This window comes from Micromonospora sp. NPDC050200, assembly GCF_040656135.1.
In the GTDB taxonomy this organism is placed as follows: domain Bacteria; phylum Actinomycetota; class Actinomycetes; order Mycobacteriales; family Micromonosporaceae; genus Micromonospora.
Genome location: NZ_JBFALG010000003.1, coordinates 108903 through 165668, shown reverse-complemented (window position 1 = coordinate 165668; position 56766 = coordinate 108903). Strand labels below are relative to the sequence as shown.

General features: G+C 73.6%; 54 protein-coding genes and 2 pseudogenes (2 of these 56 running past the window's edge). 38 read left to right on the top strand and 18 right to left on the bottom strand.

The window, feature by feature from the left end:
• The 10 genes and pseudogenes from AB0I41_RS03810 to AB0I41_RS03765 all read left to right on the top strand — a co-directional run.
• Positions 1 to 932: the 3' portion of a cation acetate symporter gene (locus AB0I41_RS03810; protein ID WP_357101485.1), read on the top strand. Its footprint begins 742 nt before the window's first position; the window shows 932 of its 1674 coding nt (coding positions 743–1674); its start codon lies beyond the left edge, outside the window; it ends in the stop codon at positions 930 to 932.
• 99 nt (positions 933 to 1031) lie between these two features.
• Positions 1032 to 2006: an NAD-dependent epimerase/dehydratase family protein gene (locus tag AB0I41_RS03805; RefSeq protein ID WP_357101483.1), complete on the top strand. Its 975-nt coding sequence runs from the start codon at positions 1032 to 1034 to the stop codon at positions 2004 to 2006.
• 77 nt (positions 2007 to 2083) lie between these two features.
• Positions 2084 to 3316 carry an LCP family protein gene (locus tag AB0I41_RS03800; protein ID WP_357101481.1) on the top strand — a complete coding sequence of 411 codons (1233 nt, stop codon included), beginning with the start codon at positions 2084 to 2086 and terminating at the stop codon, positions 3314 to 3316.
• A gap of 207 nt (positions 3317 to 3523) precedes the next feature.
• Positions 3524 to 4735, top strand: coding sequence for an LCP family protein (locus AB0I41_RS03795; protein WP_357101479.1), 1212 nt, complete (start codon positions 3524 to 3526; stop codon positions 4733 to 4735).
• Positions 4736 to 4940: 205 nt separating this feature from the next.
• Positions 4941 to 5882 (top strand): LCP family protein, encoded by a 942-nt coding sequence (locus AB0I41_RS03790; protein ID WP_357101477.1) that lies wholly within the window; start codon positions 4941 to 4943, stop codon positions 5880 to 5882.
• A gap of 58 nt (positions 5883 to 5940) precedes the next feature.
• A complete protein-coding gene (locus tag AB0I41_RS03785) occupies positions 5941 to 6276 on the top strand; it encodes a rhodanese-like domain-containing protein (protein WP_357101475.1) in 336 nt (111 codons plus the stop codon).
• Positions 6277 to 6287: 11 nt separating this feature from the next.
• Positions 6288 to 7079 (top strand): glycerophosphodiester phosphodiesterase family protein, encoded by a 792-nt coding sequence (locus AB0I41_RS03780; protein WP_357101473.1) that lies wholly within the window; start codon positions 6288 to 6290, stop codon positions 7077 to 7079.
• 52 nt (positions 7080 to 7131) lie between these two features.
• Positions 7132 to 8589 (top strand): PAS domain-containing sensor histidine kinase, encoded by a 1458-nt coding sequence (locus AB0I41_RS03775; RefSeq protein ID WP_357101471.1) that lies wholly within the window; start codon positions 7132 to 7134, stop codon positions 8587 to 8589.
• Between the two features lie 70 nt (positions 8590 to 8659).
• Positions 8660 to 9075, top strand: a pseudogene (locus AB0I41_RS03770) (ATP-binding protein).
• 61 nt (positions 9076 to 9136) lie between these two features.
• A complete protein-coding gene (locus tag AB0I41_RS03765) occupies positions 9137 to 10021 on the top strand; it encodes a DUF5926 family protein (RefSeq protein ID WP_357101469.1) in 885 nt (294 codons plus the stop codon).
• On the opposite strand, the gene AB0I41_RS03760 is transcribed toward AB0I41_RS03765, so the two are convergent.
• Positions 10008 to 11240, bottom strand: coding sequence for an arginine deiminase (locus AB0I41_RS03760; protein ID WP_357101467.1), 1233 nt, complete (start codon positions 11238 to 11240; stop codon positions 10008 to 10010). The two genes, AB0I41_RS03765 and AB0I41_RS03760, sit on opposite strands and share 14 nt — an antisense overlap.
• 163 nt (positions 11241 to 11403) lie before the next feature.
• Here AB0I41_RS03760 and AB0I41_RS03755 point away from each other — a divergent pair, with 163 nt between their 5' ends.
• From AB0I41_RS03755 to pheA, 5 genes and pseudogenes are all read left to right on the top strand, one after another.
• Positions 11404 to 12141 carry a hypothetical protein gene (locus tag AB0I41_RS03755; protein ID WP_357101465.1) on the top strand — a complete coding sequence of 246 codons (738 nt, stop codon included), beginning with the start codon at positions 11404 to 11406 and terminating at the stop codon, positions 12139 to 12141.
• 182 nt (positions 12142 to 12323) lie between these two features.
• The gene (locus tag AB0I41_RS03750) at positions 12324 to 12782 is read left to right on the top strand and encodes a PAS domain-containing protein (protein WP_357101463.1); all 459 of its coding nucleotides are present in this window, start codon (positions 12324 to 12326) and stop codon (positions 12780 to 12782) included.
• A 75-nt stretch (positions 12783 to 12857) separates the two neighbouring features.
• Positions 12858 to 13248: pseudogene (locus tag AB0I41_RS03745) on the top strand (ACT domain-containing protein).
• A 143-nt stretch (positions 13249 to 13391) separates the two neighbouring features.
• Positions 13392 to 13898, top strand: coding sequence for a hypothetical protein (locus tag AB0I41_RS03740; RefSeq protein WP_357101639.1), 507 nt, complete (start codon positions 13392 to 13394; stop codon positions 13896 to 13898).
• Between the two features lie 10 nt (positions 13899 to 13908).
• Positions 13909 to 14865, top strand: coding sequence for a prephenate dehydratase (pheA, locus tag AB0I41_RS03735; protein WP_357101461.1), 957 nt, complete (start codon positions 13909 to 13911; stop codon positions 14863 to 14865).
• A 39-nt stretch (positions 14866 to 14904) separates the two neighbouring features.
• On the opposite strand, the gene AB0I41_RS03730 is transcribed toward pheA, so the two are convergent.
• From AB0I41_RS03730 to AB0I41_RS03720, 3 genes are all read right to left on the bottom strand, one after another.
• Positions 14905 to 15630: an AIM24 family protein gene (locus AB0I41_RS03730; RefSeq protein ID WP_357101459.1), complete on the bottom strand. Its 726-nt coding sequence runs from the start codon at positions 15628 to 15630 to the stop codon at positions 14905 to 14907.
• A gap of 91 nt (positions 15631 to 15721) precedes the next feature.
• A complete protein-coding gene (locus AB0I41_RS03725) occupies positions 15722 to 16081 on the bottom strand; it encodes a metallopeptidase family protein (RefSeq protein WP_357101457.1) in 360 nt (119 codons plus the stop codon).
• Between the two features lie 105 nt (positions 16082 to 16186).
• The gene (locus AB0I41_RS03720; protein ID WP_357101454.1) at positions 16187 to 16618 is read right to left on the bottom strand and encodes an OsmC family protein; all 432 of its coding nucleotides are present in this window, start codon (positions 16616 to 16618) and stop codon (positions 16187 to 16189) included.
• A gap of 131 nt (positions 16619 to 16749) precedes the next feature.
• On the opposite strand from AB0I41_RS03720, the gene AB0I41_RS03715 reads away from it, so the two are divergent.
• From AB0I41_RS03715 to AB0I41_RS03705, 3 genes are all read left to right on the top strand, one after another.
• Positions 16750 to 17463: a hypothetical protein gene (locus AB0I41_RS03715; RefSeq protein ID WP_357101452.1), complete on the top strand. Its 714-nt coding sequence runs from the start codon at positions 16750 to 16752 to the stop codon at positions 17461 to 17463.
• A gap of 200 nt (positions 17464 to 17663) precedes the next feature.
• Positions 17664 to 18485 carry an HAD hydrolase family protein gene (locus AB0I41_RS03710; RefSeq protein WP_357101450.1) on the top strand — a complete coding sequence of 274 codons (822 nt, stop codon included), beginning with the start codon at positions 17664 to 17666 and terminating at the stop codon, positions 18483 to 18485.
• Positions 18485 to 19297: an HAD family hydrolase gene (locus tag AB0I41_RS03705; RefSeq protein ID WP_357101448.1), complete on the top strand. Its 813-nt coding sequence runs from the start codon at positions 18485 to 18487 to the stop codon at positions 19295 to 19297. The genes AB0I41_RS03710 and AB0I41_RS03705 overlap by 1 nt, the downstream gene beginning before the upstream one ends.
• 13 nt (positions 19298 to 19310) lie before the next feature.
• Here AB0I41_RS03705 and AB0I41_RS03700 read toward each other — a convergent pair whose 3' ends face one another.
• Positions 19311 to 19913 carry a bacterial proteasome activator family protein gene (locus AB0I41_RS03700; protein ID WP_357101446.1) on the bottom strand — a complete coding sequence of 201 codons (603 nt, stop codon included), beginning with the start codon at positions 19911 to 19913 and terminating at the stop codon, positions 19311 to 19313.
• 81 nt (positions 19914 to 19994) lie between these two features.
• On the opposite strand from AB0I41_RS03700, the gene AB0I41_RS03695 reads away from it, so the two are divergent.
• Complete coding sequence (locus tag AB0I41_RS03695) at positions 19995 to 20792, top strand: alpha/beta hydrolase (protein WP_357101444.1); 798 nt, start codon at positions 19995 to 19997, stop codon at positions 20790 to 20792.
• Positions 20793 to 20869: 77 nt separating this feature from the next.
• On the top strand, positions 20870 to 22093 hold the full coding sequence (locus AB0I41_RS03690; RefSeq protein WP_357101442.1) for an ABC transporter substrate-binding protein: 1224 nt from the start codon (positions 20870 to 20872) through the stop codon (positions 22091 to 22093).
• Positions 22094 to 22164: 71 nt separating this feature from the next.
• On the opposite strand, the gene ddaH is transcribed toward AB0I41_RS03690, so the two are convergent.
• Positions 22165 to 22998, bottom strand: a complete 834-nt coding sequence (gene ddaH, locus AB0I41_RS03685) for a dimethylargininase (RefSeq protein WP_357101440.1) — start codon at positions 22996 to 22998, stop codon at positions 22165 to 22167.
• 59 nt (positions 22999 to 23057) lie between these two features.
• Here ddaH and AB0I41_RS03680 point away from each other — a divergent pair, with 59 nt between their 5' ends.
• A complete protein-coding gene (locus tag AB0I41_RS03680; RefSeq protein ID WP_357101438.1) occupies positions 23058 to 23516 on the top strand; it encodes an Lrp/AsnC family transcriptional regulator in 459 nt (152 codons plus the stop codon).
• 65 nt (positions 23517 to 23581) lie between these two features.
• Positions 23582 to 24538: a zinc-binding dehydrogenase gene (locus tag AB0I41_RS03675; protein WP_357101436.1), complete on the top strand. Its 957-nt coding sequence runs from the start codon at positions 23582 to 23584 to the stop codon at positions 24536 to 24538.
• A gap of 57 nt (positions 24539 to 24595) precedes the next feature.
• Here AB0I41_RS03675 and AB0I41_RS03670 read toward each other — a convergent pair whose 3' ends face one another.
• From AB0I41_RS03670 to AB0I41_RS03660, 3 genes are all read right to left on the bottom strand, one after another.
• Entirely contained in the window at positions 24596 to 25708 is a 1113-nt protein-coding gene (locus AB0I41_RS03670; protein ID WP_357101434.1) for a hypothetical protein, read from the bottom strand.
• A 90-nt stretch (positions 25709 to 25798) separates the two neighbouring features.
• Positions 25799 to 26053, bottom strand: a complete 255-nt coding sequence (locus AB0I41_RS03665; protein ID WP_357101432.1) for a DUF6457 domain-containing protein — start codon at positions 26051 to 26053, stop codon at positions 25799 to 25801.
• Complete coding sequence (locus AB0I41_RS03660; protein ID WP_357101430.1) at positions 26050 to 26697, bottom strand: NTP transferase domain-containing protein; 648 nt, start codon at positions 26695 to 26697, stop codon at positions 26050 to 26052. Before AB0I41_RS03660 ends, AB0I41_RS03665 begins: the two co-directional genes overlap by 4 nt.
• Positions 26698 to 26778: 81 nt before the next feature.
• On the opposite strand from AB0I41_RS03660, the gene fdhD reads away from it, so the two are divergent.
• Entirely contained in the window at positions 26779 to 27636 is an 858-nt protein-coding gene (gene fdhD / locus AB0I41_RS03655) for a formate dehydrogenase accessory sulfurtransferase FdhD (protein WP_357101428.1), read from the top strand.
• 5 nt (positions 27637 to 27641) lie between these two features.
• On the opposite strand, the gene AB0I41_RS03650 is transcribed toward fdhD, so the two are convergent.
• Positions 27642 to 28700: a DUF4192 domain-containing protein gene (locus AB0I41_RS03650; RefSeq protein ID WP_357101426.1), complete on the bottom strand. Its 1059-nt coding sequence runs from the start codon at positions 28698 to 28700 to the stop codon at positions 27642 to 27644.
• Between the two features lie 151 nt (positions 28701 to 28851).
• Between AB0I41_RS03650 and AB0I41_RS03645 the strand changes: the two genes are divergently transcribed.
• The 5 genes from AB0I41_RS03645 (at position 28852) to AB0I41_RS03625 (ending at position 35589) form a co-directional block, all read left to right on the top strand.
• The gene (locus tag AB0I41_RS03645) at positions 28852 to 29766 is read left to right on the top strand and encodes a fructosamine kinase family protein (RefSeq protein WP_357101424.1); all 915 of its coding nucleotides are present in this window, start codon (positions 28852 to 28854) and stop codon (positions 29764 to 29766) included.
• Entirely contained in the window at positions 29763 to 30773 is a 1011-nt protein-coding gene (gene moaA, locus AB0I41_RS03640) for a GTP 3',8-cyclase MoaA (RefSeq protein WP_357101422.1), read from the top strand. The genes AB0I41_RS03645 and moaA overlap by 4 nt, the downstream gene beginning before the upstream one ends.
• Positions 30774 to 30776: 3 nt before the next feature.
• Positions 30777 to 31022 (top strand): MoaD/ThiS family protein, encoded by a 246-nt coding sequence (locus AB0I41_RS03635; RefSeq protein WP_357101420.1) that lies wholly within the window; start codon positions 30777 to 30779, stop codon positions 31020 to 31022.
• A 12-nt stretch (positions 31023 to 31034) separates the two neighbouring features.
• The gene (locus AB0I41_RS03630) at positions 31035 to 32300 is read left to right on the top strand and encodes a metallophosphoesterase (protein ID WP_357101418.1); all 1266 of its coding nucleotides are present in this window, start codon (positions 31035 to 31037) and stop codon (positions 32298 to 32300) included.
• Positions 32301 to 32394: 94 nt separating this feature from the next.
• Complete coding sequence (locus tag AB0I41_RS03625; RefSeq protein WP_357101416.1) at positions 32395 to 35589, top strand: UvrD-helicase domain-containing protein; 3195 nt, start codon at positions 32395 to 32397, stop codon at positions 35587 to 35589.
• Between the two features lie 182 nt (positions 35590 to 35771).
• Here the strand turns inward: AB0I41_RS03625 and AB0I41_RS03620 are convergent, their stop codons facing one another.
• Positions 35772 to 36413 carry an A24 family peptidase gene (locus AB0I41_RS03620; protein WP_357101414.1) on the bottom strand — a complete coding sequence of 214 codons (642 nt, stop codon included), beginning with the start codon at positions 36411 to 36413 and terminating at the stop codon, positions 35772 to 35774.
• A gap of 11 nt (positions 36414 to 36424) precedes the next feature.
• Positions 36425 to 37408 (bottom strand): EamA family transporter, encoded by a 984-nt coding sequence (locus AB0I41_RS03615; RefSeq protein WP_357101412.1) that lies wholly within the window; start codon positions 37406 to 37408, stop codon positions 36425 to 36427.
• Between the two features lie 84 nt (positions 37409 to 37492).
• Here AB0I41_RS03615 and AB0I41_RS03610 point away from each other — a divergent pair, with 84 nt between their 5' ends.
• Both AB0I41_RS03610 and AB0I41_RS03605 read left to right on the top strand, forming a co-directional pair.
• On the top strand, positions 37493 to 38182 hold the full coding sequence (locus AB0I41_RS03610) for a flagellar basal body protein FliL (protein ID WP_357101410.1): 690 nt from the start codon (positions 37493 to 37495) through the stop codon (positions 38180 to 38182).
• Positions 38183 to 38336: 154 nt separating this feature from the next.
• Entirely contained in the window at positions 38337 to 39578 is a 1242-nt protein-coding gene (locus AB0I41_RS03605) for an ATP-binding protein (RefSeq protein ID WP_357101408.1), read from the top strand.
• Between the two features lie 28 nt (positions 39579 to 39606).
• On the opposite strand, the gene AB0I41_RS03600 is transcribed toward AB0I41_RS03605, so the two are convergent.
• Positions 39607 to 40152 (bottom strand): N-acetyltransferase, encoded by a 546-nt coding sequence (locus tag AB0I41_RS03600; RefSeq protein ID WP_357101406.1) that lies wholly within the window; start codon positions 40150 to 40152, stop codon positions 39607 to 39609.
• A gap of 134 nt (positions 40153 to 40286) precedes the next feature.
• Here AB0I41_RS03600 and AB0I41_RS03595 point away from each other — a divergent pair, with 134 nt between their 5' ends.
• Together AB0I41_RS03595 and AB0I41_RS03590 are read left to right on the top strand one after the other, a co-directional pair.
• Complete coding sequence (locus AB0I41_RS03595; RefSeq protein WP_357101404.1) at positions 40287 to 40832, top strand: DoxX family protein; 546 nt, start codon at positions 40287 to 40289, stop codon at positions 40830 to 40832.
• A gap of 204 nt (positions 40833 to 41036) precedes the next feature.
• Positions 41037 to 42482 carry a glycosyltransferase 87 family protein gene (locus AB0I41_RS03590; protein ID WP_357101402.1) on the top strand — a complete coding sequence of 482 codons (1446 nt, stop codon included), beginning with the start codon at positions 41037 to 41039 and terminating at the stop codon, positions 42480 to 42482.
• A 124-nt stretch (positions 42483 to 42606) separates the two neighbouring features.
• Here AB0I41_RS03590 and AB0I41_RS03585 read toward each other — a convergent pair whose 3' ends face one another.
• The 4 genes from AB0I41_RS03585 to moaC form a co-directional block, all read right to left on the bottom strand.
• Positions 42607 to 43038, bottom strand: a complete 432-nt coding sequence (locus AB0I41_RS03585) for a molybdenum cofactor biosynthesis protein MoaE (protein WP_357101400.1) — start codon at positions 43036 to 43038, stop codon at positions 42607 to 42609.
• Positions 43035 to 44294: a molybdopterin molybdotransferase MoeA gene (locus AB0I41_RS03580; protein WP_357101398.1), complete on the bottom strand. Its 1260-nt coding sequence runs from the start codon at positions 44292 to 44294 to the stop codon at positions 43035 to 43037. The genes AB0I41_RS03585 and AB0I41_RS03580 overlap by 4 nt, the downstream gene beginning before the upstream one ends.
• 88 nt (positions 44295 to 44382) lie before the next feature.
• On the bottom strand, positions 44383 to 44853 hold the full coding sequence (locus AB0I41_RS03575; RefSeq protein WP_357101637.1) for a MogA/MoaB family molybdenum cofactor biosynthesis protein: 471 nt from the start codon (positions 44851 to 44853) through the stop codon (positions 44383 to 44385).
• Complete coding sequence (gene moaC, locus AB0I41_RS03570) at positions 44850 to 45341, bottom strand: cyclic pyranopterin monophosphate synthase MoaC (protein ID WP_357101396.1); 492 nt, start codon at positions 45339 to 45341, stop codon at positions 44850 to 44852. The genes AB0I41_RS03575 and moaC overlap by 4 nt, the downstream gene beginning before the upstream one ends.
• A gap of 687 nt (positions 45342 to 46028) precedes the next feature.
• Here moaC and AB0I41_RS03565 point away from each other — a divergent pair.
• From AB0I41_RS03565 to AB0I41_RS03545, 5 genes are all read left to right on the top strand, one after another.
• Positions 46029 to 48548, top strand: coding sequence for a bifunctional diguanylate cyclase/phosphodiesterase (locus AB0I41_RS03565; RefSeq protein ID WP_357101393.1), 2520 nt, complete (start codon positions 46029 to 46031; stop codon positions 48546 to 48548).
• A complete protein-coding gene (locus tag AB0I41_RS03560) occupies positions 48545 to 49840 on the top strand; it encodes a glycosyltransferase 87 family protein (RefSeq protein WP_357101391.1) in 1296 nt (431 codons plus the stop codon). The genes AB0I41_RS03565 and AB0I41_RS03560 overlap by 4 nt, the downstream gene beginning before the upstream one ends.
• A gap of 10 nt (positions 49841 to 49850) precedes the next feature.
• Positions 49851 to 50486, top strand: a complete 636-nt coding sequence (locus AB0I41_RS03555) for a phosphoribosyltransferase family protein (RefSeq protein ID WP_357101389.1) — start codon at positions 49851 to 49853, stop codon at positions 50484 to 50486.
• A gap of 29 nt (positions 50487 to 50515) precedes the next feature.
• Entirely contained in the window at positions 50516 to 50926 is a 411-nt protein-coding gene (locus AB0I41_RS03550) for a zf-TFIIB domain-containing protein (RefSeq protein ID WP_357101387.1), read from the top strand.
• 74 nt (positions 50927 to 51000) lie between these two features.
• Entirely contained in the window at positions 51001 to 51675 is a 675-nt protein-coding gene (locus tag AB0I41_RS03545; protein ID WP_357101385.1) for a maleylpyruvate isomerase N-terminal domain-containing protein, read from the top strand.
• A gap of 78 nt (positions 51676 to 51753) precedes the next feature.
• Here AB0I41_RS03545 and AB0I41_RS03540 read toward each other — a convergent pair whose 3' ends face one another.
• The gene (locus AB0I41_RS03540) at positions 51754 to 55833 is read right to left on the bottom strand and encodes a replicative DNA helicase (RefSeq protein WP_357101635.1); all 4080 of its coding nucleotides are present in this window, start codon (positions 55831 to 55833) and stop codon (positions 51754 to 51756) included.
• Between the two features lie 417 nt (positions 55834 to 56250).
• Between AB0I41_RS03540 and AB0I41_RS03535 the strand changes: the two genes are divergently transcribed.
• Positions 56251 to 56766: the beginning of a hypothetical protein gene (locus AB0I41_RS03535; RefSeq protein ID WP_357101383.1), read on the top strand. It continues 825 nt past the right edge of the window; 516 of the gene's 1341 nt are visible here — the first part of the coding sequence; its start codon is at positions 56251 to 56253; its stop codon lies off the right edge, out of view.

The following is a 56766-nucleotide window of genomic DNA, read 5'->3' as shown; positions in this document are numbered from 1 at the left end:
TCAAGCCAGGCCAACGGTACGGCGTGGAGGTGGCCGGCAATGCGACGCAGACCTTCTACAACAAGATGGACCTGCTGTCGCTCGGCATCGCACTGGTGCTCGGCACGGCCGGCCTGCCGCACATTCTGATCCGTTTCTACACCGTTCCGACTGCGAAGACGGCCCGCAAGAGCGTGCTCTGGGCGATCGGCATCATCGGTACGTTCTACCTGCTCACCCTGGCGCTCGGCTTCGGCGCGGCGGCAATGGTGGGCGGCACGGCGATCACGGCGCAGGACAAGGCCGGGAACACCGCGGCGCCGCAACTGGCCGAGGCGCTGGGCATCAAGTTCCTCGGCGGGGACCTGGGCGGGGCGACCCTGCTGGCGATCATCGCGGCGGTCGCCTTCGCCACCATCCTGGCGGTGGTCGCGGGGTTGACCTTGGCGTCCTCGTCCAGCCTGGCGCACGACTTCTACGCCAACGTGGTCAAGAACGGGCAGGCGTCCGAACGCCAGGAGGTGAACGTCGCCCGGATCTCCGCCCTGGTGATCGGTGCGATCTCGATCGTCCTGTCCATCTTCGCGCAGAGCCTGAACGTGGCCTTCCTGGTGGCGCTGGCCTTCGCGGTCGCCGCCTCGGGCAACCTGCCGGCGATCCTCTACAGCCTGTTCTGGCGACGGTTCAACACCTCCGGCGCGGTCTGGGCCATCTACGGCGGTCTGCTCTCGGCGGTGCTGCTGGTGTTCTTCTCCCCGGTCGTCTCGGGGGCCCCGACGGCGATGTTCCCCGAGCACGACTGGCACTGGTTCCCACTGTCCAACCCGGGCATCCTCTCCATCCCCTTCGGTTTCCTCTGCGGCTGGATCGGCACGCTGATCTCCAAGGAGCACGACGAGGAGAAGTACGCGGAGCTGGAGGTGCGCGCCCTCACCGGGGCGGGAGCGCACTGACGTCCACCACGGAAGGGGGTCCCGGCGCGTGCGCGCCGGGACCCCCTGCACCGCATGCCGCGCCGCGTCCGAGGGGCGCCGGTGAGTAGGCTGGCCGGCATGAAGGTAGCCCCGCGTTTCGGACGCGGTCACCGCGTCCTGGTCACCGGCGGCGCCGGTTTCGTGCCGTCCCACCTGGTCGACGCCCTCGTCGGGCGCGGCTGCCAGGTCGTCGCGCTGGACAACTTCGTCACCGGCTCGAAGGACAACGTCGCGCACCTGCTGGACGCCCCGTCCTTCACCCTGGTCGAGGCGGACATCTCCGACGGGCTGCCGGCCCACCCGGCGCTGGCGGAGCGGTTCGACGCCATCCTGCACATGGCCTCCCCGGCCAGCCCGACCGACTTCGAGAAGCTGCCGGTGGAGATCCTCCGGGTCGGCTCGGTGGGCACCCTGCACCTGCTGGACCGCGCGCTCGCCGACGGCGCCCGGTTCCTGATGGCCTCCACCTCCGAGGCGTACGGGGACCCGAAGGAGCACCCGCAGCGCGAGACGTACTGGGGCAACGTCAACCCGATCGGGGTACGCGCCGTCTACGACGAGGCGAAGCGCTTCTCCGAGGCGGCCACCATGGCGTACCACCGGAGCAGGGGGCTGGACGCGGCCATCGTCCGGATCTTCAACACGTACGGCCCGCGGATGCGCCCCGACGACGGCCGGGCCATCCCCACCTTCATCTCCCAGGCGCTGCGCGGCGAGCCGATCACCGTGCACGGCACCGGCAACCAGACCCGCTCGATCTGCTACGTCGACGACCTGGTCCGCGGCATCCTGCTGCTGCTCGACTCGACCGAGACCGGGCCGATCAACTGCGGCACCGAGCACGAGATGAGCATGCGGCAACTCGCCGAGACGATCGTGTCACTCTGCGGAAGCAGTTCGCAGGTGACCTACATCACCCGCAGCGCGGACGACCCGGAGATGCGGCGGCCGGATCTCACCCTCGCCCGGGAGCTGCTCGGATACGAGCCGACCGTGGCGCCCGAAGACGGACTGCGACGCACGATCGACCACTTCCGGGCGCGGTTAGGGTAGCTCCCCGCGCGGCACGCGGGGCGACGCGACGTTCGCCTGTCGGGCAACGGTCGACCGACCTACGTAGGCTGAATCGCATGTCCGCCACATCGTCAGCCGACATCCCGCTCCCGTACCTGCACCGGAGCGCCGGACGCGCCGCGGTCCCCGGTCCCGACCGGGCCGCCGGGCGCGCCCGGCCGTCCGAGCCGCAGTGGTACCCGTCGTACGACGAGGAACCGCCCCGCTCCCGCGGACCCGGCGGCCCGGGCGGACCCGGCACGCCGCCGGGGCCGGGTGGTCCGGGCGGCTCCGGCCGGCGCGGTCCCCGCCCCCGCTGGAGGCGGATCGGCCTCGTCGCCGGCGTGGCGGTGCTGGTGCTGGCGCTGCTCGGCGGCGCGGGCGCGTGGCTCTACACCAGCAACCTCAACGACGACCTGGCCCGCACCGACCCGTTCTCGGAGATCACCGGCGGGCGGCCGGCCAAGGCGGTGGACGGCGCGCTGAACATCCTGCTGGTCGGCTCGGACTCGCGGGACCCGGACGCGCCGGTCGACAAGCAGAGCCAGTGGCGGGCCGACACGATCATCGTCATGCACATCCCCGCCGACCACAAGTCGGCCTACCTGGTCTCCATCCCGCGTGACCTGTACGTGCCGATCCCGGAGAGCGCCGGCGCGGACTGCGACTCCGGCCAGCGCGCGAAGATCAACGCGGCCTTCGCGTTCGGCGGCCTGCCGCTGGCGGTCCGCACGGTGGAGTGCTTCACCGACGTCCGGATCGACCATGTGATGGCGATCGACTTCGGCGGCTTCAAGGAGGTCACCGACGCGCTCGGCGGGGTGGACCTCAAGGTGGAGCGGAGCATCACCTCGATCCACAAGCCGTACCGGAAGTTCACCAAGGGCACCATGCACATGGACGGCGCCACGGCCCTGGACTGGATCCGGCAGCGCAAGCAGTTCCCCCAGGGGGACTTCGCCCGGATGCGCCACCAGCAGGAGTTCCTGCGCGCGCTGATGGACAAGGCGGCGAGCACGGGCACGCTGACCAATCCGAAGAAGCTGAACGCGTTCCTCCAGTCGGTCACCGACGCGGTGACCGTGGACAACGGCTTCTCGCTGGTCGACATGGGGTTGCAGTTCCGCAGCCTGCGCGGCGAGAACCTGACCTTCATCACCAGCCCGAACTCGGGCAGCGACACGATCAACGGCGAATCGGTGGTGGTCTCCGACCGGGAGAAGGCGCTGGCCATGTACAAGGCGATGTCGGCGGACACCATGGCGGCCTGGGTGGCGGCCAACCAGAACCCGGACACCAAGGGCAACTGACGCTCCGCGGGCGGCCCGGGGTGCACCGGGCCGCCCCGGATGGCACGCCGTGAGGTGGCGGCGGCCGATTGCATTGACTCATCCGTTCAGCTGAATTGCCGTCGCAACTCTCGAGATGTCCGAGAATTGAGCGGGCGACGGTCTCGCCTTGCCGGGCAGCGGTACGTAAAGTGGTTCCGCCCCCCGACCACGCGAGCTGGAGCACGCATGCCGGTTGAGACCAGCCCCCGCCCCACGTCGTTGGATTCCGACCCCTACGCACGGGCGTCGACGACGATCCCTTCCCAGGGCGGTCGGGGCGGGCAGCGCACCGGCGGCGGCAGGAAGCGCACCAAGCGCAAGGACCCGCTCTGGGCCCGCCTGACAGTGATCTTCGGCGCGGTGCTCATGATGACCAGCGGCGTCGCCATCGTCGGCAGCAAGGCGCTGATCAGTCAGGCCACCGGCAACATCGCGCAGAAGAACCTGCTCGGCGGGGCGGGCAAGACCGACGCCGAGGGCGGCGCCGACCTGGACGGTCCGATCGACATGCTGCTGCTGGGCGTGGACGCCCGCGAGCGGTGGGCCGCCGACGACGTCCGGGCGGACAGCATCATCGTGCTGCACATCCCAGCCAGCCACGACCAGGCGTACCTGATCTCGATCCCGCGGGACACCGAGGCGCAGATCCCGGCGTTCAAGAAGAGCGGTTACCAGGGCGGCACCGACAAGATCAATGGGGCGTTCCAGGCCGGTGCCCGCAATGGTGGCGGCTGGGAGGGCGGCGCCCAACTGATGGCCCAGACCATCAAGAACATGACCGGGGTCAGCTTCGACGGCGCCGCGATCATCAACTTCGGCGGCTTCAAGAACGTCATCGACACCCTCGGGACCGTGCGCATCTGCGTCAGCCACGAGGTGAAGTCGCACCACATGATGCTGGTCGACGGCAAGCAGATGTGGAATGCGGACGCCAAGAAGACCGGCCGGCCGACGACCCCGGTGGTCTACAAGAAGGGCTGCCGCGAGATGTCCGGGCTCCAGGCGCTGGACTACTCCCGGCAGCGCTACGGCCTGCCGAACAGCGACTACGACCGCCAGCAGAACCAGCAGCAGCTGATCAAGGCGATGGCCCGCAAGGCCACCGAGAATGGCATGCTGACCAACCCGGTCAAGCTCAACCAGCTGATCAAGGCGGCCGGCAAGGCATTCATCCTGGACACCGGCGGCGTGCCGGTGGCCGACTTCGTCTTCACCCTGCGCGGGGTCACCGCCAACGAGCTGACGATGCTGCGCACCAACGGCGGCACGTTCAACGGCAACGCCAACAAGCGCGAGGCGCTGAGCGCCCAGACCCTGGAGATGTTCCAGGCGGTCAAGAACGACAAGCTGGGCGAATTCGTGTACGCCAACCCGAACGTGCTCTCCACCCGCAAGTGAACGGGTGACCGGCCGGTAGCCACGGCGAAACCGCCCGGAGCTGGGTGGCCGGCCCGTAGCCTGAGGTGAGCAGGTCTCACGTCACGGCCACGGGGAGGACGTCACGTTCAGGTCAGCACGGTCCGACCGGGGGCGGGGCACACCGCCACCCGGCCGCCGGACCTCCCGCTGGCCGCGCGTCCTGCTCGGCGTCGGTCTCGCCCTGATGCTGGCGGCCGTCGTCGCGGTGGTCGGCATGAACGCCATCACCTCGCGGTACGAGCGCACCATCACCCGGGAGCAACTGCTCGCCCCGGACGCCCGGCAACCCCGGACCGACCTCTCCGACGGGCTGAACTACCTGCTCGTCGGCACCGACCGGAAGGGCGCCACCGACGGGCCGGACCAGCGCTCGGACACCATCCTCATCGTGCACGTCCCACCGGGCATGCGGCAGGGATATCTGATCTCCATCCCGCGTGACCTGCTGGTGGCCATCCCGCCCGGCGGCAACGGCTACGGCGGCGGCCAGGACAAGATCAATTCCGCGTACGACCACGGCGGCGGCGGACCGGGCGGCGCCCGGCTGCTCTCCGCCACCCTGACCCGGCTCACCGGCATCCGCTTCGACGGGGCCGCGCTGGTCGACTTCTCCGGCTTCAAGCAGGTCATCGACCTGCTCGGCGGGATCCGGATGTGCGTCGACACCGAGGTCCGGTCGATCCACACCGGGACCCTGTTCACCCCCGGCTGCCAGCAGATGGACGGCGCCCGCGCACTGGACTACGTCCGGCAGCGCTACGACCTGCCGGACGGCGACTACGACCGGCAGCGGCACCAGCAGCAGATGCTGCGGGCGGTGCTGGACAAGGCCGGCGAGACGAACCTGCGCGGCGACCCGGTCAAGGCGGACCGGGTGCTGCGGGCGGTGGGCGGCTCGCTGACCCTGGACACCAACGGCGTACCCGTGGAGGACCTGATGATGGCCCTCCGGTCGCTGCCGGCGGACGCGCTGAGCGGGCTGCAGGTGCCGTCCTACCCGCAGACCATCGACGAGGTCTCGTACGTGGTGCTCGACAACGGCGGCGGCGGCCTCTTCGACGCCGTACGCGGCGAGCGGGTGCCGGGCTGGGCCGAGGCCAACCCGCGCTGGGTCACCCGGTTGTGACCGGACGTACCGGCCCGCCCGATGCCGACACCGCCGGTGAGGATCTACGCTTCTACCCGTGTTCGGACCCCAGGTTCCCAGCGTTCCCGTGACCGAGATCGACGACGACACCTACCTGCTGGACGTCCGCGAGGACGACGAGTGGGCCGCGGGCCGCGCCCCCGGCGCCCACCACCTGCCGATGATGGAGCTGCCGGCCCGGCTGGCCGAGGTGCCCACCGACCGGGACGTGGCGGTCATCTGCCGCTCCGGCGGGCGTTCCGCACAGGTCGTCGGCTACCTGCTCAACAACGGGTGGGAGCAGGTGCGCAACGCCGTCGGCGGGATGCGGCAGTGGGAGGCCGTCGGCCGCCCGGTGGTCGGCGGGGACGGGCAGCCCGGCCGGGTCATCTGAGAGCCGACGGCATGGGCGACCCGCTGGTCTTCGCGCACCGCGGCGCGTCGGCCGACCTACCCGAGCACACCCTCGCGGCGTACCTGCGGGCCCTCGACGAGGGCGCCGACGGGCTGGAGTGCGACGTCCGGCTCACCCGGGACGGGCACCTGGTCTGCGTGCACGACCGCCGACTGGACCGGACCAGCAACGGGCGCGGGCTGGTCAGCGCCCGTACCCTCGCCGAGCTGGAGACGCTCGACTTCGGCTCCTGGCACCCCGGCTGCGGGCCCGCCGACGGCGACGAGGTGCTCGACGAGTCGCACACCCGGCTGCTCACGCTGGAACGGCTGCTGGAGGCCGTGCTGGCCGCCGGCCGGCCGGTCCGGCTGCTGGTGGAGACGAAGCACCCGTCCCGCTACGGCGGCGACGTCGAGCGCCGGCTCGTCGCGCTGCTGCGCCGGCACGGGCTCGCCGAACCCGGCCCGGACGCCCCGGTACGGGTCACCGTCATGTCCTTCTCCCCACTGGCCGTACGCCGGGTCCGGGAGCTGGCCCCGGCGCTGCCGACGGTGCTGCTGCTGGAGGTGCTGCCGCGCTGGCTGCGGCTCGGCCGGCTGCCCTTCGGCGCCCGGATCGCCGGGCCCGGCATCGGCCTGGTCCGGGCCCGCCCGCAGCTGGTGCCCGCGCTGCGGGCCGCCGGCAACCAGGTGTACGTCTGGACGGTCAACGAGCCGGACGACCTGGAGCTGGTGCTCGATGCCGGGGTGGACGGGGTGATAACCGACCGGCCGGCGCAGGCACTGGACCGGCTGGGCCGATGAGGCCCACCGGACAGGGCTGCCCGAACTTCGGCCGACGGGGCACACTCGGGACATGCCGGAGCGTACCGATCTCGCCGCCCTGGTCACCGGCTACAGCGCGGTGATCGAGATGATCAATTCCGGTGACGCGGGGCTGCCCGTCCTCACCCAACTGCTCCGGGTCGCCCACTCGGCGGCCGGCGCGGCCGGCGTGGCCTTCGTCGAGTTCGCCCCGACCGGCGGCCGGGTCATCGCGGCCAGCGGCGCCGCCGAGTGGACCATCGGCCGTCCGCTGCCGGCGTCCGACCCGGTGACCGTCTGCCTGCTCGCCGGCCCGCGCGTCCAGCAGGTCCGGGTGGACCACCTCCCCGGCCAGCTCGCCGGTGAGCTGGCCGGCCGGGGGCTGCGCCGGATGATCGTGGCCCGGGCCGAGATCGGCGGGCTCACCGTCGGCAGCCTGCACGCCCTCTACGCCGACGGCGAGGACTCCGCGGACCTCGACGGGCAGGCGGTGCTGGGCTACGTCGCCTCCTGCATCGCCCACATCTACGGCGACCAGACCGGCCTGCCGGTGCACGGCGACGGCCCGGTGGTCGCGGCGCTCGCCGACGGGCTGGCCGTGGTCGACCGGGAGGGGCACGCCCGGCTCTGGAATCCGGCCGCCGCCCAGGTGACCGGCCGCTCCTCCGCCGAGGCGCTGAACCGGCCGCTGCCCTTCCCGCTTCCCCCGTCCGGGCAGGTGCTCGACCACCAGTTGCCCGACGGGCGCTGGCTGCGGATCACCTCCGGGGAGCTGGCCGGGCCCGGCACGCAGCGGGTGGTCACCTTCCGCGACATCACCGACCAGCAGCGCCGGGACCAGGACCGCGACCTGTTCGTCGCGGTCACCAGCCACGAGCTGCGCACCCCGGTCACCGTGATCAAGGGGTACGCGGACACCCTCACCGACCACTGGGAGTCGCTGACCGACAACGACCGCCGGCAGGCCGCCCGGGTGATCGGGCAGCGCGCCAACGAGCTGGCCCGACTGGTCGACCGGCTGCTCTCCTCGGCCACCGACGGGCAACCCGCCGGCGACCCGACCGTCCCGTTCGACCTCGGCGGGGCGCTGCGCGCCGCCGTGCCGGACCTCCCCGCCGACCTGCGCCACCGGCTCGTCCTCGACCTGCCGCCCGACCTGCCCAAGGCGCTCGGCGACCGACACAGCATGGCCACCGTGCTGACCGAGCTGAGCACCAACGCCGGCAAGTACTCGCCGCCGGAGTCGCCGATCGAGGTCACCGCCGGCACGGACGGGCAGACCGTCCTGTTCCGGGTCAGCGACCGGGGCATCGGCGTCCGGCCCGAGCACCTGGAACGGGCCTTCGACCGGTTCTGGCAGGGCGAGTCCGGGGACCGCCGGGCCTACCCCGGCGCGGGGCTCGGCCTCTATCTCGTCCGCCGGATCGTTGAACGGCAGAATGGATGGGTATCCCTACGGCCGAGGAACGGTGGCGGTACGGTCGCAGAGGTGCGGCTGCCGCGGGGATGACCCGCCGCGCCGGCGGACGGGGCGAGAAGGAGCGAGGGTGTCGACGCACGCGGTCGAACGTTCGTGGTGCGTGGTGGTTCCCCACCACGCCACCGGAGCCCGGCTGGCCCGTCACCGGCTCGCCGACGAGCTCGCCGAGGTCGTACCCCCGGTCCTGCTGGCGGACCTGGTGGCGGTCCTGGCCGAGCTGGTGGGCAACGCGGTCCGGCACGCCGACCCGCTGCCCGGCGGGGTGGTCCGGGTGGCCTGGCGGCTGCGCCCCACGCCGGGCGGCCCGCGCGTGTCGATCCGGGTGACCGACGGCGGCGCGCCCGCCGGTCCGCGGATGCGGGCGGCCAGCCCGGACGCGGTCGACGGCCGTGGCCTGCACATCGTCTCCGGCCTGGCCAGTCGCTGGGGGTCGAGCGGGACGGCCTGGGCCAGAGCGTCTGGGCGGAGTTCGACGCGGCCGGCACGGCCCGGTCCGATCTGCTCGTCGCCGGTTGATCCGACTCCGGGGGCGGGTCCTCCCCACGCCGTTCCGGCCCGGCCTCTAGGCTGTCTCGCCGTGAGCAAGCGTCGAAAGAACCAGCGCGCCGTCGAAGCGACCCCCCGCCGGGAGAAGGTCCGCGACATCTTCGTCCCCCGTCCCTTCGAGGGGCTGGCGGACGAGCCGGAGTGGATCGCCCTGCGCGAACTGGTGCCGGCCGCCTCCGCGCCGCTGCGGCTCACCCCGGAACTGGTCGAGGAGTACGGCGACCGCCCGGTCACCCTCGCCACCGTGCTGCCGATGGCCGCCCCAACGATGACCAAGCCGGACGGGCGGGTCTTCATCGGGCTGCAGCGGCACCAGCAGTCCGGTGACGTCTCCCGCGACCTGGCCGAGGCGTTGCTCTGCGCGCTGCGCACCGAGCCGGGCGCCCAGGTGGCGGTGCCGCCGCTGCCGGGTCCGGGCCCGCGCCTGCAGGACGTCCTGGTGGACGGCCCGCTGGAGATCACCATGCACGACGGCTTCGACTTCTGGCTCGACCCGGGCGCGGCCGACGACCCGGCGGTGCAGGCCTCGCTGGAGCGGGCGAACGCCGCGATCTACCCGACCGTACGGCTCGCCGCCGCCCGGGCCGCCTACTGGTGCCGGGTGCCGGAGAAGGCGCACGTGCGCTGGGTGTTGCCGGAGGACGAGGACGTCGCGTTGGACGCGCTGTCCCGGCTCTCCGCCGCCGGCACCCTGACCCTCGGCGAGGGCACCCGCTTCGCCGGCATGTTCCGCGCGCACGGCCGGCTGGTGCCGGTCTGGGACCTGCCCGAGGACGTTTCGGCCGCCGACTGGGAGGCGCCGGTGACCGGCTTCGCCGAGCGGTACGCCGAGGTGCTGGAGGAGAAGGAGCCGCTGGACGCCGCCGGCCGCCGCGCCCGCCAGGGCCTCCTCGGCCGCCAACTCACCCTGCGCTGACACCCCGCCCACCGGGCCGCAGCGGCTCGCGGACCAGCGGGCAGGACATGCAGCGCGGGCCGCCCCGGCCGGAGCCCAGCTCCGAGCCGGCGATCGGGATGACCTCGATCCCGGCCCGTTCGAGCTGGGCGTTGGTCCCGGTGTTGCGCTCGTAGCCGACGCAGAGCCGGGGCGCCAGGGCGAGGGTGTTGTTGCCGTCGTCCCACTGCTCACGTTCGGCGGTGACCGGGTCCAGCCCGGTGTCGATCACCCGGAGCTGGTCGAGGTCCATCGCGTCGGCGGCGGCGCGCAGGAACGGCGAGGGGCCGTCCACCTGCGGCTCGCCGTCCGGCCCGGCGATCACCGTGTACGCCGACAGGCTGCTGGCGATGTTCGGGTACATCAGCACCGCGTCGACGTCGACCATGGTGCAGACCGTGTCCAGGTGCATGGTGGCCCGCTCCTGGGCGATCGGCACCACCAGGATGGTGTGCGCCAGCTCGGCGGCGAAGACCTGCCGGGCCAGCCGCTCCGCGCCGGCCGGGGTGGTCCGCTCACCCACCCCGACCGCGAGTACGCCGGGGGCCAGCAGCAGCACGTCGCCGCCCTCCAGGTGCTCCAGCTCGGGGTGGTAGACGGACTCGGTGCCGGCGAAGCGCGGGTGGTGGCGGTAGATCGCGCCGGTCAGCGTGGTCTCCCGCCGGCGGGCCGGCATGGCCAGGCTGGTGACCACGACCCGGTCGCCGATCCACAGTGACGAGTCGCGGGTGAAGAGCAGGTTGGGCAGCGGGGCGATGACGAAGTCGTGCCGGTCCATCAGTGTCCACACCAGCCCCCCGGGGCGTTCCGGGCTGATCCGTACCTCCTCGTGGGCGAGCCCGGCGATGAGCACGTCGGCGAGCGCCGCCGGGTCCAGGTAGGCGAGGTGATCGGCGACCCGCCGGCGCAGGGTGTCGCCCAGCCGTGGCGAACGGAGCACCTGCTCGGTCAGTTCGACGCGCGCGTCGGGGACGGCCAGCGTCTCGGCGAGCAGGGTGGCGAGGTGGAGCACCTCCACGCCGCGCTCGCGCAGCGCCGCCGCGAAGCCGTCGTGCTCCTCCTGCGCACGTCCCACCCATGGGATAGCGTCGAAGAGCAACGAGTCGTTGTTGCGGGGAGTGAGCCGGGCCAGCTCGGGCCCCGGGCGGTGCAGCAGCACCGTGCCGAGCCGACCGACCTCGCTGTCCACGTAGTGCGTCACCCTCGCAGCGTAGGGCAGGTGCGAGATGTGTTCATGGAAAGAAGTGTGGATGAATATGGCATTCATCCACACTCATTCCGGCGCTCCAACTTGCCGTACCCCCGGGACGGCAACGTAGGGTAGTGAGGACATAACTTCGAGGGACCTTTTGCCGGAGGTCGCGATGACTGTCTTTCCCGCTCGTCGAGCCGTACCCACCCGGGCGCTGCCGCCCGTGGCGGTGCCGCACTCCCGGGCCGAGGCGCCGTCGGTGCTGGAGCCGGCCCGCCCGACCCCGCTGGAGTGGGCCCGCCGCCGCCGGGCGCAGCGGGGCGCGCGCCGGCTGGAGGCCGCCGGAGCCCGCGCGCTCAGTCAGCTCGACCACCTGGGCCCCGCCTGGCACGTCATCGAGTGGCCGCATACGGACGTCGCCGACGTGCTGCTCGACCGCGGGCAGGACGACCGCGCCGGCTTCCTCGCCATCGGCCCGAGCGGGCTCTTCGCGGTGAGCATCGTCGACCACGGGCGCGCCCGAGTGCTGGTCGCCGGGGACGTGGTCCAGATCAACGGCAAGCGACCGCCGTACGTGGCCGAGGCCCGGCGGGACGCCAAGCGGGCGGGCAAGGCGCTCACCGACGCGGTCGGGCTGCCCATCCCGGTGACACCCGTGCTGACCTTCGTCGGCTCCGGCGTCATCAGCGTGTACGGCCTGCCCAAGGACTGCCTCATGGCGACGCACCGGGAGCTGGACCGGCTCCTCGTCGCCGGGGGCAACCGGATCAGCCCGGCCACCGCCGAGAAGCTGTCCCTGGTCGCGCAGCAGCCGCAGACCTGGCTCAACGGCACGTACCGTCCCGCCGCCGACTACCGGTGGTACGACGAGGGCCGAACGGCCGCTGACAAGCCGGCCGCCCGCCGGTAACGTCACCGACGACGCCACGCGGCCGAGGATTCCCGAGGGCACCCGCCGGTCCGCGCCGTCGCCGGCCGCCCGCTGGTCCGGGCATCCGATCGTCACCGGCGGCCGGTGGCACCAGCGCGGTAGAGCGACCGTCGCGACGACCGGCTAGCGTGGACAGACCGTCGGTGTACATAGGAGGCTCGGTGGCCCACGTCGAACTCTCGCTCTCGGAAGTGTTCGCGCCGGCGTCGCGGACACCGACAGAGCCGGGGTCCGACAACGTCGGCCAGTGGTCCGCGATAATCTCCCACGCCGAGGAGCCCTGCCTGCTGATCGACGCGGACACCCGGGTCGTGGCCATCTCGTCGTCCGGCTGCCGGCTGCTCTGCCTGGGCGCCCCCGAGGACGTGGTGGGCCTGCCGCTGCTGGAGGGCGGCCTGCGGCTGCTCGACTTCACCGCCGCCCGGGGCGAGCTGACCGAGCAGGAGACCGACAAGATCCCGCCGCTGCTGGCGCTGCACTCCGGCCGGCTGGCCCGTGGCCTGCTGCGGGTCCGGCCCGCCAGCCAGGACGCGCCCGACGCCACCGTGGACGCCATCTCCACTCCGGTGCTCACCGACGGCTCGGTGGCCGGCTCACTCACCTTCTTCTCCGAGATCTGACCTGCGGTGAGGTGTGGCGGGCGCCGCACGTCACGATGCCGCGGCGGGCCCTCGCCGACGCCGTAAGGTGCCCTCATGCTCGATGTCGCCCTGCTCCCGGGGGAGTACGCCGTGTGCCGGCTGGCCGCCGGCACCCCCCTGCCCCCCCGCCCTGTGGGCCGAGCCGGGCGTCGCGGACGTGGTCACGGTGAGCTGGACGGCCGACGGGATCTCGGTCATCTGCCCCGCCGCCCGGGCACCCGCCGAGGCGGACGTGGAGACCGACTGGCGGTGCCTGCGCGTCGTCGGGCCGCTCGACCTGGCGGTCACCGGCACCCTCGTCTCCCTGGTCGACCCGCTCGCCGAGGCCCGGGTCAGCGTGGTCGCGTTCTCCACCTACGACACCGACCACGTGCTGGTCCCCGCGGTACGCCTCGGCGAGGCGACCGTCGCGCTGGAACGAGCCGGGCACCGGGTGCTGCGCTGACCTTCACCGCGCCGCCCGATCCTCCTACGATGGGGCTCGGCCACCCCCGGCCACCACGACCCCCCTCGACGCCACCGAGGCTTCATCCCCCTGAGGACCGGTCCGTGCCGCCTGACGCACCGCACCGCACCCCGCCCCGCCGGCTGGTCGTCACCGGCGCCCTGGTCGCCGTCCTGCCGCTCGCCGCCTGTGGCGCCCCGCCGGAGGGGCGCACCCCCGCGCCGACCACCACCCGGCCGGCGCTCGTCACCCCGGCGGCGCCGACCACCGCCCCGCCGGTGACCCCGCCGCTGGGCATCACGCCGACGCTCCCACCGCCGCCCAGCCCGACTCCCGGCCTGGTCGCCGTCGCGTGCGCCGGCCGGCCCACCGCCGACCGGGTGGTGGGGCTGCTGCGCGGCCGGGTGCTCCCCAGGGACGTGTCGGTGAAGGCCACCGCGGGGCCGCTGTGCGCGGCCGACTGGCAGTACACCGTGCTCGCGGTGACCGGGCACGAGGAACTCCAGGTGGTCACCCGGACCGAGTCCGCCGCGCTGCGGCTGGTCACCGCCGGGACGGACGTCTGCTCCATCGAGGTACGCACCGTCGCGCCGCCCGGCATCCGGACCTTGGCCTGCGACGCCGGCACGGTCCCGGTGCCCGGTGCGTAGGCTGGTCGACATGCCCGGTACACCACCGACCCGTTTCGTCTACCTCGGTCCCGAGGGCACCTTCGCCGAGCAGGCGCTGCGTACGGTGCCCGCCGCCGAGCACGGCAGCCGTACGCCGGCGCGCAGCGTCGGCGAGGCGCTGGACGGCGTACGGGCGGGGGAGGCCGACGCGGCCCTGGTGCCGCTGGAGAACTCGATCGGCGGCGCGGTCGGGGTGACCCTGGACGAGCTGGCCGAGGGGGACCCGGTGGTGATCACCCGGGAGGTGATCCTGCCGGTGGAGTTCGTGCTCGGCGCCCGTCCCGGCACGACGCTGGGCGCGGTGCACAGCGTGGCGGCCCACCCGCAGGCCTCCACCCAGTGCCGGAACTGGCTACGTGACCACCTGCCCGACGCGACGGTGGTCGACGTGCTCTCCAACGGCGCGGCGGCGGCCGGCGCGGCGGCCGGCGAGTACGACGCGGCGATCTGCGCCCCGATCGGGGCCACCCGGCACCGGCTGGCGGTGCTCGCCGACAAGATCGCCGACCATCCCGACGCGGTGACCCGTTTCGCGCTGGTGTCCCGCCCCGGCCCGCCGCCGCCCCCGACCGGGGACGACGTCACCTCGCTGGCCGTCTACATCGCCCACGACCGGGTGGGCGTCCTGCTCTCGGTGCTGATGGAGCTGGCCGTACGCGGGGTCAACCTGACCCGGATCGAGTCCCGCCCGACCGGCGAGGCGCTGGGCCGGTACGTCTTCTTCCTCGACTGCACGGGGCACGTCGCGGACGTACGGATGGGCGAGGCGTTGCAGGGGCTGCGCCGGGTCTGCGCCGACGTGCGTTTCCTCGGGTCGTACCCCCGGCACCGCTGGACCGACGGGGCGGCCGAGCGGCCGGTCCCGGCGCCGGCCGGGCTCTCCGACGCCGACTACGCCGACGCGGCGGCCTGGCTCGCCGGGCTGCGGGCCGGCGAGCTGAGCTGACCCGGCGGAGCGCCCACGCCGGGCGCCCCGCCGACCAGGTCAGCTGATCAGGCCACCGAGCAGGCCACCCTGCTGCTGCTGCTGGGTGCCGCTGCCCATGACCGGCGGCTCCTCGGAGGGCTGCACCACCACGAAGCCCTGGCCGGCGAAGCTCATCGTGAACGCCTCGCCGGTGCTGCGGCCGAGCAGCGTGCCCAGGCCGAGCTGCTCCGCGCGGTGGTAGCCGGTCTGGAGGTTGGCCGACCAGCAGACGGCGGCCTGCGGGTCGACGTAGGTGGGCGCGTCGACGTTGAGCACGACCGGGGTGCCCTTGGTGGTGATGGCGATCCGGCCGTGGCCGGTGAAGACGCAGTTGAACAGCCCTGACGACGAGGCCATGCCGGCGCCGCCGACCATCTTGATGTCGTACGAGAGGGTCGAGTCGAAGGCCAGCACGCTGGAGCCGTTGATGGAGAGGGCGTCGCCCGGCTCCAGGTCGATGATGTGCACGTCCTTGCTCAGCTCGGCGAGGAAGACGTCGCCCTGGCCGCTGAGCTTCATCAGCGGCACACCCTCCCCGGTCAGGCGCTGCTTGATGAACTTGCCGATGCCACCGGAGCCGAGCGCCTGGAACTGCACCTGCCCCTGGTAGGCGACCATCGAGCCGACCCGGGCCATGGCCTCGCCGTTGAGCTCGATCTTCAGCATCTTGGAGTTCTGCAGCCGCATGCCGGGCTGGGCGGACTCCTTCTCGAGGTTCTCCGCGGAGAACAGCGCGCTGCGCATTGGTTTCCTCCTGATCCGGGTGTCTCCCCGGAGGTTAGGTGACCAGCGCAACCAGCGGCATCGGCCGAGCGGGGCCGCCGACCGGGACCGCTCAGCCCCAGCCCAGCGCGTGCAGCCGGTCGTCGTCGATGCCGAAGTGGTGGGCGATCTCGTGGACCACGGTCACCGCCACCTCGTCGACCACGTCGTCCTCGGTGTCGCAGATGCGCAGGATCGGGCGCCGGTAGATGAGGATCCGGTCCGGCAGCACGCCGGAGTAGTCCCACCCCCGGTCGGTGAGCGCGTGCCCCTCGTAGAGGCCGAGCAGGTCCTCGCCGGGCGGCGGGTCGTCCTCGACCAGGATCACCACGTTGCTCATCAGCCCGAGGAGTTCCTCGGGCACCTCGTCGAGGGCCTCCCCGACCAGTTCCTCGAAGCGTTCCCGGCTCATCTCGACCGCCACGCCGCCCATTGTCCCCGACGCCGGGCGCCGCACCCCGTCACGATCCGCGCGGAACCACGGAGAGGGTGCCGGTCCGGCACTCTCTCCGTGGCGTACGGCCGGCGACGACCGAGGTCAGGAGGCCACCCGGGCGGTGAGGCTGATCTGGGCACCCGGGGAGAGCAGCCGCGAGATCGGGCAGTTCTCCTTGGCGGCCTCGGCCAGCTTGGTGAACTGGGCCTCGTCCATGCCCGGCACCTGGCCGACGGTCTCCAGGTCGATCCGGGTCACCGTCATGCCCGCGTCGGTCTTGTCGAAGTGGACCTTGGCGGTGGTCTCCACCGAGGTGCCGGTCGCGCCGGCGTCGGCGAGCTGCTTGGAGAGCGCCATCGAGAAGCAGCCGGCGTGGGCGGCCCCGATCAGCTCCTCGGGGTTGGTCCCCTCGCCCTCCTCGAAACGCGACTTGAAGGAGTAGTTCCCCTCGAGTCCGCCCTTGCCGGTGCGGACGGTCCCGGACCCCTCGGTGAGGTTGCCCTGCCAACGTGCGGAAGCGGTACGGATAGGCATGCACCCGACGCTAACCGAAACCGCACCGCCGGGCGACCGACCCGGCGGACCGGCACCCCACGTCGTGCCCCGGCCGGTGCCGCCCGCCGTGTCATGATGCGGTTCAGGCCCGCGACGGCGGAAGGTGGCCGATGTCCCAGGATCTCCCCGTCCCGCAACAGGACGACCGCTCCGACCGCACAGCCGTCGTCGAGTGGGGCGCGCCGTCCGCCGCCCCGGCCGGCCGGTGGGCCCGCTCCCTCGGCGGGCTGGGCCGGGACCGCCGGCTCCCCCTGGTGCTGACCGCCCTCGGCGCGGCCGCGGCGATGGCCTCCCTGGTCGGCGAGTGGCTGGTGATGACGCTGCCGAACGGGGGCCCGGAGGGCAACGTCAGCGTCCAGGTGCCCAGCGGGGTGGCCGAGGTCGGCGGCTTCGGGGTCGCGTACCTGGTGGGTCTGCTGCTGCTCGCCGCCGCGGCGGCGCTGGCCCTGCGCGGCGGCCCGGCCGTCCGCCGGGAGGCGCGGGTGGCCGGTCTCGGCGTGGCCGGCGCGCTGCTGGCGCTGCTGACGGCGACCGCCCTCTCGCTGGACGACTCCGGGCAGCGGGTCCTGTTCTACTCGACCGAGGACGGTTTCCAGGTGGTCTACGGGCGGGGCCTGGTGCTGGCCTTCGTGGCGACCGCGCTGGTCGGGGCCGCGCTCCAGCTCGCCGGCCGGCAGCCGGCCGACCGGCCGGAGGCGGACGAGGGCGCGGAGGCGGAGCCGGTCGACTTCCGCCGGCCCGGCCGGGACGACCTGCCTCCCGCGCCCGCCGACCTCACCGTCGCGCCGACCGTCCCGTTCGCCCGCCGCGAGTCGGCCGGCTGACCGCCACCCGGCCGGTCCGGGCCGGTGACCGGCGCCGACCGGCACCGGACGCAGCGTCACCGGGCGTTGGCGCCGGATTCGCCGGAACGCCATGGTCGGGACCGGTACCGCGAGGTACGGTTGCTGCCCGCCGTCACTCCGGGTCGAGGCACCGATGACCGAAACGGCTGGCTGCGACGGCGGCGGGCGAAGGAGGAACCATGATCCGCCCGGGCCTGCCCAAGCTGGTCGCCACCGATCTCGACGGCACGCTCGTCCGCAGCGACGAGACGGTGTCCGCGTACACCCATCAGGTGCTCGACCGGGTGCGGGCCGCCGGTATCCCGGTGGTCGGCGCCACCGGCCGCGGTCCCCGGCTCAAGGAACTCACCCGCAACGACATCCGCGCCGCCGACTTCCTGGTGATGGCCGGCGGCGGATGTGTGGTGGACCAGAGCGACCCGGCCGGCCCGGTGGTGCTGCGGGACGAGCGGCTGCCCGGCGAGGTGCTGGCCCGGCTGCTGGCCGACCTGGAGGCCCGGGTCGGGCCGCTGACCGTGATGGTCGAGGCGTCCGACGAGCACGACGCCCCGCTCTGGGGCGACTACCACCCGAGCTGGCCGTACCCGGACCGGTTCGAGGCGCGCAGCCGCGCCGAGTGCCTCTCCCACGAGGTGATCAAGGCGTTCGTCCGGACCGCCGACCACCACGTGGACGAGTTGCTGGCCACCGCCCGCCGGGTAGTCCCGCCGCAGGTGGCCACGCTCACCCAGGCCGGCCTGGGCTTCGTCGAGATCTGCCCGCCCGGGGTGGACAAGGCCACCGGGCTCAGCGTGGTGGCGGAGCGGCTCGGCGTCGACCCGGCGGAGGTGCTGGTCTTCGGGGACATGCCCAACGACCTGCCGATGTTCGGCTGGGCCGGCTGGGGCCGGGTGGCGGTCTCCAACGCGCACCCCGCGGTCCGGGCCGCCGCCGACGAGGTGACGCTGCGCAACGACGACGACGGAGTCGCGGTCTACCTGGACCGACTACTGTCCCGGTGATGGGAGAGACACCCCGACTGGTCGCGACCGACATCGACGGCACCCTGCTCGCCGACGACCGGACGCTCAGCGCGCGTACCGCGGCGGTGCTGCAGCGGATCTGCGCGCAGGGCACGCCGGTCGTGCTGGTCACCGGCCGTCCGATCCGCTGGCTCCAGCTCGTGTACGACCAGCTCGCCGCCCCAGTGCCGGCGATCTGCGCCAACGGCGCGGTGGTGTACGACCCGGTCGCCGACGAGGTGCTGCGAGCCGACCCGCTCGCCCCGGAACTCCTCGCCGAGGTGGCCCGTCGGCTGCGCGCGGCGGTGCCCGAGGTGAGCTTCGCGGTGGAGATCGTCGACAGCCGGCAGATGCGGCACGAGGCGCACTACCCGCTGCGCTGGGACGCCGACCACGACGCCATCCGGGCCGTCGAGTCGCCGGAGGAGCTGCTCTCCGTGCCGGCGGTGAAGCTGCTGGCCCGCGCGGGGGAGCAGGACCCGGACGTCTTCGTCCGGGTGGTGGCCGGGGCGCTGGCGGGGCTGGCCGAGGCGACGCACTCGTCGTACACCGGGCTGGTGGAGATCTCCGCCGCCGGGGTGACCAAGGCGGCCGGGCTGGCCTGGTACGCCGCCCGGCTCGGCGTGGACGAGCGGGACGTCCTCGCGTTCGGCGACATGCCCAACGACGTGCCGATGCTGACCTGGGCCGGTCGGGCGGTGGCGGTGGCCAACGCGCACCCGGCCGTCCTGGAGATCGCCGACGAGGTGACCGCGGCGAACTCCGAGGACGGCGTGGCGGCGTACCTGGAGAAGGTCTTCGGGGTGGGCTGAGCGGACCGGCCGGTCAGAGGTACTGGCCGGTCGGGTGCCCCTCGCCGCCCTGCGGTTGGCCGATGCCCGGCATGCCGGGCACCATCCCGCCGGGGCCGCTCGGGAGCGCCTGCCGGCCGGAGCGCATCTGCTCCAGCTGCACCCGGGCGGCCATCTGCTGGGCGACCAGCGCGGCCTGGATGCCGTGGAACAGCCCCTCCAGCCAGCCGACGAGCTGGGCGTGGGCGATGCGCAGCTCCCCCTCGCTGGGCGCCTGATCCTCGGTGAAGGGCAGCGAGATCCGCTCCAGCTCCTCGCGCAGCTCGGGGGCGAGGCCCTCCTTGAGCTCGACGATCGACCGCTCGTGGATCTCCCGCATCCGGTGCCGGCTGGCGTCGTCCAGCGGGGCGGACTTGACCTCCTCCAGCAGCTGCTTGATCATGCTGCCGATCCGCATCACCTTGGCCGGCTGCTCGACCAGGCGGGTCGGATCCTCGCCCGCCGCCTCGTCGGTCTGCACGGTGCCGACCGGGCGGCCGTCCGGGCCGACCACCACCACGGTGCCCGAGTGCCCGGCGCCCTCGGGGCCCGGCTCGTCGTTCTGTCCAACGGAGTGCGCTTCGGTCATGGCACCCATCTTTACCCACGCCCGCGAGCCGCACGCGGTGGGACCGGTCACGCCCCCCGGCCGGTGGCGGGTCGCGCTACCGTCGCCGACATGCCCGCCGATCCGCGCGCCGTGCTCACCCGTCCCGCTCCGGCCCCCGACCTGACCGTCGCCTACGGCGACCACCCCGACCAGATCGTCGACCTGCGCCGCCCGGCTGGGGACGGCCCGGCCCGGCCGCTGGTCGCGGTGCTGCACGGGGGCTTCTGGCGCGCCGAGTACGACCGGATGCACACCGGCCCGCTGGCCGCGGCGCTGGCCGCGCTGGGCTGGCCGGTGGCCCAGCTGGAGTACCGCCGGACCGGGCAGCCGGGCGGCGGCTGGCCGGGCACCCTCGCCGACGTGCTGGCCGGGGTGGCGGCGCTGCCCGAGCTGGCCGCGCGCGCCCTGCCCGGCCGGGTGGCCGCCGGGCCGCCGCTGCTGCTCGGGCACTCGGCCGGCGGGCACCTCGCGCTCTACGCGGCGGCGCACGCCCCGGCCGGCGTACGCGGGGTGCTCGCGCTGGCCCCGGTCGCCGACCTCGCCGAGGCGTACCGGCTGGACCTGGATGCGGGGGCGGTGGCCGCGCTGCTCGGCGGCGGCCCGGCGGAGCACCCGGACCGGTACGCGGCGGCTGACCCACGGGCATTGGTGCCGCTGCGAACACGCACCGTGATCGTGCACGGGGTCCGGGACCGCCAGGTGCCGATCGCGCTCAGCCGAGAATACGCGGCTGTGGCCCGGGCTGCCGGCTCCGACGTCAGCCTGGTTGAACTGCCCGAATGCGAGCACTACGGGCTTATCGACCCGGGTTCGGCGGCCTGGCCGCAGGTGAGGGATGCGTTGCAGTCGCTGCACAAAGATCAATAGCCATTGACGCAGCGTCGCCAACCGGGTAGAACGCCGAGGGGGCGGTGACGCCCGGCAACGCTCCCGGAAGGATTTCGGTGTCGCAGATGAACCGCAGGCGGGCCCTGCAGCTGCTGGCCGCGCTCGGTACCACCGGGCTGGTCGCCGGCTGCGGCACGGACGACGAGGGCGAACCGGTCACGGCCGGCTCCCCGATCAAGATCGGTCTCGTCGCTCCCAACAGTGGCCCCGGCAAGACCATCGGCGAGGACATCGTCAACGGCTTCGAGCTCTACCTCGCCACCCACGGCCAGCGCCTCGGCGGGCACCCGGTGACCCTGGTCAAGGCCGACGAGGGCGACAACGCCAAGAGCGGCCAGGACGCCGTCAACGACCTGCTCAAGCAGGGCGTGCTCGCCCTCACCGGGGTCGTCAACCCGGCGGTGATGTCCGGCATCCGGGACATCGTGGAGAAGGCCCGGGTGCCACTGATCGGGTCGAACGCCTCACCGGTCAGCCTCCAGAGCGTGGTCTACATCTGGCGCACCTCGTACGTGCTGGACGAGCCGGGCCGGGCGCTCGGCGCGTACCTGAAGCGGCGGCTGCCCGCCCGAAGCCGGCTGGTGATCATCGCCCCGGAGGGCGGCGACAGCCTCGACGTCGTGCAGGGCTTCCGCCAGGGCTTCGGCGTCGGCGACCCGCGGATGGCCGGCGAGCCGGTCTGGACGGACGCCGGCGGCAAGCCGGACGAGAACTCGTACGCCGCCGACATCCGGAAGGCGCTCAACCGCAAGCCCACCGCGATCTTCTGCCACTACTCCGGCACGGCCGCGATCCAGTTCATCCGGCAGCTGCGCCGGACCGACCCGGCCTACACCGGGCCGATCTACGCGCCCGGCTTCCTCACCGAGGGCGCCGTGCTCAACGAGCTGCACGGAGTGCTGGTGGACGACGACGACGCCCTGCTGCCCGGCCCGATCCAGACCGTGTCGAACTACTCCGCCGACCTGAACAACAACGCCAACCAGGTCTTCGCCTCCGCGTACCGCAAGACGTACAACGTCTCCCCCAGCACGTACGCGATGGCCTCGTACGACGCCGCGCAGGTGCTCGACAAGGCGATCCGGAACGCCGGGGCGGAACCGAACCCGCGGCAGGTCAACCTGGCCCTGGGCAAGATCGGCCAGATCGACAGCCCACGCGGGGTGTGGCAGTTCAACCAGCCCCGCACGCCGCAGCAGCGGTGGTACCTGCGGACGGTCCAGTTCGACGGGCGGCTGCTGTCCAACGTCACGCTCAACGAGATCGCCACGCTCGGCTGAACCGCCGGGCCGTACGCCGGAAGGGCCGGTCTCCCCGCGGGGAGACCGGCCCTTCGTACGTCATGCCGGCGTCAGTGGCGCAGCTCGGCGATGCAGCACTTCACGCTGCCACCGCCCTTCTTCAGCTCGGCCAGCTCGACCGGGACCGGGTGGTAGCCGGCCGCCTTGAGCTTGCCGGCCAGCCGGGTCGCCTCGCTGTTGAGCACGACGTTGAGCCCGTCGCTGACCAGGTTCAGGCCGAAGCTCATCGCGTCCTCGTCGTCCGCGACCACCGCGTCCGGGAAGAGCTGGGTGAGCACCTTCTGGCTGGCCGCCGAGAAGGCGCCCGGGAAGTAGACGATGTTCTCGTCGTCGATCGAGGCGAGCGCCACGTCGAGGTGGTAGAAGCGCGGGTCGACCAGGCGCAGCGACACCACCGGCCGGCCGAGCGCCTCCTGCGCCTCGGCGTGCGCCGGCAGTTCGGTGCGGAAGCCGTGGCCGGCGAGGACCAGCCCGCCGTGCGCCTCCGGCAGGTACGCGAAGTCGCCCTCGCCCTCGTTGGTCTCGCTCGGCGCGATGAACCGCCAGCCCCGCGACTCGTAGAACGCCCGGTGGGTGGCCGCCTCGGCGGCGCGCTGCTCGTGCTTGAACTGGGCGCCGTACACCGTCCCGTCCACCACGAAGGCGCCGTTGGCCGCGTAGACCATGTCCGGCAGCCCGGCCTCGGGGGTGAGCAGGTGCACCTCGTGGCCCAGACCGACCAGCGTCTCGCGCAGCCGGTCCCACTGCTTGACCGCCAGCTCGGCGTCAACGGCGGTGGTGACGTCCATCCACGGGTTGATCGCGTACTCGACGGCGAAATGCTCGGGCGAGCACATGAGATATGTCCGCTTTCGCGAGACTCGCTGCTGGTTCACGGTGACCAAGAGTAGGTAGCGTAGAACTTTGGTAACAGCCACAACTCTTGCTTATTGAAGGCGGAACGTTGCAGATAGACGCGGTCGACCAGCGAATCATTGCGTTGCTCGTGGCGGACGCCCGCGCGTCGTACGCCGACATCGGCACCCGGGTGTCACTCTCCGCTCCGGCGGTCAAGAGACGGGTCGACCGGCTCCGCTCCGCCGGGGTGATCCGGGGCTTCACCGCGGTGGTCGACCCGGCCGCCGTCGGCTGGACCACCGAGGCCTTCGTCGAGCTCTTCTGCGCCGGCCGGACCACCCCCGCGCAGATCGGGGTGGCCGCCCGCCGGCACCCCGAGGTGGTCGGGGCGTACACCGTCTCCGGCGAGGCGGACGCCCTGGTGCACCTGCGGGCCGCCGACATCGCCCACCTGGAGGACGCACTGGAGCGATTGCGGGCGGAGTCGTTCGTGACCTCCACCCGGAGCACCATCGTGCTCTCCCGCCTGGTCGAGTCCCCCGGCGTCGGCCCGTCCACCGGCTGACCCGCGGTTGACCTCAACCCCACTTCATGTCGTCGACTCTGCCGGACGGCGACTGAGGGGGGAACGTGCGGGCGGTGTGGCTGCGAAAGTTCGGCGGTCCGGAGGTGCTGGTGCCGGGGACGGCGCCCGACCCGACGCCCGGGCCGGGGCAGGTCCTGATCGAGGTGGCGCACGTCAACCTCACCTTCGTCGAGACGATGTTCCGGGCCACCGGGTTCGGGCCGTTCCGCGGCCCGTTGCCGGTGATCCCCGGCAACGGGGTGGGCGGCGTGATCGGCGCGGTCGGCCCGGACGTGGACCCCGGGCTCGTCGGCCGGCGCGTGGTCAGCGGCACCGGCGGCTCCGGCGGGTACGCCGAACGGGTCGTGGTGGACCGCGCCGCGCCGATCGAGGTGCCGGACGGACTGGCGCTGGACGAGGCGGTGGCGCTGCTCGCCGACGGCCGGACCGCGCTGCTGCTGACCGGCGCGGCCGCGCCGCGCGCCGGGGAACGCGTGCTGGTCGAGGCGGCCGCCGGCGGGGTGGGCGGCCTGCTGGTCCAGCTCGCCGCGCGGGCGGGAGCACGGGTGGTGGCGCTCGCCGGCGGCCCCCGCAAGACGGAACTGGTACGCGCCGCCGGCGCCGACGTCGTGATCGACTACCGGGAGCCGGACTGGGCCGACCGGGTACGCGCCGCGACGGGCGGGGTGGACGTCGTCTTCGACGGCGTCGGCGGCGACGTGGGCCGTACGGCGTTCGACCTGCTCGACCCCGGCGGCCGCATGGTCAGCTTCGGGCTGGCCGGCGGCAGCTGGACCGACGTGCCGGAGGAGACCGCCACGGCGCGCGGGGTGACCCTGCTCCGACCGGCCGCCGGCCCCGACGAGCTGCGCGCGCTCACCGTGCGGGCGTTGGCCGAGGGCGCGGCGGGGCGGCTGCGCCCGCGGATCGGGCAGCGGTTCCCGTTGGAGCGGGCCGCCGAGGCGCACGCCGCCATGCAGTCGCGGGCCACGGTCGGCAAGACCCTGCTCGACGTCGGCTGACCGGAGCAGCGGTCGGACGGTCGTCGGCGCACGCGACGACCGCGCGGCGCGGGAGTGTCAGAGGTACATGCCCGTCCGGTGCTCGGACTCCGCCGGCCGGCTCGGCTTGTCGCCCTCGCCGAAGAACCGCTTGCCGCCGAACTCGCCGTGCAGCCGGTCGTCCAGCTCATCGGCCAGCCCGGTCATCACCTGCACCGCCAGCATCAGGTGAGTGGCCTGGAAGTTGCGGCCGAAGACCGGGATGGAGGCCCAGACGGTGTCGTCGGCGCAGTAGAGCCGGCCGATCGGCATCCGGTTGGTCAGCTCGGAGAGCTTCACGTACAGGCGCTCGGTCGGCTCCACCTCGGTGAGCACCGGGGAGAAGACGTCCACCAGGGGTGGATTGTCCCGCACCCGGACGAACACCATCGCCGAGCCGGCGCGGATGTTGATGTCGCCGTCCGAGTCGACCTGGAGCTGGTCGGACTTCGACTTGAGCATGGTCGACACGACCGTGCGGACCCGCTCCTCCAGGGCCAGTACGTCGTCGCCCTCCTCGCCCTGCTGCGCGCTCGCGGCGGCGGCCAGCGCCTCGTCGAGGTCCACCTCGATGTCGCGGTCCGGGCCGAACTCGCTGCGCGCGGTGCCGAGCGGCTCGACCGGCAGCGGCTCCCCCTCGGCGTCGTGCACCAGATAGACGAGGAAGGCCGGGTGCGGGGCTCCGTATACGTCGCGCAGGGTACGGGAGAGCAGCGCGGCCAGCTTGCTGGCATCGCTGGTCGAGCCCTCCAGGCCGAACTGCTCGCGGGAGCCCTCCAGCACGCCGGGCGGCGACCAGCCGAGCGCGATCATGTCCGCGACGGCGGCCCGGTCCAGCCGGTAGCCCGGCGGCAGGGTCGCGTTGCCGACCGCCCGCGCGGAGAGCCGACCCCCGTCGCCCGCGTCCACGCTGATCGAGTAGACGGCATCGCCGGTGCCGGACGCGGTCGGGTCGAGGGTCAGCTCCAAGTGCGCCCCGGTCGGCAGCGCGGGCAGCCGCTCGGCCAGCGCCCGGGCGAACTCCCGCCACGCCTCGGTCACCTTGGCCCGCAGGTCGGCCGTGCTCGGCTCGTCCAGCAGGACCGACTCGTACTGCTCCGGCGAACCGCCGGACTGATCACCGGTCGGCTTCGAGGGGTGGTCTGCCGTCATGATCGCCTCCGTCCGTCAAGGTCACCCTACCCAGGCCCACCCGGGATCGAATCCACCGCGACCGGGATCGGACAACGCGGCTGGTGCGGCTCAGTCGGGGCGGTCGCCGCCCAACTCCACCGGCCAGGTCGCGGCCAGCCCACTCAGCCGCGCGACCGCTTCCGCCGGGTCGGCGCCGCGCCCGACCGCCACCCCGATCAGGTACGCGCTGACCGGCGCGCCCGGCCGCAGCACCTGGTGGGCGACGTCCCTGGCCAGGCCGAGCACCGCCGGCACCGGCACCTCGGCCGGGTCCAGCCCCAGCTCCGCGCAGGCCGCCGTGACCCAGTCGTCCATCACCGTCATCGCGTCCACTCCTCCGCCCGGCGTACGTCGGAGTCAGTGTCGCAGTCGAACCAGGGCGGCGGGCCGCTGCCGGACCAGGGCAGCTCACGCACGGTCAGCTCGGCCAGCAACTCCCGCATCGAGGCGCCGTCGGGCGTCCCGCCCCGACGCCCGGCGAGGCGGGCCAGCGCGTCCCGCAGCGCCACCGCCCGCCACACCCCGCACAGCGGCTGCCGCCGACCGCCGTCGTCGAGGAGGCAGACCCCGTCGGGCCCCTCGACGCCGTCCACGCCGGCGCCGCCGCGCCCCGTCGACTCGTCGGGCTCCGGGTCCAGCGCGCGCAGCAGGACGCCGACCGCCTCCCGGGTGAGCAGCGGCAGGTCGGCGGCGAACAGGGCGACGGTGGTCATGTCGGGGGGCAGCAGGGCGAGCCCGGCCGCGGTGGCGGCCACCGGCCCACCGCCCGGGGGCCGCTCGCGGGTCACCAGCACGTCGTCGGGGACCGCGTCGACCGGCCCGACCAGAACCCGCGGGGCCGCGTCGGCGACGGCCGCCAACACCCGCTCCCGCATCGGCCGCCCGCCGACCGGCAGGGCCGGCTTGTCCCGCCCGCCCATCCGGCGGGCCGCGCCGCCCGCGAGCACCACCGCCGCGTACGCCGTCACGCGGCCACCGTAGCCCCGCACGGACCCGTCCGCCCCGCCACCGTCGTGCGGGTCGCCAGGCGGACGGGGGAGGATGGCCGGATGGGACGGGCGACTGACCGGCGGAGCGTGCTCCGCATCGACCTCGACGCGGTGGCCGACGGACGCGCCGCGGTACGCCGGCAGGACACCCTATCGGTGGAGGAACCGCTGGAGATCCGGGTCGGCCCGGCCGGCCCGGGCCGACGCCGGCCGCTCGCGGTCACCATGCGCACCCCCGGCGACGACATCGACCTGGCGATCGGCTTCCTGCTCACCGAGGGGCTGATCCGGTCGACCGGGGACGTGCTCACCGCCCAGCTCTGCGCCGGGGCGGAGACCCCGAACACCTACAACGTGGTCGACGTGGTGCTCGCCCCGGGCGTGCCGGAACCCACCACCGATCCGTCGCGGAACTTCTACACCACCAGTTCGTGCGGGGTCTGCGGCAAGGCCAGCATCGAGGCGGTACGGACCCGGTCGCCGTACCCGGTGGTGGAGGACCCGCTCACCGTCCGGGCGGACGTGCTCGCCGCGCTGCCGGACCGGTTGCGCGCGGCCCAGCGGACCTTCGACCGCACCGGTGGGCTGCACGCGGCGGGGCTGTTCACCGCCGACGGCGAGCCGGTGGTGCTGCGCGAGGACGTCGGCCGGCACAACGCGGTGGACAAGGTGGTCGGCTGGGCGGTGCGGGAACGCCGCCTCCCGCTGGCCGGGCACCTGCTGCTGGTCTCCGGCCGGGCCAGCTTCGAGCTGACCCAGAAGGCGTGGATGGCCGGCGTACCGCTGCTCGCGGCCGTCTCCGCGCCCAGCTCGCTCGCCGCCGACCTGGCCGCGGAGGCCGGGATGACGCTGGTCGGCTTCCTGCGCGGCCGGACGATGAACGTCTACGCCGGCGGGCACCGGGTGCTCGTCGGCTGACCGGCTCACCCGATGCCCCGCCGCACGTGCCGTCGGCGGCGGGGACGACGCCGGACCACGCCCGGCTCACCCACCGCCGGCCAGCCGTCCAGCTCGGACGGGGGCACGCCGCGCCGGAGCAGGTCGTCGAGGAGTTGGGCCAGGGAGTAGTCGGGGTGGACGGCCAGCGCGCGCTCCAACGCCACCGCGGCCAGGGCCCCCTGCCCGGCCCGCCAGGCGGCGAAGGCCAGCAGGCTCGCCGGCGCCGCGATCAACTCCTCCTCGGCGCGGCGCAGCACGTCGCCCCACAGGCTGATGTCCTCCTCCCGGCCGTCGGTGCGTTCCCAGGCGTGGTCGCGGACCGGGAGATGGGTCAGGAGCAGGCTCAGCCAGGCCACCTCCTCGTCGGTGAGCCGGGTGCCCCGGCGGTACGCGCGAAAGGCTTCCCGGACGGCGGCGACCCCGGCCCCCCGGACCGAGCGACCGCCGAGCAGGTCGGCGGCGGGCGCCTCCGCCAGCAGGGTGAGCAGCCGCCGCTCGGCCCGGACGCCGGCCCGCCGCATCGCCGCCCGGTCCTGCCCGTCGGCCGGCCCCACCTGGGCGGTGAGGGCGGCCCGGTCGGGGAGCGCCACCTGACCGGCGAAGACCGCGGCCGCGCTGACCTCGCTGCTGCCCGGGTCGTACGGGGTGCCGTCGGGCGGGCAGCACGCCGCCTCGGCGCAGAGGTACGACCAGTACCGACCGGCGGTCACCCGCAGCGCGTCCAGCACGGTGAGGCCGGCCGTGGTGAGTGCCGCGCGGACCGCGTCCACGGCCGGGGTGACGCGGTCGGCCGGGCCGTACCCGATGACGGTGGCGGCGTCGGCGTCCTGCCGGCCGAGGACGTCGCCGAGGTGGCCGGCGGGCAGCCGGGGGTCGGCGCCACGGTCGGGCAGGTCGGCGCGGGCGGCGAAGACGACCCGCTGGGCCCGCATCGCCACCACCACCACGCTGTCGGCGGGATGAAAGCCGAGCAGGTACGGCACGGCGGCGAGGAGGTCGGCGGGCGAGCGGACGGTGAGCCGGGGGCGGTCGGTCGCGGTCATGCCGGCAGCCTGCGGCCCCCGGGACGCGCCCGACAGACCCTGTGGACGACACTCGGGTTATCCACAGACACGGAGAGTGTTCCTGCAGGTGGCACGGATTTGGCGGGTTCGGAATCCACCCGGGCGCTCGCGGAACGGCTACCTTGCGCTGATGGACCTGGCATACCTGCGGGCGCATCCGGAGCACCTGCCGACGTTCCTGACCCACCAGCGGATCCGGGAGACGCCGGTCTCCGGCGGGGACGTCTGCGCCGCCTCCCGGCTCACCCTCGACGACGGCCACTCCGTCTTCGCCAAGACCTGGCCCGAGCGGGCCGGCCGACCGGCGCCCGAGGGCTTCTTCGCCAGCGAGGCCGCCGGGCTGCGCTGGCTGCGCGCGGCGGGCACGGTGGCCGTACCGGAGGTGGTGGTGGCACTGCCGGAACTGCTCGCGCTGGACTGGGTGGAGCCGGGCGAGCCGTCCCCGGAGGCGGCCGAACGGTTCGGCCGGGAGCTGGCCGGGATGCACCGGGCCGGGGCGTCCGCGTTCGGCGCCGACTGGCCCGGCTTCATCGGCCCGCTAGAGCAGGACAACACCCCCGACGAGGGGCCCTGGCCGGACTGGTTCGCCCGGCGCCGGCTGCTGCCGTACCTGGAACTGTCGGTGGACGGCGGCGCGCTCGGCGGCGCGGAGGCCGCGCTGGTGGAGCGGGTCGTCGCCCGGATCGGCGAGTTCGGCGGCGCCGAGCCGCCGGCCCGGCTGCACGGCGACCTGTGGCCGGGGAACGTGCTCTGGGGCGCGGACGACCGGGCGTGGCTGGTCGACCCGGCGGCGCACGGCGGGCACCGGGAGACCGACCTGGCCCAGCTGGCCCTCTTCGGCGGGACCCCGCACCTCGACCGGATCGTGAGCGCCTACCGGGAGGAGTGGCCGCTGGCCGACGGCTGGCGGGAACGGCTGTCGCTGCACCAACTCCACCTGCTGCTGGTGCACACCGCCGCGTTCGGCGCGGCCTACCGCGACGCGGTCGCCCGGGCCGCCCGAGCCGCGCTGGGCGGGACCGGCCGCGCTACGGTCGACGGGTGACCGCCGCCCCGACCGACGGCGTCCTCGTCGACCGGTACGGCCGCGTCGCCCGGGACCTGCGCGTCTCGCTGACCGACAAGTGCAACCTGCGCTGCACGTACTGCATGCCGGCGGAGGGGCTGCCCTGGCTGGCCGGGCCGCAACTGCTCGGCGACGACGAGATCGTCCGACTTATCCGGGTCGCCGTGGACCGGCTCGGGGTGACCGAGGTCCGCTTCACCGGCGGCGAGCCGCTGATCCGACCGGGGCTGGCCGGCATCGTCGCCGCGGTGGCCGCGCTGACGCCCCGCCCCCGGATCTCCCTCACCACCAACGGCATCGGCCTGGGCCGGCTCGCGCCCACGCTGCGCGAGGCCGGGCTGGACCGGGTCAACGTGTCGCTGGACACCCTGGACGGCGACCGGTTCACCCGGCTGACCCGGCGGGACCGGCTGGCCGACGTGCTCGCCGGGCTGGTCGGCGCCGCCGCCGCCGGGCTCACCCCGGTGAAGGTCAACTCCGTGCTGATGCGGGGCGTCAACGACGACGAGGCTCCGGCGCTGCTGCGGTTCGCCCTCGACCACGGCTACGAGCTGCGGTTCATCGAGCAGATGCCACTGGACGCCCAGCACGGCTGGGACCGGGCCACCATGGTCACCGCCGACGAGATCCTGGCCTCGCTGGCCGGCGAGTTCGCCCTGACGGCCGACCCGGCCGAGCGGGGCGCGGCCCCCGCGGAGACCTGGCTGGTCGACGGCGGGCCGGCCCGGGTCGGGGTGATCGCCAGCGTGACCCGCCCGTTCTGCGGCGACTGCGACCGGACCCGGCTCACCGCCGACGGTCAGGTCCGGGCCTGCCTCTTCGCCACCGAGGAGTCCGACCTGCGCGGCGCGCTGCGCGCCGGGGCGGACGACGCCGAGCTGGCCCGCCGCTGGCAGGCGGCGATGCGGGGCAAGCGCGCCGGGCACGGCATCGACGACCCCGCCTTCCTGCAACCGGCCCGCCCGATGTCGGCGATCGGAGGCTGAGCCGTGGACCTCACCGTCCGCTACTTCGCCGGGGCCCGGGCCGCCGCCGGCCGTACCGAGGAGACCGCCGCCGCGGGCCGGTCGTTGGACGAACTGGTCGGTGCACTCGCCGAGCGGCACGGGCCGCGGCTGGCCGCCGTGCTGGAGGTGGCGAGTTTCCTGGTCGACGGGGTGCACTGCCATGATCGTCGGGCACCGTTGCCGGCCGGGGTCACGATCGACGTGCTGCCCCCCTTCGCGGGCGGCTGAGAGAGGGCTGGCATGTTGGCGATTCTGGCGTTCGTGGCCACCCTGGCCCTGATCACCGGTCTGATCCACTTCTACCTGTGGAAGCGGCTGGTCAAGGACACCACCCGTCCGGGGCGGTGGCGGCGGATCGGCGGCGTGGCCGCGCTGGTGCTGGCGCTGCTCGTACCGGCCACGATGGCCGGCACCCGGGCCGTCGGGGCGTTCTGGCTGGCCTGGCCGGGCTACCTCTGGCTGGCGGTGATGTTCTACCTGCTGGTCCTGCTGCTGGTGCTGGAAGTGCCGATGGCGGTCGCCCGGCTGGTGCTGCGCCGCCGGTCGGCGGTCGCCGAGTCGACCGCCGCCGCGCCGGAACCGGTGCTGGTCGGGGCGGCCGGCACCGCCGACCCGCCGGCCGTCGAGGCCATCGAGGCCGTCGAGGCCGTCGACCAGCCGGACCACGACGCCTCGCGCCGGCTGCTGCTCGCCCGGGGCGCGGCGATCTTCGCCGGTCTCACCGCCGCCGGCGTCACCGGGTACGGCGTCCGCACCGCGATGGGCCCGCCCGAGCTGGACCGGGTCCGCATCCCGCTGGCCAGGCTGCCGCGCGGCATGGACGGCCTGCGGATCGCCACCGTCTCCGACATCCACCTCGGGCCGCTGCGCGGACGGGAGCACACCGAACGGATCGTGGCCGCGATCAACCGCCTCGACGCCGACCTCGTCGCGGTCGTCGGCGACCTGGTCGACGGCTCGGTCGCCGAACTGGGCGAGGCGGCGGCGCCGCTGCGCGGCCTGCGCTCCCGGTACGGCAGCTTCTTCGTCACCGGCAACCACGAGTACTACTCCGGCGTGGAGGAGTGGGTCCAGGAGGTGGACCGGCTCGGCCTGCGGGTGTTGCAGAACCAGCGGCAGGAGATCCACGCCCGGGGCGGTGTGCTGGACCTGGCCGGCGTCAACGACGTGACCGCCGCCGGCACCGGCCTGGCCGCGCCCGCCGACTACGCGGCCGCGCTCGGCGACCGCGACCCGAGCCGCCCGGTGGTGCTGCTGGCCCACCAGCCGGTCGCCGCGCACGAGGCGGCCAGGTTCGGCGTCGACCTCCAACTCTCTGGGCACACCCACGGCGGTCAGATCGTGCCGTTCAACCTGGCCGTCGGGCTCCAGCAGCCGGTCGTCTCCGGCCTCGGCGAGGTGGACGGCACCAAGGTGTACGTCACCAACGGCGCCGGCTTCTGGGGCCCGCCGGTGCGGGTCGGCGCCCCTCCCCAGATCACCCTCGTCGAGCTGCGCGCCCCGTAGCGCGACCGGGCGGCGGAGTCCAGCATCGGATTGCTCAGGTCACGCCTACGCGTGGCGGCGGGCGGGCAGTGGACCGGCCGTGACAGGATGCGGCGTGCCTCCGTTCAGCGCCGCACCCCCCGGTGGCGTTCCGCCGTTCGTCGCGGACCTGCACATCCACTCGAAGTACTCGCGCGCGTGCAGCCGCGATCTCACCCTGCCCAACCTCGGCTGGTGGGCCCGGCGCAAGGGCATCGGAGTGCTCGGCACCGGGGATTTCACCCACCCCGCCTGGTACGACCATCTGCGCGAGACGCTGCAGCCGGCCGAGCCGGGGCTCTACCGGCTCAGCCCCGAGGCGGAGCGGGACATCGCCCGCGGGCTGCCGCCCCGGCTGGCCAGCGAGGCGGAGGCGGACCCGGTCCGGTTCATGCTCAGCGTGGAGATCTCCACCATCTACAAGCGGGACGACCGGACCCGGAAGGTCCACCACCTGATCTACCTGCCCGACCTGGACGCGGTGGCGAGGTTCAACACGGCGCTGGGCCGGATCGGCAACCTCGGCTCGGACGGCCGGCCGATCCTCGGCCTGGACTCCCGGGACCTGCTGGAGATCACCCTGGAGGCCAGCAGCGAGGGCTACCTGGTCCCGGCGCACATCTGGACGCCCTGGTTCTCCGCGCTCGGCTCGAAGTCCGGCTTCGACGCGATCGCCGACTGCTACGCCGACCTGGCCGAGCACGTCTTCGCGGTGGAGACCGGCCTCTCCTCCGACCCCGAGATGAACTGGCGGGTCGGCAGCCTGGACCGCTACCAGCTCGTCTCCAACTCCGACGCGCACTCCCCGCCGGCGCTGGCCCGCGAGGCGACGGTCTTCGCCTCCGGCCGCGACTACTTCGCGATCCGCGAGGCGCTGCGCACCGGCGACGGGCTGGCCGGGACGATCGAGTTCTTCCCGGAAGAGGGGAAGTACCACGCGGACGGGCACCGGCTGTGCGGCGTCAACTGGTCGCCGGAGCGGACCAGGCTGGCCGGTGGCCGCTGCCCGGAGTGCGGCAAGCCGCTGACCGTCGGCGTGCTGAGCCGGGTCGAGGAGCTGGCCGACCGGCCGGAGGGGCACCGCCCCGCGCACGCCCGCGAGGTCACCCACCTGGTGCCGCTGGCCGAGATCGTCGGCGAGATCAACAAGGTGGGCGCGCGCGCCAAGAAGGTCGAGGGGAAGCTCAACGAGCTGGTCGCGGCGCTCGGCCCGGAGCTGGACATCCTCATCCGTACCCCGCTGGACGAGATCGGGCGGGTCGGCGGCGAACTGCTGGCCGAGGGCATCGGCCGGCTGCGCCGCGGCGACGTCCGCCGGGTGCCGGGCTACGACGGCGAGTACGGCGTGATCACCCTCTTCGACCCGGCCGAGCTGGGCGCGAAGGCGACGGGGACGCAGGCGGAGACGCTCTTCGACGTACCCGTGCCGGTGCAGCGGCGGCCCGCGGAGCCGGCGGTGAAGGCGAAGGCCCGACGCCCGGCGGCGCCGAAGGCCGAGCCGAAGCGGAAGGCCGTCCCGCCGCCCCTGCCGCCGATCGCGCCGGCGCCCTCGCCGCACGAGCCGTTCGAGCCGATGCTCGCCGGCATGGAGGAGGTCGGCACCGGCCTGCTCGACCGGTTGGACGCGATGCAGCGGGTGGCCGCGTCCGCGCCGGGTGGTCCGCTGCTGATCGTGGCCGGCCCCGGTACCGGCAAGACCCGGACGCTGACCCACCGGATCGCGTACCTCTGCGCGGAGCTGAACGTCTTCCCCGAGCAGTGCCTGGCGATCACGTTCACCCGGCGGGCCGCCGAGGAGCTGCGGCACCGCCTCGACGGGCTGCTCGGCCCGGTGGCCGAGGACGTCACCGTCGGCACGTTCCACTCCCTCGGGCTGACCATCCTGCGCGAGAACGCGGAGGCCGCCGGGCTTCCGGCGAGCTTCCGGATCGCCGACGACGCGGACCGGGCGGCCGCCCGTACCGAGGCCGGGGACGACCCGGACCGCTACACCGCGCTGCTGCGCAAGCAGGACCTGGTCGACCTGGACGAGCTGCTGACCCTGCCGGTGGCGCTGCTGCGGGCCGACAAGAAGCTGGTGCGTGCCTACCGCGAGCGCTGGCGGTGGATCTTCGTCGACGAGTACCAGGACGTCGACGCGGTCCAGTACGAGCTGCTGCGCCTGCTCAGCCCCGCCGACGGCAACCTCTGCGCGATCGGCGACCCGGACCAGGCGATCTACTCGTTCCGGGGTGCGGACGTGGGCTACTTCCTGCGCTTCTCGCAGGACTTCACCGACGCCCGGCTGGTCCGGCTGAACCGCAACTACCGCTCGTCGGCACCGATCCTGGCCGCCGCCGTGCAGGCCATCGCGCCGTCGTCGCTGGTGCGCGGCCGCCGGCTCGACCCGGCCCGGCTCGACCCGGAGGCCCCGCTGGTCGGTCGCTACCCCGCGGCCTCCGTCTCCGACGAGGCCGATTTCGTGGTACGCACCATCGACGAGCTGGTCGGCGGCCTCTCCCACCGGTCGCTCGACTCGGGGCGGATCGACGGCCGATCGACCACGCTGTCCTTCTCCGACATCGCGGTGCTCTACCGCACCGACTCGCAGGCCGCCCCGATCGTGGACGCCCTCGCCCGGGCGAACATCCCGGTGCAGAAGCGCTCGCACGACCGGCTGCGGGACCGGCCCGGGGTGACCGCCATCGCCCGGGAACTGCGGCACGCCGACGGCCTCGGCGGCGGCCTGCCCGCCCGGGTACGCCTCGCCGGTCAGGTGCTCGCCGAGCGGTTCGCCGCACCCACCCTGGACGGCTCCGGCGCGGTACGCCCCGAGGACGTCCGCACGGCGGTGGACCTGCTCACCCCGCTGGCCCGCCGCTGCGGCGACGACCTGGGGCTGTTCCTGTCCCAGCTCGCCACCGGCGCGGAGGTCGACGCGCTCGACCCGCGCGCCGAGGCGGTCACCCTGCTCACCCTGCACGCCGCCAAGGGGCTGGAGTTCCCGGTGGTCTTCCTGGTCGGGGCCGAGGACGGGCTGCTGCCGCTGCGCTGGCCCGGCACCGAGCCGGACGCCGACGCGGTCGCCGAGGAGCGGCGGCTCTTCTTCGTCGGCCTGACCCGCGCCCAGGACCGGCTCTACGTCAGCCACGCCGCCCACCGGGTGCGGCACGGGTCGGAACGGGAGTGCCGGCCGTCGCCGTTCCTCGACGTGATCGACCCCGGGCTGTTCGAGCGCTTCGGCGAGACCGAGCCCCGCCGCCCGAAGGACCGCCAGCTCCGCCTGATCTGATCGGCCGGCTGAGCTGGCCACCGGTTGGCTGGTTGCGGTGGTGGTGAAGGGCATTGCCCCGGTGAGCAATATGCCTGTCAGGCATATTTGTGCCGGACAGGCATATCACTCGCGGCGGCATCAGCCGGGGGCTCCGCGACACGCCACACCACGTCAAGCCCGTCCGGGTCGTCGCCCCGGGCTCAGGCGAACAGCACGGCCAGCCAGGCGCCGGCGAGCAACGCCGGACCGAACGGCAGGGCGGTGTCCCGGCGTACCCGGCGGGCGGCCAGCAGGGCGAGCACCACCACGCCGTTGAGCAGGTGCGGCAGGACCAGCCCGACTCCCAGGGTCGACCAGCCCAGCCAGCCGAGCGGCAGGCCGAGGGCGGCGGCGAGCTTCACGTCGCCGAAGCCGAGCCGGGCGCCGGGCAGCAGCGCCAGCACCACGTACCCGGCGAAGGAGAGCGCGGCCCCGGCGAGGGCGACCGCCAGGCGACCCGGCGTGCCGGCGGCGAGCGCGGCCACGCCGAGGCCGGCGGCGCCGCCGAGGCCGGCCGCGCCCACCAGCGGGTCGGGCAGCCGCAGGCAGGCCAGGTCGACCACCGCCAGCACCACACCGGAGCCCGCCACCAGCAGGTACGCCGGCAGGGCCGGATCCGGCCCGAGTGCGGCGGCCAGCCCGGCGAACACCACCGCCCCGACGAGGGCCCAGCCGCTCGCCGACCAGGCCGGGGTGGGGGCGGACGGGTCCGGGGTGGGGGCGAACCGGCGGGCGACCGACGGTGCCGTCGCGCCGACGAGCGCGCCGCACAGCGCGGCGGAGGTCACCAGCCCGAAGGACACGGGCCGGGACGTTACCGGTGCGCCGGTTCCGTGGCTGCCCCGTCGGCGGCCTCCGCCGCCGGCCGCCGGGGTCGCTCGGTGCTCACCACCAGCGCCACGCCGGCCACGATCACGGCGCCGCCGAGCAGCACCTGCGCGGTGACCGGCTCGGCGGCCAGCAGCGCGCCGAGCCCGACCGCGACGGCCGGGTTGACGTAGGCGTACGTGGCGACCAGTGAGATGGGCGCGTGGTGCAGCAGCCAGACGTACGCGGTGAAGGCGACCAGCGAGCCGGCCACCATCAGGTACGCCAGCGCCGCCCAGGACCGGGCGGTCACCTCGGCCGGCGAGAAGTCCCGCAGCTCGCCCCGGGCCAGCGCGAACACGGCGAGCGCCGCCGCGCCGGCGAACATCTCGTACACGGTGGCGACGAACGGGTCGGCGGGCATGGACAGCCGGCCGGAGAGGAACGAGCCGACCGACCAGCAGGTGGCCGCGGCGACCACGGTGAGCGCGCCGGCCAGCGGCACCGCGCCCGTACCGCCGGTGGGGAGCACCAGCAGCACCAGGCCGAGGAAGCCGAGCGTCACCCCGCCGAACGTCCAGCCGGGCGGCCGGTCGCCGGTGGTCGTGCGGAGCAGCACCACCAGCAGCGGGACGGTGGCCACCAGCAGCGCGGCGATGCCCGACGGCACGGCCACTCCGGGCGGACCCGACTCGGCGAGCACCACCAGGCCGTTGCCGCAGGCCAGCAGCAGCACCCCGACCAGGGCGGCGGAGCCGAGCTGGCGCCGGCCGACCCGCAACGCCCCCGGGCCGCGACGCAGCCGCAGGACGACGGCGAGCACCAGCCCGGCGACGGCGAACCGGAGGGCGGCCGAGGCGAGCGGCGGCATGGACTCCACGGCGATCCGGATGCCGAGATAGGTGGAGCCCCACAGGACGTAGACCAGCACCAGCGCCGTCCAGATCAGGCCGGCCCGGTTCGAAGTCGCACTCGCGGGAGGTGAGCTCATCGGTGGACCACGCTACGGTGACCAGGACGTCGGTGTCCCGCGCGGGTGGCCGGCCTCTCAGCACCGAGTACGCAGGAGGCGTGCATGGCGAACTACGGACCACCGGGCGGCGGTGCCCCGGAGCCGTGGGGTGGGCGACGCCCCGAGGACGCGTACGGCGCCGCACCGGATCCGCGTGGCACACCTGGTTGGGGCGAGCCGCACGCCGGCTACCAGCCCCACCCGCAGGCCGGATACGCGGCCACCGAGGTCCAGCCGCCCACCGGGGCGTACCGGTCGGCCGGCCCGACCGCGTACCCCGGTGACCCGACGCCGCCGCGCCCGAAGCGGGGTCGGGGTCCGCTGGTCGCGGTGCTGGCCGTGCTGGCGGTGTTCGTGCTCGGCGGCGCCGCGACGCTGTGGTACCTGGCCGGTCGGGACGACGAGTCGGCGTCGACCGCCGCGTCGACCGCGTCCGCGGAGCCGGGCGCGGCGCTGCCCGGGCCGGCCGAGCCGGTGCCCACCACCCCCGCGCCGGCTTCCTCCGCCGACCCGCGCTTCGTCAAGGCGGGGCAGTGCGTCCGCAACGAGGGCCCGTCAGGTGGCAAGCCGAAGCTGCTGATCAGCGCCTGCGCCCCGAAGACGTACCAGGTGCTGCGGCGCTTCGACGGGGAGACCAGCGGTGAGAAGGACGCCGAGGCGAAGTGCGCCGAGGTGGCGGGCTACACCAACTGGTACTTCTTCGACAGCGAGCTGGACACCCTCGACTTCGTCCTCTGCCTGAAGCAGCGCTGATTCCCTCCCTCAGTGGCGGAAACGAGACCAATCTAAAGCTGTCTAGCGTCCAGGCTAGACAGGGCTAGCTTTCTGTCGAGACCGGGAGACACGCCGGTAGCGCCGTCTACGCATCTCTAGTCTCGCGGCTAGACGGCCCGATACTGTGCGATGCGTGGATCCCGTCCGCAACCCGTACGCCCCCGGCGCCGGTCAGCGCCCGCCCGAACTCGCCGGCCGGGGGCGGGAGCTGGACGTCTTCGACGTGGTCCTGGAACGCATCGCCCGGGGCCGCCCCGAGCGGAGCCTGATGCTCACCGGGCTGCGGGGCGTCGGCAAGACCGTGCTGCTCAACACCCTCCGCTCGCAGGCGATCAACGGCCTCTGGGGCACCGGCAAGATCGAAGCCCGGCCGGACCAGTCACTGCGCCGGCCGGTGGCCGCCGCCCTGCACATGGCGGTCCGCGAGCTGGCCCCCCGGCACCGCGCCCCGGACCGGATCGACGCCTTCCTCGGCGTGCTCAAGGCGTTCGCCCAGCGCTCCGCGCCGACCGGGCGCGGGGGCGCCGCCCCGAAGCTGCGCGACCGGTGGCAGCCCGGCATCGACGTGCCGGCGAGCAGCGGCCGGGCCGACTCCGGCGACATCGAGATCGACCTGGTCGAGCTGCTCAGCGACGCGGCGGGGGTGGCCGCCGACGTGGGCACCGGGATCGCCGTCTTCATCGACGAGATGCAGGACCTCGGCGCGGAGGACGTCTCCGCGCTCTGCGCCGCCTGCCACGAGCTGTCCCAGCTCGGCGCGCCGCTGATCGTGGTCGGCGCCGGCCTGCCGCACCTGCCCGCCGTGCTCAGCGCCGCGAAGTCCTACTCCGAGCGGCTCTTCCGCTACCAGCGCATCGACCGGCTCGACCGGATCGCCGCCGACCAGGCGCTCTGCGCGCCGGCCGAGCGGGAGCAGGTCGAGTACGAGCAGAAGGCCCTCGACCTGCTGTACGAGAAGTCCGGCGGCTATCCCTACTTCGTCCAGGCGTACGGGAAGGCGACCTGGGACCACGCGCCCCGCTCGCCGATCACCGCCGCGGACGTCCGGGTGGCCGCGCCCGAGGCGGAGGCCGAGCTGGCGGTCGGCTTCTTCGGCTCCCGGTTCGAGCGGGCCACCCCGGCCGAGCGCGAGTACATGCGCGCCATGGCGACCCTGTCCCTGGTGGAAGGGGAGGACGACGGCGGCGGCCGGGACGACATGGACGCGGCCGTGCCGACCGCGGAGATCGCCCGGGCGCTGGGGCGCAAGCCGGCCAGCCTCTCCCCGGCCCGGGACGCGCTGATCAAGAAGGGGCTGATCTACTCCGGCGAGCGGGGCACGGTCGCCTTCACCGTCCCGCACTTCGGCCGCTACCTGCGTACCCAGCCGGCCTGACCGCCGCCTCGGGCCTCCCTCGGTGGGGTCAGACGCGGGACCAGGGTGCCGGGAAGAACACCTCGCCACGCGGCGGCGGCCCCTCGCCGCTGGTGCTCGCCGGCAGCGTCAGCGCCTGCCACGGCTCCCCCAGCCCCGACCACGGGCCGGTCAGGCCCATCCGGTCGGCCCGGGTGAACCCGAAGCGCCGGTAGTAGGCGGGGTCGCCGAGCACCACCACCAGGCGCTCGCCCAGCTCGGTCGCCGCGTCCAGCACGGCCTGCACCGCCGCGGTGCCGTGCCCGACCCGCTGCCGGTGCGGGGCCACCGCGACCGGCCCGAGCGCCAGCGCCGGGGCGCGGACGCCGTCGGACCGGACGAAGACCCGGCTGAGCAGGGCGTACCCGACCACCTCGCCGCCGTACTCGGCCACCATCGCCAGCTCGGGAATCCACGCGTCGCTGTCGCGCAACTCGTCGACGAGCGCCACCTCGCCCGGGACGGCGGCGTCCGGGCGGGCGAAGGCGGCGGCCAGCACCATCCGGACCGGGCCAGTGTCCGCCGGGTCCTCGGGGCGCAGCCGCAGGGTCGTCACCCGCGCGACGTTACCGGTCGGGGCGGGTCCATCAGCGACGGTCGCTCGGATCGGCGTGGCGTCGCGTCCATGTCGGCCGATCCGGATCGGCCGTTGTCCGGGTAGCCGGCGCCCCGACGGGGTATGACTGATCCATGAAACCCGTGCGCTCCCTCGCCCGCGTCATGTTGAGCGGCATCTTCGTGGTCAGCGGCGCCCGCAACTTCCAGCAGCCCCAGCGCCTCGTGCCGGCCGCCCAGCCGATCACCGACCGAATCGCTCCGTTGATCTCCAACGCCGCGCCGCAACTCCCCACCGACACCATGACACTGATCCGCGCCAATGCCATGGCGCAACTGGTCGGCGGTCTGATGCTGGCCACCGGAAGGTTCACCCGGCCGGCCGCGCTCATCCTCGCCGGCACGCTGGTGCCGTCCACCGCGGCCGGGCATCCCTTCTGGAACAACGACGACCCGACGGTGCGCACCAACAACCAGATCCACTTCCTGAAGAACCTCGGCCTCTTCGGCGGCCTGCTGCTCGCCGCCGCCGACACCGAGGGGAAGCCGGGCCTGCGCTGGCGGACCGGTCACCGCATCGGCCACTCTCGACGTTCCGTGACCCGCGCGATGCGTACCGCCCGACGGGAAGCCCGGATCGCCGTCCGCTCGGCGTCCGCGGCCCGGCGACTTCCAGGCTGACCTGCGTCGATACGGCCACCACCCCCCGCAAGGCCGCGAATCACCTGAACCACCCGACTGCCGTTAACGCGGTGGAAATGTCAAAAACATGTGTGGGATCGGACACGGTCGCATAACGCGGGAGGCATCAACGTGAGGCGCCGTTCTAGGCTCCGTACCGGACCTGGACGGGTAGGACGATTTTGGTACGGGGGTGGCCACGCCATGCCGGCGATCGTCGGTAGACGGCTGGACCGTCTCGCCCCAGTCCGTCGCGCAACGCGTGGGATCGATCGTAAGACAGTCGTACGGATCGGCGTCGTGGCCGCCGTCGCCTACGCCGCATGGCTCGCCATCGGTGCTTTCGGGCGGCCGTACAACTTCTTCGACATGAAGATCTACCACGGCGCGGTGGTGTGGTGGGCGAGCGGTCACGAGCTGTACGAGTTCATCGCGCCCACCACCACCCTCGGGTTCACCTACCCGCCGTTCGCCGCGCTGATGATGCTGCCGATGGCCCGGCTGCCGATCGAGGCGGCAGGCTGGATCAACGCGGTGGGCAGCATCGCCGCCCTGGCCCTCGTGCTGGCCGCGCTGCTGCGCCCGATCGTGGATCGGCTCGGCTGGCCGCTCTGGTTCAGCGTGGGCATCGCGACGTCGATGTCAGTCGCCATCGAACCGGTCCGGGAAACCCTCGGGTACGGCCAGGTCAACCTGCTGCTCTTCGCGCTGATCATGGCCGACCTGGTCGGGTTGCGCTGGCGGTCCCGGCGCGGCACCCACGGCCGCCCGACCGACGGCCCGTTCGTGCGCTTCCTCTACAGCGGATCGTGGGCCGGCATGGGCATCGGCCTGGCCACCGCCGTCAAGCTGACCCCCGCGCTCTTCATCGTCTACCTGCTGATCACCCGGCAGTGGCGGACGGCGGCCACCGCCGTCGCCACCACCATCGGCGTGACGCTGGGGACGTTCGCGCTGGTCGGGACGGAGTCCCGGGCCTACTTCGGCGGCGTGCTCTGGCAGACCGAGCGGGTCGGCGCGGCCGACATGACGCCCAACCAGTCGCTGGCCGGCCTGCTCGCCCGGCTGTACGACTCGATCGAGACGCCCGGCCTGCTGTGGCTGTCGTTCTCGGTGCTGATCCTGGCGGTCGGGCTCTCCCGGGCCGCCACCGCCCGGGCCGACGGCGACGAACTGACCGCGTTCACCCTGGTCGGGCTGACCGCCAACGTGATCAGCCCGATCTCCTGGACGCACCACCTGGTCTGGGTCATCCCGGCAATCGTCGTGCTCGCCGACGCCGCCGTACGCCGTCGCGAGGCGAGCCGGGGCCTGGCGCTGCGGGCCGGCCAGGCGTCCTCGTACGGGGGGCCGCCCGGGGTCAACGGGCTGCGCCCGCCGATCTGGTACCCGACGCTGACCGGCCTGCGGCACGCCGTCGCGGCGGCGGGGCTCTACCTGCTCTTCCTCGTCTCGCCCATCTGGCCGTACGAGCACCAACTGCCCGAGGTGTCGCACTACCAGGACGGGCTCCTCGGGGCGCTGCTGGAGAACTCCCTCGCGCTGGCGCTGATCGTGCTGGTCGCCGCGCTGCCCTGGCGGCCGGGCGCCGAGCCGGCCTTCTACACCGACCGGCTCTCCCGCACCGCCGCCGTCCCCGCCCGCCGCTGACCCCTCCCACCCCTGCCAACACTTTCAGAGAAAGAGTGGCTGTCCGACGCGGAACAGCCACTCTTTCTCTGAAAGTGCGCAAACCAGGGGACGGCGGGGACGGGCGGTGGGGCGGGAGGCCCGGTCAGGGGCAGTTGACCCATTCCTCGGTGCCGTCGGCGAACAGCTGCCGCTTCCAGATCGGCAGCCGCGCCTTGACCTCGTCGACCAGGCGGGCGCAGGCCGCGAAGGCCGCGGCGCGGTGCGCGGTGCTGACCGCGGCGACCAGGGCCACGTCACCGATCTCCAGCCGGCCGATCCGGTGCGACACCGCGACCGCGTACACGTCGGGGTCGGCGGCGACCTCGGCGGCGACCTCGCGCAGCACGTCGGCGGCGCTCGGGTGGCCCTCGTACTCCAGCAGGGTGACGGGGCGGCCATGGTCGTGGTCGCGGACCACGCCCTGGAAGGAGACCACCGCGCCGGCCCGGCGGTCGGCGACCGCCGCCTCGTGCGCGGCCAGGTCGAGCGGCTGGTCGGTGACCGCGAGGACGGTCACCGTGGGACCGGCGGTCACCACGAGCGCTCCCCGGGCAGCAGCGGCAGCGGTACGACCGGCACCCGCGCCCCGACCTCGCCGGTGGTGCCCGGACGGATCACCGCGAACCCGTCGGCGCCGGCCAGCCCGCGCAGCATCGACGAACCGACGTGGCGCAGCGGGTGGGCGGTGCCGGCGGCCCGGTCCAGCCGGACCAGGGCCAGGTGGGTGTAGTCGCCGCGGCCTGGCACCGGCTCGGCGAGCGTGGCGTGCGGCAGCGCCGGCATCGGCCGGCCGGTCAGCCCGGCGAGCAGCGGCGCGACCAGCGAGACCAGGGCGACGATCGCGGACTGCGGGTTGCCCGGCAGGCCGGCGACGAAGCGGACCCGGCCGTCGGCGCCGGCCAGCCGGGCCAGCAGCATCGGGAAACCCGGACGGACCGCGACCGTGTTGACCACGTAGTCCGCGCCCAGCGCCTCCAGCGCGGGGTGCAGGTGGTCGACCGGGCCGTGCATCGTCCCGCCGGTGGTGCAGACCAGGTCCGCGTTGGCCAGCGCGGACCGCAGGGCCGCCACGTGCGCGGAGAGGGTGTCCGCCACCGGGCCGACCACGTCGGAGGAGCGGACCTGGCAGCCGTACCGGCGCAGCCAGGCCGGCACCGCCGGGCCGAGCGCGTCGCGTACCCGGCCGGCGTCGGGCGGGCCGGCGGTCAGCAGCTCGTCGCCGAAGACCAGCAGCGCGGCCCGGGGCCGCCGACGCACCCGCAGCTGATCGTGGCCGCAGGAGGCGGCCAGCCCGATCAGCGCCGGGTCGACCGGCGTGCCGGCGGGGAGCAGTTCCTCACCCGCGTACGCCTCCTCGCCCGGCTGCCGCCACTCCGGGCTCGGCCGCGGCGTGCCGGCCACCCGCCCGTCGGCGGTACGGCTCGACTCCTCGACCCGGAGCACCGCGGTGGTGCCCTCGGGGACCATCGCGCCGGTGGCGATCTCGACGGTGGTGCCGTCGGCGGTCAGCGGATGCGGGGTGTTGCCGGCCAGCACCCGCCCGACGACGTCCCACGGGCCCTCGCCGCGCACCGCCCAGCCGTCCACGCCGGAGGTCGGAAAGGCGGGCAGGTCGGTCCGCGTGGTCAACGGCTCCGCCAGGGTGTGCCCGTCGGTGTCGGCGAGCGGCCGCTGGATCGCGGGGAGGGCGGCGGCGAGGCCCACCGCGTACACCCGGGAGCGGGCCTCCTCCCAGGCGGCCGGCGGGGGCGCCGCGACCTGCGCCGCGGCGGCGGCGGTTTCCGTGCTCACCGGGGGCCTCCGTTCACCGTCTGCGGTGCGCGCGGCACCTCCGCGCACCCACCGGGCGAGCCTAGCGCCGTGGACCGTGTGCCGGGTGTCAGTGGTCGCCGCCGCGCAACTGATCGACGGTGTGGACGAGGATGGGGCCGAGGACGGCGAGGCCGTCCCGCGCGCCGCCGGTCGACCCGGGCAGGTTGACCACGAGCATCCGGCCGGCCACGCCAGCGAGGCCCCGGGACAGGGCCGAGGTGGGAACCCGGTCGCGGCTGTGCGCCCGGATCGCCTCGGCGATGCCGGGAATCTCGTAGTCGAGCAGCGCCCGGGTCACGTCCGGCGTCCGGTCGGTGGGGGTGATTCCGGTGCCGCCGCTGGTCAGCACCACATCGACCCCGTCGGCCAGGGCGGCCCGCAACGCCTCGCCCACCGGCTCGCCGTCGGGGACCACCACCGGCTCGTCGACGACGCAGCCCAGCTCGCGCAGGCCGGCCACCAGCAGGGGGCCGCTGGTGTCGGCGTAGACGCCGGCGGCGGCCCGGTTGGAGGCCACCACCACCCGGGCCCGGATCACGGCCGGCCCTCCGGGCGGACCCACTCGCCGGTCCTGCCGCCCTCCTTGCGGAGCACCCGCACCGCGTCGACCGAGGCGGCCGGGTCGACCGCCTTGACCATGTCGACCAGGGCCAGCCCGGCCACCGCCACCGCGGTCAGCGCCTCCATCTCCACCCCGGTCCGGTCGGCGGTCCGCGCCGTCGCGGTGATCTCGACGGTGTCCTCGGTGAGTTGCAGGTCGACCGTCACGCCGTGCAGCGCGATCGGATGGCAGAGCGGGATCAGGTCGGGGGTGCGCTTGGCGCCCATGATGCCGGCGAGCCGCCCGACCGCGAGCGCGTCGCCCTTGGGCAGGCCGTCGCGGCGCAGCAGGTCGACCACCTCGGCGGTGGTGCGCAACCGGCCGGCGGCCACGGCGAGTCGGCCGGTGACCGGCTTGGCGGAGACGTCGACCATGCGGGCCGCGCCCGCCGGGTCGACGTGGGTGAGCTGCACGGAATCGGTCACGGTGGCGAGCCTATCCGCCGGGTACGACCGGGGCGGCACGCACGGAGGCCTCGTCGGTCTGATCCTGGCCACGGCCGGAACCGCCGTTCACCGACCTGCGGACACGCTGACGGGGGCGGCGACAAGAAACCGACGGCGGACAGGCAGCTCAAGCACCACTCGCAGGGGCCCGGGAAACCGGCGGCTACGAGAAGGGGCGCACCTCGACCCGCTCGGGGACCCCATCCGATCGACGCCGGTCGCGCGGACAGGCTGCCCACCCGATCATTGGCGTATCCCTCGACGTCACCAGGCGGCAGCACCGGGATGGTCCAATTCGTCGATGGAATTGGAAGCCGGCAAGGTCACACTAAAGACAGTTCACCAAGAGCCGGCCACCCCGTGGCCGACCAGCAGCAGCCCTCGGTTGTCGTCCAAGGCTCCGCCCGAGGGGACGCACGCGCTCCGCATGTAGCCACGAACAGAACGTTACAAATGAGTTGGAGTTCGCTGATATCGCGCATACCGACATTCATCCGTACAAGGCAGCGGTAACTGTCCATTAAGCTCTCCCCATTGGTTCACCGACAACAGCAATGGGGGTCATGATGAAGTCGCACGAATGGACCTGAGCAGAGTTCTAAAACCAGGTCGAGAGCAGTAAACTCGCGGAGCGCACAGCCATCGGTTACTGAATGAGGTCGATGGGTGACTCCACAACGACGACCCAATGGGACCGATCGGCGGTTGCTACCGCTAATCGGTCTCGTCGTCTTTCTGGCGACCGTCTCCGCCGTCGTGTCTGTCCTACATCTCGGCACCGGCGGATCAAGCGCGGGTCCGACGACCTGGCTCGCCCTGATCTCCCTGACCGCCGCCGGCTTCACCGTCAAGGTGCGGATCCGGATCAGAGCCAACAACCACGACATCGCGTGGACCGAGACTGCGATCGTCATCGGCCTCACCGTGGCACCCACCTCGACGGTGGTCCTCGCGACGGGTTGCGGCCTCGCCCTGGTCACGGCACTCGCTCGGATCCCCTCCATCCGGGCGACCTTCGGCGTCGGAAAGAACATGCTGGTGGCGGCGGCGACCGGCACGGTGCTTCACGCAGCCGGGTGGCAACTGGGCGAGGAGTCCGTGACTGCCACGATCCTGCCGCTGTCCCTCGCCTATCTGGCCGCGGTGCTGCTCGACGAGGTGGTCGCCCTCCCGGTCATCGCGATCGCCACCGGCGAGCGGGTGCGGGAACTGTTTCGGGAGGACTGGGGACTCCGGCTCACTTTCGCATTGGGTCGGCTGGTGGTGGTCCTCGGGACGTTCCTCATCCTGCGGGGCGACAGCCGGCTCCTGCTGGCGGTGCCGCCGCTGGTCCTCAGCCTCCACCTGCTCTACTCCAACCGGGTCAAGGCCCGCACCGAGCAGCAGGCCTGGCAGCGCCTCGCCCGGACCACGGACGCGCTCAACGTCGTCGACCTCAACAAGGTCCTCACCACGGCGGTCACTCAGGCCGCGGAGCTCTTCTCCGCCGATGAAGTGGAAATCGAGCTGCGCGCCGGCGGCCGCACGGTCCGCGGCGCCGGCGGCACCATCGGGTACGACGGGCCGGCCGGCGAGCCCAGCACGGTCGACGGTGCGGTGCTGCCGGCCCGGCTGGAGGGGCACGACGGCAGCGCCGACGTGGGTGTGCTGCGGCTGCGCTTCCGTGGGCCGGTCCAGCTCTCCGAGCGGGAGCAGTACACGCTGCGTACCTTCGCCTCGGCGCTCTGCACCGCGGTCCGCAACGCCCAGGCGTACGCCGAGCTGGCCCGGGCGGCCGCCGAGCACGCGCACGCCGCCACCCACGACGCGCTGACCGGCCTGGCGAACCGGCGACACCTGCTGGAGCGCGGCACCGAGCAGCTCAGCGCCCGGCACGCCGAGGGGGTGACCGCGCTGGTGCTGATCGACCTCAACCACTTCAAGGAGGTCAACGACACCCTCGGACACGCCGCCGGGGACCAGGTGCTGATGCAGGTCGCCGATCGGTTGCGGGCCGCCGCGCAGGGCGAGGACCTGGTGGCCCGCCTCGGCGGTGACGAGTTCGCCGTGCTGCTGCGCGGCCTGCCCGCCCCGGCGGTCGCCGCGCACCGGGCGGAGGCGCTGATCGGCACCCTGCACGAGCCGCTGGACGTGGATGGGATGCGGATCAGCGTCGAGGCCAGCGGCGGCATCGCCGTCGCCCCGGCCAGTGGCGGCATGCCCGAGCTGCTGCGCCGCGCCGACGTGGCGATGTACCAGGCCAAGCGGGCCGGCCAGCGGGTCTGCACGTACGCCCCGACCCGCGACACGGCCGACCTCGGCCGGCTCACCCTCGGCGGCGAGCTGCCCCGGGCGGTGGCCGACCACGAGTTCATCGTCAACTTCCAGCCGATCGTGGACCTGGGCACCGGCGAGGTGACCGGCGCGGAGGCGTTGGCCCGCTGGCACCACCCGACCCACGGAATGATCGACCCGCTGCGCTTCCTGGAGGCCGTGGAACGCTCCGGCCTGCTCCCCGCGTTCGCCGAGACGATCCTCGACCAGGCACTGCTGGCCGCCGTCAGCTGGCGGGAAGCCGGCTTCGACCTGCCGGTCTCGGTCAACGTCTCCCCGCGCAGCCTCCTCGACGCCCGCTTCCCCGGCGCGGTGCTGGCCCGGCTGCGGGCGCACGACCTCCCGCCCGACCGGCTGGTGCTGGAGCTGACCGAGACGCTGACCCTGAGCCAGCTCGACGTGGTGGACCGGGTGCTCAGCCGGCTGCGCGACTCCGGCGTCCGGCTGGCCCTGGACGACTTCGGCACCGGCTACTCCTCGCTCTCCCTGCTCTCCCGCATCCCCGTGCACGAACTTAAGATCGACCGCAGCTTCGTCACCGCGATGGAGGGCTCGGCGGAGGCGGCGGCGGTCATCCGCTCCACCCTCGACCTGGGCCGCAGCCTCGACCTGACGGTGGTCGCCGAGGGGGTGGAGAGCGAGCCGCAGCGCCGGGCGCTCTGGGAGCTGGGCTGCGCCGCCGGCCAGGGCCACCTCTTCGCCCGTCCGCTGCCCGCCGGCACCCTCCTCGCCACCCTGCACCGCGGCTCGGGTGGCCGCCCGGGCACCCTCGTCCCGCCGCTGCACGACACCGGCGCCGTCATCCGCCTCGCCCCCGGCCGCCGCCAGCCCGGCCGGAGCCGTCCCACGGGTCTGCCACACTTGCCGGCGTGACCGCCGCCTCCCGCCCCTGGCGTTCCCTGGACTCCGCCGCCGGCGGCCTCGCCCTCGACCTCGGCCTGTACGCGGTCTCCGCCGCGTTCGCCGCGATCACCGCCGCCACCTCCACCCTGCCCCCGCACCGGGCCTGGGGGAGCGTCGCCGCCGTCGGCTACCTGCTCGCGGCGCTCCTGGTCGCCGGCCAACTCCTGCTCCGGGGTCGCCGGCCGGGGCTGGCCGGGGTGACCGCCCGCTGGACGGTCACCGGGTTCGCCTGGGCGACCGTCGCCCTGCTGCCCCTGGCCGTGCAGAGCGCGCAGCGGGCGTCGGGGCGTACCGACCGGGCGCAGGAGGAGGTGGTGGTCGTCGAGCACGCCGGCATCCGGCTCGCCGAGCACGGCACCCCCTACCTGGGGCACGACGCGATCGCCGCGCTCCCCGCCGACGAGCGGCTGCTCGGCTACACGCCGTACCAGCCGGGAATGGCGCTGTTCGGGCTGCCCCGGGCCGGCGTCGACGCCTGGTGGACCGACTCCCGCGTCTGGTTCGCGCTGGTCACCGCGCTGGCACTGGCCGTCGCGGTGGGCGCGCTACGCGGCGCCGGCCGCCCCTCGGCCGGCCGACCCGACGCGGCCGCGGTGCTGCGGGGCGTGCAGGCCGCGACCGTGCTGCCGGTCTGCGCGCTCACCCTCGCCACCGGCGGCGACGACCTTCCCGTACTCGCGCTCTGCCTGCTGGCACTGGCATTCGCCGCCGCCGACCGGCCCGGCGCGGCCGGCGTGGCGGTCGGAATCGCCGGCGCGCTGAAGCTCTTCGCCTGGCCGGTCGCCCTGGTCCTGATCTTCTGGGGCGCCACCCGGCGGGCCGGCCTCCGGGTCGCCCTCGGCGCGCTCGGCCTGCCGGTGCTCGCCCTGGTCCCGGTACTGCTGGTCGACCGGGACGCCCTGGTGGAGAACGTGCTGCGGTTCCCGCTCGGCCACGGCCTGGTGACCAGCCCCGCCCAGTCACCCTTCCCGGGGCACCTGATCGCGACCGCGCTGCCCGCCGGCCGGGTGGTCGCCGCCGCGCTGCTCGTCGCGGTCGGCGTGGCCATCGCCGTCCGGCTGCTGCGCCGCCCGCCCGGCACCGCCGCCGCCACCGCGCTGATCTGCGGGTACGGCCTGCTGGCGGCGATCCTGCTGATGCCCGCCACCCGCTTCGGCTACCTGCTCTATCCGCTCGCCCTGCTCGTCTGGGCGCCCGCGCTGGCTGGACGGCCGGCAACGGTTTCGCCGGACTCGCCGACGTGGGCCCGCCCCAGGGCGTAGACCTGAGGACATGAGCAACACCTACCGCGATCGCGAGGACGCCGGCCGACAGCTCGCCGAGCGGCTGACCGGACTCGTCGGGCAATCCGACGTCGTCGTGCTGGGGCTGGTCCGGGGCGGCGTGCCGGTGGCCCGGGTGATCGCCGACCGGATCGGCGCGCCACTGGACGTCCTGGTGGTCCGCAAGCTCGGCATGCCCTGGGCGCCCGAGGTCGCCTTCGGCGCGCTCGGCCCCGGCGGCGTCCGGGTGCTCAACGACGTGGTCGCCGCCCGGCTCGGCCCCGACGAGATCGGCGAGGTGGAGCACCGGGAACAGGCCGAACTGGAACGCCGCGAGGCCCGCTACCGGGCCGGCCGGCCGCCGCTTGACCTCACCGGGCGTACCGCCGTGATCGTCGACGACGGGCTGGCCACCGGCGCGACGGCCCGAGCCGCCGTCGAGGTCGCCCGCCACCTCGGCGCCCGCCGGGTCGTCGTCGCCGTGCCGGTCGGCTCGCAGGAGGCGTACGAGATGCTGGCCGCCGAGGCCGACCAGGTGGTCTGTCTCCAGCGCCCGCCCGAGTTCGGCGCGGTCGGCGCCTACTACGAGGATTTCCACGAGGTCTCCGACGACGAGGTCAGCGAGGCGTTGATCGCCACCGCCTGAACCTCGCGCCGACCGGGTACGGTCGAACGATGCAGCTCACCTGTCCCAAATGCCACGGAGACATGCGCCAGTACGAGCGCAGCGGAGTCGTCATCGACCAGTGCACCGAGTGCCGGGGGATCTTCCTCGACCGCGGTGAACTCGAGAAGCTGTTCGAGGCCGAGGCGAACTGGAACCAGCAGCAGGCCGCCCCGGCGCCCGGGCAGCCCGCGGGCCACGCCCCGAGCGCCCAGCCCGGCCACGTCGCCGGCGGCTACGCCCCGCCCCCGCCGCCGCCCCCGCACCAGCCGGGTTACCCGGCCGTGCCACCGCCGCCCCCGCCGCCGCACGCGCCGGCCTACCCGCCGCAGCCCGTGTACGGGCACCAGCAGCACTACGGCTACCACGGGCACTACAAGCGCAAGAAGCACAAGGGCTTCCTCGACGAGATGTTCGGCTGACCGGGCCGGGCCGGGGCACCCGCCCCGGCCCCGTTCGTCCTGCCGATCGGGGCGGCTCGTGGCAGGGTGCACCCATGACGGCCATGGGACAGCACATCGCGCTGGCGCAGGCGTACGACGGGGTCATCCGGGTCGTCGCCGACCTCGACGACGCGGACCTGCAACGACCGACCCGCTGCCGTGGCTGGCTCGTCGCCGACCTGCTCTTCCACCTACTCTGCGACGCCCAGCGCGCCCTGGTCGCCCTGGCCACCCCCGTCGCCGGGCCGCCCGACGCCGACGACGTCAGCTACTGGCGGTCCTTCCCGCCCGGCGGTGACGGCGCTCGGCACGCCTGGTGGGCCCGCCGCTCGGCCGCCGCCTTCGACCGCCCCAGCGGGGTGGTCCGGATCTGGTCCGACACCGCCCCCGCAGCCGTCCGCGCCGCTGGCGCCGCCGACCCGGACGGCTGCGTCAGCACCCAGGGGCACGTGCTGCGCGTACCGGATTTCCTGGCCACGCTGACCACCGAAGCCGTCATCCATCACCTCGATCTGGTGCTCGACCTGCCGGACGCACCGCTCCCCGGCGCGCTCGCCTGCCGCGTAGCGGTGACCACCGTGGACGGGCTGCTCAGCGACGATACGGTCCGCCCGAGCGGCTGGGACGACGCCGGCTACCTGCTCAAGGCCGCCGGCCGCGAGCCGCTCACCGACCGGGACCGCGCAGAGCTGGGCAAGGCCGCCCGATGGTTCCCGCTGCTCGGCTGAACCGCCGGCCCGTCAGTCCGATGGTCTGACGGTGGGTGGGCCGGGGCCCGTACGTCCTCGCAGAGCAGCGGCGGAGGGTCAGACGATCGCCATGTCGACGAAGCGGGACAGGTGCAGCTGGGCGGCGACGGTAATGCTGTCGGTCGGGCCATTTCTGTGCTTGGCAACAATAAAATCCGCTTCGCCCGCGCGCGGCGACTCCTTGTCGTAGTAGTCATCCCGGTGCAGAAGAATGACAACGTCGGCATCTTGCTCGATCGAGTTGTGGGTGGCAATGCCGTTGGCGATGAAGTTGTGGGTCCCGAGCACGGTTGCATCGAAGACATCCTGCTCACCGAGGGACTCGATCGAGACGATCTCGTCCCAGAAGATGTCGTTGGTGGCGTGCAGCTCGAGGTCAGCGGCGTCGAGAACGGAGGCGATCTTGGCGAGCCTCGACCGGCTCGGTGCGTGCTTCCAGAGCGTGCTTCCACAGAACTCGGTGCCGATCGCCTTCGCGAACTCCCGATGGCTCATGCCCTGCTCGACCAGGATCTCCCGAACCCTGGTCCACACCTCCGGCGGCACCGTGTCGACGTTCGTGTTGCTCGTCATCGACTCCAGCGAGGCGAGCAGGTCCGCGCAGTTGCGGGCCTGCTCGCCATGCACTCCGATCTCGCGGAGGAATCGCAGCTGATCGTCCCGTCCCGAAATGTCGAGGGTGTACTGCGGCCGATGACGCGCCACGGGCACCACCTTGAGCCGGGCGGTGACTCCGTACCTGAGCAGGAGACGCGAGATGTCCTCGAGCATCCGGCGGCTGGTCGAAGAGAAGTAGACCCGCCCGCCTCGGCCCGACCTGTCCACGCAAACAGATCCGTCGGTCGCCCACAGGTGCCGAAGGAAGAGCGTGACCTGTTCCTTAGGCATGCTGAAGACCGACTGGGGGAGAAACTTCTCATGCGACCGGAGGCCGAACAGACCGAGGCCGTCCAGCCACCCGGCGATCGGATTGCGCCGGCCCCGGGCCGACCGATCGGGGGCGGGCAGCCGAAGGGTCGTGACCCGGGCGGCCTCGTACTCGTCACGAACGGCGGTGACACCGAAGTGCTTCGCGGCGTCGGCGACAGCTTGCAGGTTCTCTTCGTCCCGGCTGGCGTAACGGATCGGCTGCCGCCGTACGAATGAGCCGTCACCGAGCAGGTGCGCCAGCAGCACCACTTCGGCTTCTGCCCACGCCCGGATGGCCAGGGGCGGGGGTACGTGTCTCGGCGTGGCGAGGCGCGCGCCCGGCAGCAGCTCACCGAGCGGGACCCACCCCGCGAAGGTGAGGAAGGGATGGTTGGCTGTCGCGTCGATCTGCTTTCCCGACGCGAGGGTCATGCGGAACACCTCGCGATTGCCACTGGGAAAGACATGCGTCATGGTTCGCGGTGCATACCGCAGGTTCCCATCGAGCGCCCAGACCGGGATCTCCTTCGCGCCCGCCTCAAGCAACTCCCCCAGAGTGATCTCCGAGTTGTTGTCCGCCCGGATCAGCCTGGTGTCGGCGGTCAGGCAGCCCGACTCACGCAAATCGGACAGCTGGGGACGCTTGTCGGTCCGCTGCTCAGGGCCACGGTTCAGCTGGCTGACCGCGATCACCGGGCATTCGACCTCCTTGGCCAGCAGCTTCAGGCCGCGGGAGAGGTCCGCGACCTCCTGCTGACGGCTCTCGGTCCGCTTCGGCGAGGTCATCAGCTGGAGGTAGTCGACCACAATCATCTTGAGATCGTGCTTCTGCTTGAGCCGGCGCGCCTTGGCCCGGATCTCCATCAGGTTCATGCTCGGCGTGTCGTCGACGAAGAGCGGCGCCTCGCTGATCTCGCCCATGCAGCGGGCCAGCCTGGTCCAGTCGTCGTCGGAGAGCTGGCCGCTGCGCAGCACGTGCAGCGGGACCCGGGCCTCGGCCGAGAGCAGTCGCATGACGATCTCGACCTTGCTCATTTCCAGCGAGAAGATCGCCGCCGCCTGGTTGGCGCGGATGGCCGCATTTCGGGCGAAATCCATGCTGGCGGTGCTGTTGTGCGTCGGGATCATCGCCCGGCCCGCCAGGTAAAGGTGCTCCGGGTTGTCCACGGTCACGCAGCGGACCGGCACGCTGGGCACCGGCCGGACGTCCACGATGTAACGGGAGGTGGTTCGGACGTCCGATGACGTCCGGCGCCGTGCGGCGTGGGCGGACCGCTTCCGTTCCAATCGGAAGACGGTGTCGGGCGCGGAGAAGTTCAGCGTGTACGCGATGGACGACGCGGCGCTGCGGCCGCGTACCGGTTTCTCGTTGACCGTGCAGCGGTAGCCGAGGCTCACGATCAGCTCGCGGACGCCCTCCGCCAGCCGCTTCGATGTCGAGGTGTACTGCAGATTGCCGGTGGGGGCGACCGTCCCGTCGGTGTCCATCAGGCCGGCGAGCAGGGCGCGTCGCTGGGCTTCCGACGCCCGCAGGTACCCCTGCGGGATGTGCTTCTCCGGCGACACCCCGAGAGCCCGGAGCAGCGCGCGGAACGATCCGTGCCGCCCGTGACACTCGGCGCACCGCCGCGTCGACGGATTCTCCCGCAGCGCCCGGCTGGACGAGCCGCAGTCGACGCAGCGGCGGTCGGCCGGAGCGGGCACCTCGGGGAGCACGATGGTGTAGAGCAGCGGGCCGCTGGCGCGCACCACGAACCCGTCCCGCACGACGTGCTCGACCAGCTCCGGATCTACGGTGGTGAAGCGGCTCGCGTCGGAGTGCCCGTCCCCGAGCCAGACCCCGAGGGTGTACGGCGGGATCGGCAGCTCGCGTTCGGGCAGTTGCAACGGAGCCGCGTTCTCGACGGCGTGGTTGAGCCGGCCGTCCCCACCGGTACGCAACGTGGCGGCGATGTCGGCGGTGGTGACGACACCCTCGTGCCGGATCCGGGCACCGCCGTTGACCGGGCGCTCGGCGCGTTCCCGCAGCCCGGTCAGGAGCGGCCCGGCGGGGTAGCCCGAGGTCGTCCAGTTCCGGGTGTTGCCCGCCCGGGTGACCAGTCGGTTGACCCGGCCGTTGGCGCCGACCTCATGCGCGACGATGTGCAGCACGTTCTTGAATTCGGAACCGACCAGTTCGAGGGTCTGCGCGAGGGTGACCAGTCGCCGAGGCTCGGCACCGGCGGCTGCCTCAGCCGCACGGACCTTGGCCAGGGACGACTGCGGCCAGTGCGACCGGAGTCGCGGCTCGGGCTGACGGCGGCTCGCCCGGGTGGTGGTCTTCCACAGGTGCTCGGCGTCGGCCACGATGACGCTGCCGTCGGAGAACTCGACCTCGTAGCAGGGACGGTCGTATCTGACGTCGAAAGCCGCGGTGATCGTCGTCGGCCGGCCGTCGGCGGCGATCAGCTTGTCGCCGACCCGGACCTCGCCCATGGTGGTCCAGCCGTCCGGGGTCGGCAGCGGGGTGTCCAGGGCGAGCGCCTTGCCCAAACCGGGCCTGCCCGCCACGATGATCAGCTGCCCCGGGTGCAGGCCGTTGAGCAGCCGGTCCAGGTCGGTGAAGCCGGTCGGCACGCCGGTCATCACCCCGCCCTGCGCTCCGACCGCCTCGATCTCGTCGAGCGTCGGCTGGAGCATGTCGGCCAGCACGGCGAAGTCTTCGCTGACCCGGCGCTCGGTCACCTCGTAGACGGCCTGCTGGGCGAGGTCGACGATGTCGTCAACGTCCCGGCTGCCGCCGTTGGCGGTGCCGTAGCCGAGCTGCACGATGCGGGTGCCGGCCTCGACCAACCGGCGCAGCACCGCCCGCTCGCCGACGATCCGGGCGTAGTACGCCGCGTTCGCGGCGGTGGGCACGCTGGCGATGAGGGTGTGCAGGTAGGGCGCGCCGCCCACCCGGGCGAGGTCGCCGGAGTCGGCCAGGGCCGCCGCCACGGTGATCGGGTCGGCCGGCTCGCCCCGACCGTAGATGTCGAGGATCGCGTCGAAGATGGTGGCGTGCACCGGCCGGTAGAAGTCGTTCGTCTTGAGGATCTCGACGACGTCGGCGATGGCGTCCTTGGAGAGCAGCATGCCGCCGAGGACGCACTGCTCCGCGGCGACGTCCTGGGGTGGGGTCTTGTCGAACTGCCCGTCGCGCTGCGCGGGGGCGGGCGGCTGCCCGCCGGCCCGGGGCTCCGCCCGCATGTCGTCGGTGACCGACACGGATCCCCCTCCACTGCGTCGGGTCGAATACCAGCTCTACCGGCCGGGTGCGACAACTTCCGATCGACCCGGCCGGTCGATCGGGGGGGCGATCGCGCGACCGGTCGGTGCCCCACGATACGGAACCCGAGGTCAGACCCCAACCAGGCCGGTGGACGAGCCTCGGGACAACCTGTGGACTGCGGTGGACGAGCATGTGGGCAGCGTGTGCACAGGCTGTGGAAAACCGGTGGAGAATTCTGGACTCATCCCCTCTGAGCTGCGGAAACATCATCCCCACCCTGTGGACAGAAATTTTCCGGCGAGGCTTCAGGGTCGGATTTCCCGTACTATCCCCCGCGAACGGCTGCACCTGGACAGTGGATTGCGCTTTCGGTTGAGAGGGGTCACGCTCCGGCCGTGAGTTACCGGGACTGGGAGCGCGGGGAGAGCAGCCCGCGCGAGCGTCAGCCGGTCGCCCAGTGGAACGACCTCGGCGAGGCCGTTCCGGCCGATCCCTACAGTTCCGCGGCGGACCGCTACCGCACGGCCAGCCGCCGCCGCGCCGTCGAGGACGGCCGGCGGGAACAGGTCGACGCCTACCTGCCGCGCTGGGCCGTGGAGTCGGGGATCGCGCACGCCGACGGGCGGGGGCGGCACGCCGCGCCGGACGACGACGAGGACGACGACCGTCCGGTCTCCGGGGGCGGGCGACGCTCCGGCGGCCGGCGGGGCGAGCGCAGTTGGGGCGAGCCCTGGTCGATCGGCGCCGCGCCGGAGTCGGACCACACCCGGGAGTGGACCTTCGACCATCCGCAGGAACAGGGGTACGTCGGCAGCCGGCGCGCCGATTCCGCCGGCGACGGTCCGGTCTCCGGGGCGGCCCCGACGTCTCGTCCGCGTCGGTCGACGCCCCGCCGTCCACAAATGATCTGG

Excerpts from the sequence above, each read along its gene's own strand:
- AB0I41_RS03610 (WP_357101410.1), top strand. The coding sequence starts at position 37,493 with ATGGCGAACTACGGACCACCGGGCGGCGGTGCCCCGGAGCCGTGGGGT.
- AB0I41_RS03715 (WP_357101452.1), top strand. The coding sequence starts at position 16,750 with ATGTCCCAGGATCTCCCCGTCCCGCAACAGGACGACCGCTCCGACCGC.
- AB0I41_RS03695 (WP_357101444.1), top strand. The coding sequence starts at position 19,995 with ATGCCCGCCGATCCGCGCGCCGTGCTCACCCGTCCCGCTCCGGCCCCC.
- AB0I41_RS03800 (WP_357101481.1), top strand. The coding sequence starts at position 2,084 with ATGTCCGCCACATCGTCAGCCGACATCCCGCTCCCGTACCTGCACCGG.
- AB0I41_RS03540 (WP_357101635.1), bottom strand. The coding sequence starts at position 55,833 with ATGCGGGCGGAGCCCCGGGCCGGCGGGCAGCCGCCCGCCCCCGCGCAG.
- AB0I41_RS03670 (WP_357101434.1), bottom strand. The coding sequence starts at position 25,708 with ATGACGGCAGACCACCCCTCGAAGCCGACCGGTGATCAGTCCGGCGGT.
- AB0I41_RS03630 (WP_357101418.1), top strand. The coding sequence starts at position 31,035 with ATGTTGGCGATTCTGGCGTTCGTGGCCACCCTGGCCCTGATCACCGGT.
- AB0I41_RS03700 (WP_357101446.1), bottom strand. The coding sequence starts at position 19,913 with ATGGGTGCCATGACCGAAGCGCACTCCGTTGGACAGAACGACGAGCCG.
- AB0I41_RS03595 (WP_357101404.1), top strand. The coding sequence starts at position 40,287 with ATGAAACCCGTGCGCTCCCTCGCCCGCGTCATGTTGAGCGGCATCTTC.
- AB0I41_RS03755 (WP_357101465.1), top strand. The coding sequence starts at position 11,404 with ATGACTGTCTTTCCCGCTCGTCGAGCCGTACCCACCCGGGCGCTGCCG.
- AB0I41_RS03710 (WP_357101450.1), top strand. The coding sequence starts at position 17,664 with ATGATCCGCCCGGGCCTGCCCAAGCTGGTCGCCACCGATCTCGACGGC.
- AB0I41_RS03705 (WP_357101448.1), top strand. The coding sequence starts at position 18,485 with ATGGGAGAGACACCCCGACTGGTCGCGACCGACATCGACGGCACCCTG.
- AB0I41_RS03780 (WP_357101473.1), top strand. The coding sequence starts at position 6,288 with ATGGGCGACCCGCTGGTCTTCGCGCACCGCGGCGCGTCGGCCGACCTA.
- AB0I41_RS03730 (WP_357101459.1), bottom strand. The coding sequence starts at position 15,630 with ATGCGCAGCGCGCTGTTCTCCGCGGAGAACCTCGAGAAGGAGTCCGCC.
- fdhD (WP_357101428.1), top strand. The coding sequence starts at position 26,779 with ATGGGACGGGCGACTGACCGGCGGAGCGTGCTCCGCATCGACCTCGAC.
- AB0I41_RS03720 (WP_357101454.1), bottom strand. The coding sequence starts at position 16,618 with ATGCCTATCCGTACCGCTTCCGCACGTTGGCAGGGCAACCTCACCGAG.
- AB0I41_RS03775 (WP_357101471.1), top strand. The coding sequence starts at position 7,132 with ATGCCGGAGCGTACCGATCTCGCCGCCCTGGTCACCGGCTACAGCGCG.
- pheA (WP_357101461.1), top strand. The coding sequence starts at position 13,909 with ATGCCCGGTACACCACCGACCCGTTTCGTCTACCTCGGTCCCGAGGGC.
- AB0I41_RS03645 (WP_357101424.1), top strand. The coding sequence starts at position 28,852 with ATGGACCTGGCATACCTGCGGGCGCATCCGGAGCACCTGCCGACGTTC.
- AB0I41_RS03650 (WP_357101426.1), bottom strand. The coding sequence starts at position 28,700 with ATGACCGCGACCGACCGCCCCCGGCTCACCGTCCGCTCGCCCGCCGAC.
- AB0I41_RS03545 (WP_357101385.1), top strand. The coding sequence starts at position 51,001 with ATGACGGCCATGGGACAGCACATCGCGCTGGCGCAGGCGTACGACGGG.
- AB0I41_RS03550 (WP_357101387.1), top strand. The coding sequence starts at position 50,516 with ATGCAGCTCACCTGTCCCAAATGCCACGGAGACATGCGCCAGTACGAG.
- AB0I41_RS03615 (WP_357101412.1), bottom strand. The coding sequence starts at position 37,408 with ATGAGCTCACCTCCCGCGAGTGCGACTTCGAACCGGGCCGGCCTGATC.
- AB0I41_RS03790 (WP_357101477.1), top strand. The coding sequence starts at position 4,941 with ATGCTGGCGGCCGTCGTCGCGGTGGTCGGCATGAACGCCATCACCTCG.
- AB0I41_RS03725 (WP_357101457.1), bottom strand. The coding sequence starts at position 16,081 with ATGGGCGGCGTGGCGGTCGAGATGAGCCGGGAACGCTTCGAGGAACTG.
- AB0I41_RS03590 (WP_357101402.1), top strand. The coding sequence starts at position 41,037 with ATGCCGGCGATCGTCGGTAGACGGCTGGACCGTCTCGCCCCAGTCCGT.
- AB0I41_RS03805 (WP_357101483.1), top strand. The coding sequence starts at position 1,032 with ATGAAGGTAGCCCCGCGTTTCGGACGCGGTCACCGCGTCCTGGTCACC.
- AB0I41_RS03555 (WP_357101389.1), top strand. The coding sequence starts at position 49,851 with ATGAGCAACACCTACCGCGATCGCGAGGACGCCGGCCGACAGCTCGCC.
- AB0I41_RS03795 (WP_357101479.1), top strand. The coding sequence starts at position 3,524 with ATGCCGGTTGAGACCAGCCCCCGCCCCACGTCGTTGGATTCCGACCCC.
- AB0I41_RS03665 (WP_357101432.1), bottom strand. The coding sequence starts at position 26,053 with ATGACGGTGATGGACGACTGGGTCACGGCGGCCTGCGCGGAGCTGGGG.